The following is a 57,671-nucleotide window of genomic DNA, read 5'->3' as shown; positions in this document are numbered from 1 at the left end:
GGGTTTGCTTATCACCTGGGACGGTTTATACTTTGGATGGGGTATTTTCTTTTGAGAGGTAGATTTAAGAAATTAAAGGCTGTAGCCCGAGGTATGGCTGCGGGACTGAGTGATCAATTGCAAGCTGCTCCGAAATGGCCATAATATTCTTTCTTCTGATTGCCGCTGCTGTAGGTGCAGGTTTTCTTTGGGTAGTCCAGAAAATGGTCTTTCAGGGGAAATGGAGCTATTTTATTTATTTTCTAGCGGCTTTTCTACCTTTTTATATCACGAGTTTGAGTCTGGCCTATTTGACTACCCGCTCTACAGTGGTGGTGAGTTTATTTCAGGTTTCAAAGGAATTCATTGTGTTGATAGCTGGACTTTCATTTTTGGCTTACCAGAAGCGCTTATTCAATTATCCTTTCCGGTTACAGTCCACGGATTGGTTTATGTTTTCTTTTCTGGGGTTGGCTGTATTATTTCTGTTTTTGCCCATAGGGCAAGCTTCTTTTGTAAATAAGGCGCTGTATTTTAAAAGTATGCTGATTCCTTCATTGGTGTACTTTTTAGGAAGGAACACTAATTTTTCTGGCTTTGAATTAAGGAAGTTATTTCAGCTGATCTTCGTGGTGGCCATCGCTGCCTTTTTGGTTAACCTAGTGGAAAGGTTTCTCCTTGGCGCTCATCTACAGCAGTTCACCGGTTATGCATTGTTTAATCAAGTGGTCAATAATATTGAGCCGGAGGGGAACTATGGGTTGACCTGGACTTTTGAGACCACCAATGCGATGAAGCGTTTGGGGAGTTTTTTCTCGGATCCGCTGGAACTGGCGAGTTCTGTCCTGATGGGCTTTTCGGCCGGATTGATTTGGTTTTTGACTACAGAGCGGGAGCAGCAGTGGAAATACCTGCTGGTGATGCTGTGCAGTACGGGCAGTTTGGTTTTCGCTTCATCCAGGGCTTCTTTTGCCGCCTTTTTTCTGATGATTTTCTTTATAGCCTTGGTCTTCAGGCTGTACAAATTGATAGGCATTGGTCTGCTCAGCTTAGTTGCTTTTGCAGGATTTATCTTGTTTTTCGCTTCGGATGACCTGTATTTTTATGTGATAGACACCCTTACATTAGCTGACACTTCCAGTGTAGGCCATGTGGTGGAATGGGCCCTGGCACTGGAGTCCATGTTATCCAATCCCATGGGTATAGGTTTGGCCATGAGCGGAAACTTTGGAAGTGTATCTGATGAATTGAGAGTGGGAGGGGAAAATCAGTTTTTGATCTACGGGGTGCAGCTGGGCTGGGTTGGGATGTTACTTTACATTGGTACATTATTTTCTGGAATCCGAAACGCTATCTTTGTTTTCAAGAATTCAGAAAATCTAAATATAGCCAGGATGGCATTTGTGGCGGGTACAGTGAAGGCAGGATTGCTGCTGCCTCTATTTACAGCCAATGTGGAAATATACACTTATGTATCTTGGGTCTCTTGGTGGATGGTGGGAATTAGCATCAATGAATATTCACGCCTCCGCTTACATTCACATCAGACGGAATTACAGAATAAATGATTTTATACAGAGCATGCCCTATTTGCAAGTCCAAGAATCTAAGAGGATTTGCCATAGACACTTATAGAAATGGCCCTCATATTTCCAGAGTAAAGTGCGCAGATTGTGAATTGGTATTCGCTAATCCCATGGCTGATAGTCAGGAGTTGGCAGAATATTATACCAATTATTATCAGAAGGAGCATTACGAAGCTGTTGATTACAATAACCTTATTGTCAATCACTTCAAAAGAATTGCAGGTTTGGGCGGAGCCCAGGTCAAGCAGGAAGCCAGGTTTCTGGGGAGCTTAAAAGAAGGAGATAGGTTTTTAGATGTAGGCTGCGGCTTGGGTCTGGGACTTGCGTATGCTCACCAGTTGAATTGTAAATTGTTTGCTACGGAGTTTGATTCCGGAGCATTGGATTTTGTAAAAAGTCACTTTCCAGTGAAAACTTTTCAAGGAGATATTTGGGATGCAAAGTATCCTGATTCCTTTTTTGATTTTATCCACATTTCCCATGTGATCGAGCATGTGCTAGATCCCAAAGGATACATCGCAGAAATGAAGCGAATTCTAAAGCCGGGAGGCTTTTTGGCAATAGGGACTCCGAATATGTCCAGTAACCTGTACAGGTTTCACCGCTGGTCAAAGTTACTTAGACTTCAGGTACCTGATGTAATAGATGGACTAGAGCACACCTTTATTTTTCCTAAAAAGTTGCTGAGAGAGATCTGTGAAGAGCAAGCTTTAACGGTAGAGTTGCACTATACGCATAATTTTGGGGAGAAACTGAGTAATCTAATGGGCTATCAAATGCCTTTAGGTAAAAAGTTAAATCGCCTGATCCAAAATGCTTTTCAAGTCAACCAGTGGGTTGTTTGCAGAAAGTAAGTAGAGTTTAGAATGACTTTTGCGGTTTAGGTTGTTGCTGATTAATTCATTTATATTTGATCAAATCCGATAAAATTGAAAGTCCTCCTAGATCTACAATATCTCAACGTGGCCACCACAGGAATCAAAACCTACATGATGGAGCTTGCCCATGCGGCAAGAACTTATCCACATCCTGAGATAGAATGGATTTTTTCGCACGATCCAGAAAAACAAAGTGCAGATCAAAGCTTCAAAAACCCCCAATCTAAAGTTCAGCGGCTGAATTATCACCTGGATTACTTTAAATGGAAGGAGTTTCAGCTCCCTGATATGGTTAAAAAACACCAGCCTGACGTGCTGATTTGTCCGGATTTTGTCTCTCCGGCAGCTTCATTGCCCTGTAGGAGATTGACAGTTATCCACGATGCTTTTTTTTGGCAGATGCCTCAAAACTATCCCAAGTGGTGGAGAACTTATTTTTTGAGATTGATTAAAAAGGGCTTGAAAGAAAACACAGAAATCATCACCACCACAGAATATTCCAGAAAATCCCTCTACAAATACCTGAAAAAAATCTACCCCATGACTGTGATCCATCAGGCTCCCAAAAAACTGTCTGAAGGGATTGATGCCACTTTTTTGGAAAATCACGGGCTAGAGAAGCAGCGGTATTTTCTGCATATTGGCACCTTTGATAAGCGGAAAAACCTGCCTTTGTTGGTACATGCATTTGCAGACTTTCTCAAGGAGACTAATTCGGATTTCAAATTGGTTTTGGCCGGTGGGGCGGGTCAAAGTGTACAAATGAACGACAAACCTCTGGTAGACTCCCTGCTGGCTGAGCTGCAGCTCCAGGACAAGGTGATCCTACCCGGATATATCAGTGACCTGCAGGTGAGGACTTTGTACAAGGGTGCCTTTGCTTATGCTTTTCCATCCGAAAATGAAGGGTTTGGGATTCCAATAGTGGAGGCGATGTCATTTGGAGTACCGGTGATACACGCAGGCCAGCCTGCGCTGATGGAAGTAGCAGGTGGGGCAGGCCTCGCTGTGCAGACTGGAGATCGACTGGATTTGAAAGAAAAAATGATACTTTTGAGCACCGAAAAAAAGAGGGTTGCGGCTATGATTAAAAATGGCCTGGAGCAGTCCCAAAAGTTTTCGGCAAAGAATTTTATAGAGGGATTTCATCAAGTAATCCTTAAAAATTAATCATCGCGATCCATTGACTGTACTTTTTCTTAACAGCTCTTCAGACCTATACGGCTCCTCTAGGATCTTGGTAGAAGTGGTAAAGACGTACCGAGAAGCAGGATTTACCCCCGTGGTGGTCATGTCTGAGCCAGGCCCCTTGCAAACCTATTTTTTAGAACTAGGCATAGCTGTCGAAATCCAAAATCTAGGGATTCTGAGAAGGAAATATGTCAATTTTGCCGGATTGATGAATCGCCTGAAAAAAAACTACCAGGCTTACCGATTTCTGGACAAGCTGCACGAGCGCTATCAGTTTGAGTTGGTTTATTCCAATACGCTTGCAGTGGTGGTGGGAGCCCAGTGGGCCAAGTGGAACAAACTTCCGCATATTTGGCATATACACGAAATTCTACTCGGACCGGCGCCCTTGGTGGCTTTGCTAGGCAGGCTGCTGGATAGAACCACCCCTTCACCCATAGTGGTATCCGAAGCGGTGAGGTCGCACTGGAAGGATAGATTGAAAACGGCTAATCCTAAGGTTATCCACAACGGAATTCCTTATGAGGAATTTCTCCAGAATAGCGCTCCAGCTAATACCATGGCCGAAATTCCTATTGACAAGATAGTCATCACCATGGTTGGGAGGATTAATCCAGGGAAGGGACAGCTTTTTTTTCTTGAAATGGCAAAGCGGATTTCTGCTACTTATCCACAATGCCATTTTCTGCTAGTCGGAGATCCTTATCCTGGTTATGAGTCCATTGAAGAGGAGATGCTAGCGTTTATAGAGCAGAACCAACTTGGGCACGCAGTGAGTAATCTGGGTTTTCGCGAAGACATTCCGGCCATACTTTCCAGAACAGATATTTTTGTGCTTCCATCCATCCTTCCAGACTCCTTACCCACAGTGATTCTAGAGGCTATGGCGGCGTCTTGCCCGGTGGTAGCGACGCAATCCGGTGGTGCTGTAGAGATGGTGAAAGAGGGGGAAACAGGATACTTAATTCCAATAAACGACATAGAAGAAGGAGTTAATGCATTAATTAAGCTAATTTTGGATCCTGAGCTTCGACAGACTTTTGGTGAAGCGGGCAAAGAATATGTACTGGAGCATTTCGGTTTGGAGAGTTTTAGAGAAAATATTAAGGACCATTTATGGCAGCAGCTAAGAAAAAGTTAAAAGTAGCCATAATGGGTGCAAAAGGGTATCCCTACGTCTATGGAGGGTACGATACCATGATTCGTGAACTGGGCGAACGTCTGGTCAAAAAGGGCGTGCATGTACGGGTTTACAATCACAGAGCGCTTTTTCCACAAAAGCCCCGTTATGTAAATGGCATAGAATGCATTTACACGCCGGCTATTGAGTCCAAAAAACTCACCCAGCTTTCCCATAGTTTTTTCTCCATGATGCACGCCTGTTTTTCAGATATTGACGTGATACTCGTGGTGAACAGTGCCAATGGACCTTTCGGTGCGATAGCCCGGTTTTTTAGGAAAAAGACCGTAATAAATGTGGATGGCCTGGAGTGGCTGAGGCCCAAGTGGCACGGGATTGCCTCCAAATACTTTTTCTGGGCATCAAGAATGGCCACTAAATATTACGACCAGCTCATCAATGATTCGGATGAAATGCAACGGGTGTATAAGGAACTCTTCGACGCTGACTCTAAAGTCATTGCCTATGGTGCCAATCCGCGGGAAGATGTAGAGGCCACGCCTATAGAAAAATGGGGACTGCAGTCTCAGGAATATTTTCTGATCGTAGGGAGATTGATCCCTGACAACAATGCAGATCTGATTATAGAGGGATTTCTGATGTCTGATTCGCAGCGCAAACTGGTGATCGTAGGGGATGTGCCTTTTGATGATGAGTATGCCAATGTGCTCAAGCAGAAAGAAGATGAGCGGGTGCTATTTCTGGGTTATGTGACTGATGCAAATGAGCTCGCGGCCTGGTATTCGCATTGCTATGCTTATTTCCATGGGCATGAGTATGGGGGTACTAATCCGGCGATGTTGAAAGCGCTTGGTTTTGGCTGTGCCATATTGGCCCTAGATACTCCCTTTAATCAAGAGATGCTTCAAAACGGAAAGCATGGCTGGTATTTCAAAAAAACGAAGGATTCTGTGAAAGACATCGTAGAAGCTGCTGAAAGTAGCCAAGAGCGGATGGCTTATTTTCGGAAAACAGCACGTACAGGATTAATTCAGCGCTACAACTGGGATCATGTGACCGAGCAGTACCTGGAAGTATTCGAGCAGCTTTCTGGTAAAAAGGTCCTTAAAAATCCCCCTGAGGCTCCTAAATTTCAAAAAGTGGAGCGCTGAGAAAATGTCCTTTCAGTTGAACTTTCCGAGGATCATTATCCTTTCAATACTATAACTTTTAACCCTAAATATTTTAACCATGATCAGAAAAGCAACCGCCGTATGGCAAGGAACAGGAAAAGATGGGAAAGGCCATTTGAGCACACCAAGTACTGTTTTGGACAAAACCCAGTATTCTTTTGGCTCCAGATTTGAAAGTGGGGCAGGCACTAATCCAGAGGAGCTGATCGCTGCTGCGCACTCGGGCTGTTTTGCTATGAAGTTGAGCTTCAACCTGCAGGAGGCAGGATTCACTGCCGATGAACTGGATGTGACCGCAAATATCACATTTGAAGATGGAACGCTTAAAAAATCCCACTTGGTACTAAAGGCGAAGGTGGAAGGAATTACGCAGGATAAGTTTGATGAACTGGTGAAGGACGCTGAGGAAAACTGCCCTATCTCCAGAGTTTTAGATTTGGAAATCAGTGTGGAAAGCACGTTGAACTAAGATCCAAGATCCAAGAGTCAAGATCCAAGATCCAAGATTTTAATATCAAGTATCAAGATTTAAGACATAAAAACGGCGCTTTGAATTCATTCAAGCGCCGTTTTTGATTACCGTAATTTCAAATCTCAAATCCACCAATTTCAAATTCTAGCCCCATCTCCACTTCCTATCCCTCCAGTTCTCCTGCTGTTCGAGATTCCCGCCTCTGTTCGTGTCCCACGAACAGAAATTATCAGAAATCCCATCGTCTTTTCCTCCAGTTTTCCTGTTGCTCTGGATTCAGAAAGGTCCAGGCGATAAATCTGGTTTTCTTGTTTCCATGAGTCATCTGAATGATTTTTCGATCCGAGACATTGGCTTTTTTTAAGGCTATGATCAGGTCTTTCAAATGCTCTTCTTTGGAAACCAAAGAGGTAAACCAGTAGCAATTGAACTTGAAAATTTTGCTCTCCAAGATCATTTTTCTGATAAAAGTGAGTTCCCCTCCTTTGCACCACAGTTCATTGCTCTGTCCTCCAAAATTCAAGGTGACGTTTTTGGTGGATTTGCCTTTAAGGTTTTTGACTTTTCGGGTACTCCCGGCCATTGCAGCTTCTTTGGATTCATGAAAGGGAGGATTGCACATCACCAAGTCAAATACATCGTCTGGCTTAATCATTCCGCTCAGGATTTCCTTGGGATTTTCCTGCCGCCTAAGCATAATCTTGTCTTGCAGTTGAGGATTAGAAGTCAAGTTTTGACCAGCTGCGCCCAAGGCTTTTACATCGATTTCAGAGCCTACAAAATTCCACTTATACACTGTACTGCCCAGTATAGGGTAGATACAGTTTGCTCCTGTACCTAGATCCAGCACATTTATTTTTTCACCAGGGGGAAGCTTGCCAGCGTTGCTTTCTGCAAGCAAGTCTGCGAGGTGATGCAGGTAATCTGCCCTACCCGGAATGGGCGGACAGAGATAACCAGCCGGTATATCCCAATCTGAAATCTGATAAAAATACTTCAGCAATGCCCGATTGAGCTCCTTTACTGCTTTTGGATTGGCAAAATCTATACTTAGATCTCCGTATTTGTTTTCAGCTACAAACTTCTGAAGTTGCGGCTGTGTCTCGATTAACCTGGGGAAATCGTACCTCTCCCTATGTGCATTTCTAGGGTGAAGAGAGGTTTTTTCTGTGGTGTTTTGTTTCACTTTAATCTACTTCAAAGATGAGCTTCATGGTAATGGAGGCTGTTTTGTTTTTGTCGGCGGTGTTAAAAGTACCTCCCCAGGAATAGTCCTCACCGGAGTTTTGTCCGGTGATCTGGAAGATACCCATATTTGCTGAGATCAGATCGCCTAGACGGCCCTTGGAGTTTTCTGCGATTCGCTCAGCGCGAATGCGTGCGTCTTCGGTAGCTTTGGCGATCATCTCCAGCTTCAAGGATTCCAGCCCGGTGTAGTAATAGCGGGGCTGCTGGGAATAGAAGGCAATACCCTCTGTGAGCAGCTCGGTGATCTCCCTTGAAATTTTCTCCACTTTTTCCACCTCATTGGATTCGATTTTTAGGGATTGATTGAGTGTGTATCCATCGAAGGTCTGACCTAAATACCTCCCGTCATTGGAGTAGTTTTGCTGGTATTTTGGATTGGTATTTACTGCATTAAAGATCAGTTTCTCTGCCGGTATTCCTTTTGAAATCAGGTATTCAGTGACGAGTTTTTTGTCTTTTTCCAGATCTGCATAGGCGGATTTCAGGTCGAAACTTTCCCTGCTAAAATTGCCTTCCCAAACCACGAGATCGGAGGTGAAATTGCTCTCTCCCAAGCCTGTGACGTTGATCGTGCCCTGTGGTCGGTTTCGGTTGATAATCGCGTTTCCTAGTACGATAGATGCAATTACGATCGCTACTGCGAAAAGAATGGCGGAAAGGTTCTTGTTCATGGTTTTAAAAATTAAGTCTAAAAGCTAGGTAACAAATAACCCGCCAAGAAGCGGGATTTAAAGTTGTTTAACCATGTATTAAATTTATTTCTGAAAGTTCCTTCCCAATCTGATGAATCCCAGATAGAATTTTCTGAGTTTGTTTATCAGAAGGTTTTTTTTGCCCTTGTACATATTGAGAAAGAAGTGTCGGATTCATGCCTATTTTTTCAGCTAAAAATTTAGAATTCAACACTTTATAGTATTGGAAGAATTGTTGGAAATCAATTTCAAATTTCAAATCCTCGGCCTTAAAAACTATGTTTTCTTCCTCAAAATAGAAATTGACTGCTTCCAATGCATTGTGAAGTAATTCCGGAATAGTAGCTCCAGTTGTGAAAATTGCATAAGACTCTGAAAAAGCTGAAAAACCAGTGTCAGTCTTTTCCAAAATCATTTTAAGTTTTTGTGTCTTCATCATCGTTCATTTAGCAATTCCCTCATCTTTCTCAAGTAACCTCAAAAGTTCAGAACTCTTCATATAACATTGCTACTAAAAAATGATTCCAAAAGGTAAACAATAATTTACCTTTTGGAAAATAATAAATCAATAAACACGCTGCTTAAACTCCTGATCTTTTGGGTTTTCCAGATCTATCAAATAACCATTCACCACGGCGTATTTCCGAACTCCATCCTTCTCCAGAAAGAAGTTTGTGCTTTCTCCCGTTTTCCAACCTGAGGAGAATGATTCGGTACTATTCAGCACCAAAATCGGAAGATAATGTAAATCACCTTTGGCTCCATTTTTTACATTGACTGCCAAATAACCTTCTCTCAAAAGCTCTATAGCCCTCGCTTCACCTATGGAATCTACCGAGTCAAAGCCTGTTTCATAGACCTTTCCCTCCGCATATTTAAATCCAGAAGCATCAAATTCCTCCAATCCAAAGTACACCTGTAAATCTCCCAGGTCATCTACCGAGGCCGAAACGGAATAGCTTTCGCCAGCGCTGTTTTCTCTTCTTCTGATCCCTAGGTCTACTGGGAAGAATTTGCCGTTTACTGGCACCTGCACCTCATGAATCAAGAGGTCTACGAGTTGCAAGTCATTGTCTGGGATTGCGAAGTATTCGGAGATAGCGTATTGCGTATAACTTTGGGTGGCGATTTGCTCCAGGGCATTTAGAATGATCATGAAGTTCAGTTGACGGATAAATTGCTTATCAGGATCATTGGGATAGCCACCCGACTCGATCAAAATCGTACTGGTGCCCCATTTGGTGATGTTGTCACCAAAAGCCCTGGGTTCAAAGGTATCGTTGTATTTGCCCACATGTCCAGGTACCACTTCTTGCAATACCTTGTTCATCCCCACTATGGTCTGCATGGCCCGGGTACGCACCTCGTTTACGTCGGTAGCATAATTGTATGCAGGTGCCAGTACAGAGATAGTTGCCTGGTTGGGAGTTCCTGAGGCGTTGTAGTACGTTTGCTGATCGTGTAGGTTAAATCCAAATTCCGGTTCAAAATCATCTCTTGCGTTTTTCAGAAGGATGGCTTCCGGAGAAATCAGGGAAATAGCATCCCGGTTCAAATCTATATCGATGGCATTTCTTCGCTTAAACTCCTCTGCTCCATCTGGATTGATCATAGGGATAAACTTCAGATCAAGGGATCTATGGAGTAAACTTCTCAGCTCATCGTATTCATCTCCGCTAGCCTCCAGAAAATTGAACAAATCAAAAAGTGCCATGGTAGCTGTGCTTTCATTGCCATGCATCTGGGACCAAAGCATCACTTTGGTGTCTCCACTTCCCCAGTCCAAACTGGAAATGCTCCTTGCTTCTACAGATTGTCCCAGTTTAGTGATTTGAAAAGCTCCGGCATGTTTCTCAATTAAAGGTTGTAGATCCGCATGTTTGAATCTGCGATGTGTGATAGAGGGTTCTTTGAATTGAGCGTAAGCAGCTTCCAAACTAGCCGTAGGAGTGGCCTCATGCAGGGGAGTGTTTGCTGTTTTGCAGCTGAATAGAATTGTCAAAAACAGCAAAAACAGGCTAGAAAATATGGGGTATTGAACTTTCATGATTATTTTTCTATTCTAGTATTTGAACATAAATCTAAGCATAGGCAGCAGAAATCTGCTTAATTTTGCTTGAAATTGAATATTTGGCCTAATGAATTTATCCTACCAAGTCGAAGACCTCCCGCTGAAGCATACTTTTACCATCGCGCATCAGAGTCGGGATGTGCAAGATACGCTCATCGTAAAACTGCAAGACGATGCACGCATTGGTTTGGGAGAATCCACCACCAATCCTTTTTACGGAATGACGATTTCTAATATGACTGAATGTTTGGAGAGTGTCAGGCCTATAGTAGAAAAAAGTGGTTGGGAAACACCAGCCGAACTTTGGGATTTGGGAAAGGAGATTTTTAAGGAAAACCCCTTTGCGCAGTGCGCTCTGGATATGGCAGCATGGGATTTATACGCCAAAAAGTGCGGAGTCAAACTATATGAGCTTTTGAAGCTGGATCCGGCTGCTATTCCTACTACTAATTTCACCATTGGCATAGACACTGTGGAGAAAATGGTTTCTAAAATGAAGGAAGTTCACTGGCCTATTTACAAAATAAAGCTGGGTACCAGTGACGACCTGGCGATTATCCGGGAGCTGAGAAAGCATACAGATGCTGTTTTTCGTATAGATGCCAATTGCGCCTGGACGGCCGAGCAGGCCATAACTTACTCGGAAGAGTTGAGCCAGCTCGGAGTGGAGTTTATGGAACAGCCTTTGGCAAAGGATGACCTGGAAGGCATGAAAGAGGTTTATAAGCATTCAAAGCTGCCAGTGATTGCTGATGAAAGCTGTATAGTGGAAGCTGATGTGAAAAAGTGCAAGGGTTTGTTTCATGGAATCAATGTAAAGCTGGTCAAAGCCGGAGGAATCACCCCCGGACTCAGAATGCTCCGGGAAGCCAAATCCTATGGGATGAAAACCATGGTAGGGTGTATGACGGAATCCTCCGTGGGCATCACGGCCATTGCGCATATTGCACCATTGCTGGACTATGTGGATATGGATGGAGCGATGTTGCTTGCCAAAGATCCTGCAAAGGGCGTGGTGATTACCCCCGAAAAAGTAGTTTTCCCTGAGGGAAATGGAATAGGAGCAGAAATGGTTTTTTAGTACCAAGTACCAAGTAGCAAGTAGCAAGTCGCAAAAGCTCAGAGCCAAGAATCAAGATCCTAGATCCTAGAGTCAAGAATCAAGCCTCTAGAACCGAGAAACAACATTTTAGAATAATAAAAAATCCGAAGCACTTTATTGTCGCTTCGGATTTTTTGGATATTTCTCTTTCAAACTTTAATCGTGCTCACATCAAACATTGGGCTTCTCATCCTTCACTGACGATCAGCTTGAATCCTTCTCCGTGTACGGTTATGATCTGCACCTTTGGGTCGTCTTTGAGTAGTTTACGGATTTTGCTGAGGTAGACATCCATGCTTCTTGCGTTGAAGTAGCTATCGTCCCCCCAGATTTGCTTCAGGGCATGGCTTCTATTGACCAAATTATTGATCTCAGAGGCTAGCAGGCGAATCAGTTCATTTTCTTTGGAGGTCAGCTTATGGCGCCCTTTGGGCCCATCGAGAAACTGCTCGTCGTAGTGCAAGGTGAAGCCACCGAACGTATAGACCTTCAGCGCAGATACCTCCTCGTTTTTATGCGTCCTTCTCAGGATAGCATTGACGCGTAGCAGCAGCTCTTCCATACTGAACGGCTTGGTGAGGTAATCGTCTGCACCGATTTTCAGGCCTTCGATTACATCGTCTTTTTGATTTTTGGCAGTCAGAAAAAGGATGGGAAGGCTTTCTTCTACTTTTTTGATCTCCTTGGCCAAGGTAAAGCCGTCTTTTTTCGGCATCATAATGTCCAGAAGGCACAGGTCAAATTTGCCTTTCTTGAACTTATTCCATCCTTCTTCCCCATCTCTGCAGAGCGTGGGTTCAAAGCCTTTCATTTCCAAATATTCCTGTAGGATATCTCCCAAATTCGGATCGTCTTCGACCACTAATAGTTTTGCTTTACTCATTGTTTTTTTGGTAAGTTAATGGTGAATGTGCTGCCTTTACCCGGCTCGCTTGATACTTGGATTCCGCCCTTATGGGCCTCTAGCATAGTTTTGACATAGGAGAGTCCCAGACCAAAACCTTTCACGTCGTGGACATTGCCCGTGGGCACCCGGTAGAATTTATCAAAGATTTTCCGCTGGGCATCTTTGCTCATTCCTATTCCTTCATCCTTGATCTGTATGTAGACTTGGTCGGAGGTATCATGCGCTTCCACGGTGATAAAAGGGTTGTTCTGCGAATATTTATTGGCGTTGTCCAAGAGGTTATTGAAAATATGCGTCAGGTGAAATAAATCTCCTTCGAGCAGCGGATCTTTAAGATTGTTGGTAAAGGTGATCTGTCCACCTTTTTTTTCTACCTGTAGCCCGAAGTGATCCACAGTGCTTTCCAAAATCTCGGAGAGGTTGAGATTTTCGATTTTCAGTTTAAAATCCTTTTTATCCAACGCAGCCGCTTGCAGAACGTTTTCTACCTGGGAAACCAAGCGTTTATTTTCATCCTTAATAATGCCCAAATAGCGCGTGCGAAATTTATCCTCAGCCGATAATTCAGGGTCCTGCAGTGCCTCCACCGCAAGACTCACGGTAGCCAGGGGAGTCTTGAACTCATGGGTCATATTATTGATGAAGTCATTCTTGGTATCAGAAAGTGCTTTTTGTCTATAGATCACCCGTATGGCATAGATGAAGCAAAAGATAATCACTACAATAAATAAAATACTGCTGGAAATCGGTAGCCAGACTTCCTTGATGACATGGGTCCTTTTCTCAGGAAAGTAGATGTAGAGGTAATTGTTTTTTCCTAATATATCATTAGGAAAAAGCTTTGCCTGGGTTCCTTTTTGGATTAAGGTAAACTGTTCTTTAACCTGTCCTATGGGAAGGATTCGCCCATCATCATTGAGCAGGCCCAGTTCAAAGTCCTCGGAAATATTGCGGTCAAGTAACTCCCCTTTCACCATTTTTTTTACCTGTGCAGTATCCAGTCTGTCCAAAATTGCCCGCTGCCCTTCTGCCATCTCTTCCCACATTCTATTGAAATAGTCAATTTTGAGATTGGCTTTTTGGATTTTTTCCATGAAATCCTGGGAAATATTGACTTCAGGGATCATTTCTGTGTAGTACTGGGTGGTAGCCTGCGTAGGTTTTTTAGGCATTTTTTCCAATCTGTCCAGGTACTGAAGCTGCCTTTCTTTCTCCTGAAGGAGAATTTCCATTTCATCAGGTGTAAATAAATTTGAAGCCAGCTCCGGAGTCATATAGGCGAAAAATGCTTCTAATTCCTTTAACGCGCCTATTTCTACGCCTCTGGACTCCAGCATTCTTCTGAAAGTGGGGCTTACCGTAGGGGCTTGCTCCTGAAACATGGTGTCTACCATAGACGGCCTGTTACGTCGGACAGCCCGGGAGTGTATCTGCAATTGAATGGGTTCGATCTTTTCAAATAGGGATTTCTGCAAGGCCGAATCCCTAGCCAGATAGGTAAAGACAGCGTCGGAAGTCTCACTCTGCTCCAGCTGGGCTACCGTGCTGGATAGTGCCTGATAGACATTTTGGTCAAATCGCTCTTGATTGATCCGGATGGCATTGTTCACCCAATAGAATTGAAAAGCGATCAATCCCAAACTAGCCAGGGACATCAGAACTATGATCAGTGTGATATTACTTTTCGACATTGTACAAATTTAAACCTATAATCAGGGCATTCAGGGAGCTTAACAATATTTAACCCAGCGCTAGACTTCTAGCTTTGTTTCATTATAAGCAGATCAGCTTGTTGCCAGTTCCTGCGGGGCTTATTCTAAATTAGGCTTTAGGCAGTTGAAAAAGTGAATTAAGGCATCCTTTTTTTGTTATTTGGCTATCTTTGCCCCCAAATTTCATCACATGTCAGCAGTTCAAAATCCACAAGAATTACAAGGCGTCAGCTTGCAGTCCATTGCCGAAGCGCATGGTAATCCAGTATATGTTTATGATGGGGAGAAAATCATGAGCCAGATCAAATCCCTTCAATCTGCATTTTCTAAAGTCCCTTTGAGAATAAAATATGCTACCAAAGCACTTTCTAATATCAATGTGCTTAAGCTGGTGAAAAAGGCTGGAGAAGGGGTAGACGCGGTATCTGTGGAAGAAATCAAGCTATGTATGGAAGCAGGCTTCACCTCAAATGAAATCATGTACACGCCTAGCGGGGTACATTTCAGTGAGATCGAGGAGGCGGTAGCTATGGGAGTAATGGTCAACCTGGACAGTATATCCTTGATGGAGGATTTTGGGGCAGCATTCGGAGATTCCGTGCCTGCCTGTATCCGCATCAATCCGCATATCATGGCGGGAGGAAATGCAAAAATTTCTGTTGGCCATAGCCAAAGTAAATTTGGTGTTTCTATAGAACAGCTTCAGGAGATTTTAGAAGTGGTGAAAAAATATAAGCTGAAAATCGTGGGGCTCCATATCCATACGGGTTCTGATATTTTGGATGCTGAGATTTTCCTCAGAGGAGGCAATGTCTTGTTTGAAGCAGCGATGAACTTTCCGGATCTTAAGTTCTTGGATTGTGGAGGGGGATTTAAAGTGGCGTACAAGGCAGGTGACCCGGCTACTGATGTGGAAGAAGTTGGAGCCAAAGTTTCTGAGGCCTTTAATACGTTCTGCGAGCGGTATGGCAGGAAGTTGGAACTGTGGCTGGAGCCTGGCAAGTTTCTGGTAAGTGAAGCTGGCTACCTGGTGGTGGAGGCAAATGTGGTTAAAAAGACCCCAGAGATCACCTTTGTAGGGGTGAATACCGGTCTTAACCACCTGATCAGACCTATGATGTATGATGCCTATCACGATGTGTACAATCTAAGCAACCCATCGGGCGAGGTGAAAAACTATCATGTGGTAGGTTACATCTGTGAGACGGATACCTTTGCCAAGGACCGGCAGATAGCGGAGGTCAGAAAAGGCGATTTGCTCGTGTTTAGAAATGCCGGGGCTTATGGCTTTAGCATGGCTTCTAATTACAATTCCAGAGTTCGCCCTGCTGAAGTGCTAGTGTGGGAAGGTAAAGCACATTTAATCCGTAGAAGAGAAGAATTTGCAGCTTTGCTGAAAGATCAGGTGATCTTGGATATTTAAGGTGATAATCCGTACTGGCTTAGATTTTGGTATAATTATTGAATCAAAGTCGGGCTAATGTGAATAGAAAGAAATAGAATCTTCTGCACATCAAAGCATTGATTTATAACTTCCTTGATTGAATGCCCCAATCATAAGCCCTAGTAGTTATAAAACGCGAAATCATAATAAATTAACCTCTTCCTGTCCGTGAAATCATAGATTTGTAATAGGTTGGGTGTAGTTGTGTATGAATAGAATAGTCATTTGTGTATTCTTAGCTATTGGGGCTATTTGTTGCATTTTTCCAGATGCCAAAGCTCAGGATACCCAGTATTCTCAATTCTATGCAGCGCCACTTTACCTGAATCCGGCTTTGACTGGGGCCAGCGAACTCACCCGTATCGGGGTGAATTACCGTAACCAGTGGCCAGGGTTAGATCATAGTTTTAATTCTTATTCAGCATACATCGACCACTATATTTTTGATTACAATAGTGGGGTAGGTCTGATTTTCAATGGCAGTCAGGAAAGTATGGCCAATCTTTCCACCAATGAAATTGGTTTGTCCTACGCCTATAGGCTAAAGCTCGGTGAAGATATGTTTTTCAGAATCGGAGGGATGGTCAGCTATATGCAGCGGGATGCTTTTTTCTCCGACTTGGTCTTTGGGTCTCAGATTGATATCATCAATGGCACAGTAGGTGGGATTACCGATGAACTCGATGGCATTCCAATAGATAGCCGCTATAGCTTTGTGGATTATAGCTTTGGGGGGATGTTTTATTCTGATAAGATTTGGCTTGGCGCCTCGGCCCATCATATCACTGAGCCAAACACCTCTTTTGTGGATGACCAGATTTCAAAACTCCCCATGAAACTATCTGCGCAAGGAGGAATTCGCTTTGACTTAGCAGGAGGGCGAAGGGATTATTTTACTCATGCCTATGCAGAGCGATCCATTTCTTTTGCTTTCAATTACAAACAGCAAGACCCATTCAATCAACTTGATGTAGGCACACAGTTATTCTTGGAACCACTGGTTTTGGGGCTTTGGTATAGGGGTTTGCCGACTAAAAACGATTTACCAAATAATGAGGCCATCATCGGACTGGTGGGAGTTTCATTGGAAAGCGGATTGGATATAGGTTATTCTTATGATGTAACTATTTCAAAATTGGGTCAGAAGAATAGTGGAGGAGCTCATGAAATATCCTTGACTTATAGATTTTTATGGGGAGATCCAAAAAGCAGGAATGCGAGAGCCAGGACTATACCATGCTTTAGATACTAGTCATTATCATGGGTTTGCCGGAGCACCGTTAAACAGCTATTCGTTCCTGGCCTTTCCTATTTTAATGTCATTTGATGTAAGCAAGTAAAACAGATCAATGCTTAAAAACAGGCTGTTAAATATTTTTAGCATTTATGCGCTATTAATGGGTTTTTTACCTAGCGTTTGCTTGTTTGCTCAGGTGATTGATCCTGACACTTGGGAAATCTGCGAAGGTGATCCTGTCACCGTGGAACCTGGATTTGGCCAAGCCGGAAGCGATGCACAATATACCTGGTACCATGATGCCAGCGGTACTTCCGTAATTTCGGATGGAACATTCAATGGAATTGAATATCAGCTGGGCAGCAATGGAGAATTGACTATTCTTGGGTTGAAATATGAGTCCACTGCCAATACCTACATCCAAGCCTCTACCTATAACTACTATGTAGAGCTATCCGGACCTAATATGCCTCCCTCTCCTATGAAGCATATCAAAGTTCGTGTTTTTCATGTGCCAAGGCTACAGACTACTAAGCCTCCCACGGTATGCGATCCGGATGGATCGGTAGATTTGAGCTTATCTATCGAAGAGTTTGACCCTGAAGTTTATGATTATCAACTAGTCAGTCCGTCTGGGAATACTGTTTCGATTGATGATATTTATGACCAACAGGAAAATGGTTCTTACTCAATTCGAAGTAGCTTTAAAGAGTTCGAATGCTGGTCGGCTTGGAAGCCCCTAGATGTGACCATAGCACTTTCAACTTTAGAGCCTGCTTTTGACTACGAGACTAATCTGGGTATGGGCAATGTGCTGCAAAATGGAACGGCGCAGGTGTTACAGCCTGTAGACTTTTTTGATGTTACGCCTTGGGAAGTCAGCTCTTGGCATTGGGATTTTGGTGATGGTCATGAAGCTACTATTCAAAACCCAACACATTCTTTTGGGGCTAAGGGAATTTATTCTGTGGTATTGACTGCAGAGGATGCTATTGGTTGCTTGCATACTTTTGAGCGATTGGTTGAAGTCAGAGATGATTACCTCGTGATATTCCCTAATGCTTTTTCACCCTCCGGAAAGAAGAATAAGCATTTCAAACCTGAATTTAAAGGGGTAGTGGATATGGATTTTTATGTGTTTAATACCTGGGGTGAGCTACTATTTTTTACCCAAAATCTCGATTCTGAAGGCTGGGATGGTACCTGGAAAGGAAAATTAGCTCCCGAAGGTAATTATGTGTACAAAGGGTTTTTCCGCACTAGCTCAGGAGTGGAAATCATCCAAGATGGGGTTTTCAGCCTTATAAGGTGAATGCAGTTAGCAAAGAGTTCTTATTCCTATTGGGAGCCTTAATTAATTAAAATTCCCGTTTGCCTCAATCGATTTTTGAGCTTGGCTCCACCAACTCTACCGAATGAAGAATACCTATTCATCTCCCGTAGTTTTGGCGATTTTACGATGGTGATCGCTAGAATAGAGTTGCAGGGATTTTTTTTAATAATCTTAGAAAATTTTTTTCATACCTGAAAAACAGGCTTTTGTCTTTTGATACCTAAAAAAAAGCATCATTTCAGCTGTTTTTTGATTATGGTAATATTTAAAGAAAAACTATACTTTTTGAAGATGCATTTCGTTTTTTCAGGTTAGCTCAAAACTCTTGCAAATAAGAATTTTTATCTACTTATTTCGATAAAATCACCAAATAAAAGAATATCATTTTGCGGTATATTAAATACAAAAAATAATATTCTAAATAATGAAATACAGTAATCTTCATTTGTACGGCAAATTAACCCGGTCGAAAATGAAAGAATACTAGGTAATAACCTGAAATTCATTGAAAAATAGGAATTGGATATATAGTCTGGTCTGGCTTGTCCTGCTTTCGCAGTGGGCAATGAGTACCTGTGCCTATTCCCAAGCCATAGCTCCAGATGAATTCTTTGGTCCCCAAATCCAGCAAAGCCAGGGCGCTGATGAAATATCAGTTAAGGTCAGTGGAAAATTGGCACTTTGTTCCCATGCTGAAAAAGGGCACATCATACTTTCGGTTTCTGGTGGAGTGGCACCTTATACTTATAAATGGAACACCCTACAGACAAGCAAAGACCGCACGGATCTCTATGCTGGAACCTATACAGTGGAAATCACCGATGCGGTAGGCACAGTGCATACTGAGCGAATTGTGGTCCAGCCTCCTTACCCGTTGATTCTTGATCCTATTCAAGTGAAGGATGCTACTTGTGGATCTGGCACAGATGGTTCTGCGGCTATCAGTGTAAAAGTAGGAAGGGGCGAGCCCTATAAGGTCACCTGGAGTAATGGGGTGATTGATGAATGGCAAGTAAATGATTTAGCCCCAGGAATTCATTCCGTCACGGTAGCAGATAAGTTTAACTGCGATGTTACTGTTTCTTTTGAAGTAAAAGCAGCTTCAGAAGGCATCGCCGTGAGTGAAGTAATCCAGGATCCCACCTGTCAGAATCAAAATTCAGGAGCCATATCTTTAAAAGTATCTGGTGGCCAGGCTCCTTATAGTTACACCTGGAGCAATGGAGCCAGCACGCCTGAGCTTACCGGTGTCCCGGCTGGACAATATGAAGTATTGGTGCAAGATAAAACGGGATGTTCTTTCCAGGCATCCTATGTGCTGGAGCCTGCTGCAGCCATGAGACTGGAGTCCTCAGTGGTAAATGAATCATGCGCTGGAGCTGGTAATGGCCAGATTGAGCTGAAGCCGTCCGGAGGGATAGAGCCTTACACTTATGCCTGGGACAATGGTAGCACCAGCCCTAGCTTGGAGAACCTTTCGGCTGGTATTTATACGGTGTCTATATCAGATGCATCTGGGTGTACTATGCAAAATCAATTTAGGGTAGAAACCAAATCCGCTTTAGAAATAGAAGTGTTAGAGCTTGAAGATGCAAACTGCGCAAATTCGGGATTAGGAAGAATCAGCCTCAAACTAAATGGTGCAGATGGCGCTACTAAAGTGTCTTGGACAGATGACATCAATGCAGGATTGGACCGAGAAAACCTTAAAGCTGGATCCTATGAAATAAAGGTTTCTGATGAAAGTGGCTGTGAAGTAAGCCGTTCTTTTTCCATAAATGAAGTGGCTGCGTTGAGCGCCCGCATCGAGACCACTTTTGACGTGGACTGCGAACAGGGGGATTTTACCGGCATCGCATGGGTGTCTATCCAAGGAGGCCAAGCTCCTTACCAGATTCACTGGAGTTCCGGTGAAAAAGAAAACAGGGAAATCAATTTTCACTCCTCAGGCCAGCTGAGTGTAACGGTAATTGATGCCTTGGGATGTAGCTCAGAAACAGCAGTAAAGGTTGATTTTCCAGCCAGTATCAACCAAGCCGGGAGGTTAGACTTTGGTTACCGTAAACTTGAAATCAGCAGCGAGCCTGAGGTGCAGGTCAATGAGGAGATCATCTTTGAGAGTATCATAGCGGAGGAGTTCATGGCCTGGGATTGGCAGTTTGGAGACGGAGCCAAATCCACAGACCGTGATCCAATTCATGTATTTGACAAGGCCGGAAGCTATGAAGTCACTTTGACGGCTTATGACCTGTATGGCTGCTCTAGCCAAGAGAAAAACATTATCCAAGTAAATGCCCCATTAGAGTTTATCACCATACCGAATGCTTTCACCCCAAATGGAGATGGCCTAAATGACACCTTTATGCCCAAGCTTAAATCCGTCTCCGATTTCTCCATGGAAGTTTTCAATACCTGGGGAGAAAAAGTGTACGCCACTGCTAGCCAAGAAACAACGGGCTGGGATGGAACACACCAAGGTCAGGCATCACCTCCTGGCAATTACTTATATCAAATCACCTACACCTCCAAAGATGGCGAGCAATTCACTAAAACCGGAGGAGTCACCCTTATAAGATAGAATATGAAAAACGTTTATCTGCTACTTATTACCCTGAGCTTGCTTTGCCCAAAAGCGAATGGGCAAGACATTCAATACTCGCAGTTTTATGCTGCTCCATTGTATTTAAACCCAGCAATGACAGGATCATCGGAGATGACTAGAATAGGCGTGAACTATAGAAATCAATGGCCTGGTCTTGACCAAACCTTTAACGCCTACTCTGCCTATGCGGACCATTATATATTCAGTGCCAATAGCGGTGTAGGGGTGATCGTCAATCGCTCCGAGCAAAGCATGGCCAATCTAAGCATGACAGAAATTGGCGCTACTTACTCGTACAGGATGCGCTTGGGGTTTAGATCATTCTTAAGAATGGGCGGGCAAGTCAGTTATATGGATAGGGATGCCTATTTCGGAGATTTGATTTTTGGAAGTCAGATTGATGATCAAACGGGAACGGTAGGTGGGACCAGTGGAGAAAGCCTAGGAGATGGCATCAGCCATCAGTTCATGGACTACAGTTTCGGGATGGTTTTTCACAATGAAAATATATGGTTTGGTTTAGCTGGACATCATTTAACCCAACCTAATATTTCATTCATTGATGGGGAAAATAGCAAACTGCCTTTGAAAGTTTCGGCACATGGAGGAGTGAGGTTTGATCTCTCTGGGGGCACTTCTACCGAGTATTTAAACCAAAGAATGGGTACCAAAGAGTTAACATTGGCATTCAACTATAAAAATCAAGGGTCATTTTCTCAGCTGGATATGGGGGCACAGGTAAATATCCAGCCTATTGTGTTGGGCGTATGGTATAGAGGCATTCCTGTTCAGAAAACAGAACTACCCAATCATGAAGCAATCATCGGACTAGTTGGTATTTCTTTAGGCGGTGGACTGGATGTGGGATATAGCCACGATTTCACACTTTCTTCTCTGGGAAATGCCAACACCGGTGGAGCCCATGAGATCAGCTTACGATATAGTTTTCTTGCTACCAATAAACGAGGCGCAGGAAGAACCTCTTCAATGCCTTGTTTCAAGTATTAATCAAAACAAAGTAGCGGAAAAAGGGCTTTTAAATAAAAGCCTTTTTTTATGCCCAAAACATTACGATTGATTCTTGGAGACCAACTGAATGCCCAACATTCTTGGTTTGATGAGAAGGATTCCTCAGTGACTTACCTCATGCTTGAGCTCATGCAAGAGACTGATTATGTAGCACATCATATTCAAAAAGTAGTTGCATTTTTTCTAAGCATGAGAAACTTTGCCCAGCATCTCAAAACCCAGGGGCATACGGTCAACTATGTGAAATTAGACCAAGAAGATAATAGTCAGGATTTAGAGAAAATGATCCAAGGAAAGGTCAAGGAACACCACTTTGAACAGTTCGAATACCAACTCCCCGACGAATACCGACTTGATACTCAATTAAAATCAATCTGTAAAAACCTGTCTATTCCCTGTCGTAGTGTAGATTCAGAGCATTTTTTGACAGAGCGGGAATACGTGAAAGACTTTTTCCATGGAAAGAAAACGTACCTAATGGAGAGTTTTTACCGACAAATGAGAAAAGACTTTACGATCCTGATGGATGGAAAAGAGCCACTTCACGGTAAATGGAATTTTGATCATGAAAACAGAGCTGCGCTGAAAGATAAGCGCCTTTTGCGAAAGCCTAAAACCCACCCAAAGCCAGTTTCCGATGTGGTAAAAATGCTAACTGAGGCTAACGTAAAAACCATTGGGAAAATAGACGAGGAAGAGTTTACCTGGCCTTGCTCCCGGGAAGAAAGTCTGGAGGTTTTGGACCACTTTTGTACACAGCTGCTGGTTCATTTTGGTGACTATCAGGATGCTTTGACCACCTGGGATCCCTTCCTTTTTCACTCCAGGCTGAGTTTTGCCATGAACACCAAGATGCTTTCTCCACTGGAGGTAGTTCAAAAAGTAGAGGCTTATTGGAAGGAACATCAAGACACGATTGCTATTTCTCAGGCGGAGGGATTTATTCGTCAAATCATAGGATGGAGAGAATATATGCGGGGAATCTACTGGGCAAAAATGCCTGAATTTGCAGAATTGAATTTCTTCAATCACCAGAGAAAGCTTCCTGATTGGTTTTGGACAGGAGATACCAAAATGAAATGCCTTAGCCACTCCATCGGTCAATCATTGGACCTGGCTTATGCGCATCACATTCAACGATTGATGGTGATCGGTAATTTTGCTTTGCTAGCCGGCATTCATCCCGATGAGGTGGATCAATGGTATCTGGGTGTATATATCGATGCCATCGAATGGGTAGAGATCACTAATACGCGTGGGATGAGCCAGTTTGCTGACGGAGGGATTGTGGGAACCAAACCCTACGTTTCCTCGGCAAATTACATCCATAAAATGGGCAATTACTGCAGTCATTGCGCTTATAGTTCTAGCAAAAAAGTTGGTGAGGGAGCTTGCCCTTTCAATAGCCTTTACTGGCATTTTTATAATCGAAACAGGGAAAAGTTGGAAAACAACCCCAGAATCGGAATGGCTTATCGTACGCTGGACAAATTGAAAAATAAGGAAGAATTAATTAATCAGGCAGAAGAATACTTGAAGAATTTGAATGCCTTATAGTCTTAGAGAGAAAGCCTAAGCGTTCATCCTCCGAAAAAAACACCATGCAAATATCTTCCAGGAGCGAGTGTAAATCCACCTGCTAAAATGATAGCTCCTACATAAAGTAAGATCATTTTTCGCTGATGGGTTTTGACTTTTCCTTTTTTGATGGACAAAAATGCTGTGGGAACAGTCCAAAAAACAAGCAAACAAAAAAGATGAATGTATCCGAAATGATTGAAAAGTCTATCTCCCACTTGTGCTTCAATAAACAGGGCGATAACAGCAGTAATTAGCATCAAACTCATGTATAAAGCACCAAGGTTTCTATGCGTTAAGCCGCCTTTTTTTGCGAAAAGTAAGTAAGCTCCCAAAAATATGCAGGGCACTACTGTCGCCAAATGGCTAAACATCAAAATGTCGTAATACATATCGTCTAAGTAGCTCTCTGAGTCATTTCCACCCTGGTTTTTGGGAGGCTTTCCGGGTAATTTTTTTGAATAAACTCAATCATTTTCTCCCGAACATACACACGTAAATCCCAAGCTATGGGAGAGTTTTTGGCACTCACCAAAATACGGGTTTCTACGGTGAATTCTTTCGCATCTGAGACTTGAAGCACCTTCACTTTTTTGTCCCAGAGATCTGTAGTTTCTAAAATCCTGTCCAATTCTTTGCGCAGCTCCTCAAAAGGAATGGTGTAATCTGTATATAAAAACACCGACCCAAGTAAATCTCCGGAGGTTCTGGTCCAGTTCTGAAATGGGTTCTCAAGGAAATAAGTGGTCGGTAGCACAAGCCTTCGAAGGTCCCAGATTCGCACGACGATGTAGTTCAAATTAATCTCTTCAATCCAACCCCATTCTCCCTCTACGACCACGGCATCTTCCAGTCGAAAAGGCTGGGTAAAAGCAATCTGAATCCCGGCTATCAGCGTTCCAATGGCTTTCTGAGCAGAAAAACCAATGATAATTCCCGCAACTCCTGCCGAGGCAAAAAATCCGACACCAACTTTTCGTACAGATTCAAAGGACAGTAGAATTAATCCTATACCAAGCAGTAGGATAAGAAAGTTGGCAATTTTCACCAGTAAATTGATCTGGGTTAAAACTTTCCTTGCCCGAAGGTTATCTTCTTGTGAGATGTCATATTGCTTCAGAAAGATCCTCTTGACAATTTGCATACCCACTAAGAGGCACCACGTGAACCCAACTATAATAAGAACAGTATTGATATGCGGTAAATAAGCAAAGACTCCCTCCCAGTTTTTAGCTTCTTCACCGAAGTATAGCTTGGAAAAAGCAAGGGCAAATGTGACCAGAAATGGGATTACCAATCGGGAATAGTATTTCATACACTCAATTTAAAAAGGATTTAACTTAAACAGACAGAGGTTTTGCAGCCCCTTAAAAAGGTGATTTTGGGCGAGTTGAGTTTAGAAATTAGGCAATTGAGATCAGAAAGTCAAAAATGGCCGCTCATGTTTAATCACAGGGCACTGGAGTCAAGATCATATCGTGATTGTATTTTAGCGAATCTATATTGACCTGAGCAGGGATTCCATCCACCGGTTTCATCTCGCCAAACCCTTCTTTCCATCCTTCTTCAGTGTTTTTGAATACCACCTGACGCTTAGAAGTTAGTCCCTCGGCTTGAAAAGTATATTCAGCGATGATCATATTGTCACGGATTTCTCCCTCAATTGTACCGCTGTTTTTGTCCTTCTCAAAAAAGGAATAGTCTAGCGTGCCAGTGATATTCGTACCATCAATATGGGTGGTAAGAAAGACTGTGTCTTTTTCCCCGAAATATCTAAAGCATTCCGTGTTGATTTCTTCGACGTGCTCTTCATCTGGGGAAAATGCTACATCAATTGGGGAATCTTCCTTAGGGCCTTTGCAGGCAAGCACAAGTATTGCACTAAGAAAAAGCATATAGGTGCACTTCATGGCTGTTTTTCAATTGGTTAGCTTTAAATAGTGCAAAAAGACCGCCAGAGGGTTGACAGTCTTCTGAAAAATTAAAATAGATACAAACTCATTTTTCAGGCATCCCATCCTCCATCCATTTGAAGAAAACAGCTAATTCCTCCTTACTTAGTGCAGGCTTTTTTAGCTTATGAGGCATAAACCCTTTTTCAGAAGTATCTCTTTGTGTTCTGTCTAGAATATCATCGATTCGCGAAAGTACACGATCATATGTGTCTAACTGATCTTTCTCACCCTCAGGAAAATGACATGGTGTACAGTGAGCAATCATTATAGGCTGGATATCTTTATCATAAGTGGTCAATGCCAAATCATTACGTGTAGCATTTTTGGTACTGGTACAGGATTGATAAACTATTAGTCCGAAGGCGAGGAGCAGTAGTAAATATTTTAATTTCATAAAGGTTAATTTAATGGACTTTAATAATACTGCTTTTATTTCTATTTGAAAAACAGAAAAGTCGGTACTTTTTTAGGTCAATCTCCTATCCACTCAGCCACAAAAAGATTCGTATCTCTAGTTCCGCCGTTGTTTCTATTGGAGGAAAAAACCAAATATTTGCCATCGTTAGAGAATACCGGGAATGCATCAAAAGTACCATCGTGTGTAATTCGTGTAAGCCCAGTTCCATCCAGATTGACCATAAATAGGTTGAAAGGATAGCCTCTTTCCGTTTGATGATTTGAGGCAAAAATGATCTTTTCTCCAGATGGATGGAAGAACGGTGCCCAGTTGGCTTTGCCAAGGTCAGTGATCTTTTTTACGTCCGTTCCATCAGCATTTGCCACATAGAGTTCCATGCTCGTTGGCATTACCAAACCTTCAGCTAGTAAGTCTTTATACACTTTTACATCCTCATCTGAAGTTGGTCTTGAGGCTCTCCAGATTATTTTACTACCGTCCGGTGAGAAAAATGCGCCACCGTCATAACCCAAATCTGAAGTGATCTGCTTCACATCCGAGCCATCAATATTCATGGTGAAAAGCTCCAAATCACCGGTTCTCAAGGAGGTGAACACGATTTTATCACCTTTTGGAGAAACTGTAGCTTCCGCATCGTATCCCGGTTCGCTGGTTAGTTGTGAAAGTATATTGCCTTCCAAATCTGCTGTGAAAATGTCGAAGGAATCATAAATAGGCCACACATACTTGCCGTCTTCTCTTCTCTCCGGCACCGGCGGGCAATTTTCCCCTCCTGGGTGCGTGGATGCATAGACTATACTTTTGTTATCTGGAAGAAAATAAGAACAAGTAGTCCTTCCTAAACCCGTACTCAGGCGTTTAGGGGCGTTATTTTTCAAATCATCGGTTTTCCAATTGGTATAAAATATCTGATCGCATTCTGCTCCCCACTCACTGTAGTCCGATTGAAAAACCAACATGGAATCATCAAATGACCAATAAGCCTCTGCATTATTTCCCCCAAAGGTCAGTTGCTTGATGTTTTTCAGATACTTCATTTCCTCAGGCGTCAGCAGCAAAGAATCTGATGCCGAATGTACTGCTGTTTCTATTTCAGTTTGAACTTCTGTTTTTGGGCTGCATGCAAAGGAAATCAGCAGCAGGGAAAAAAGGATTTGTCTCATTATAAGCTATGAATTATTAGAATTGCTGCGCAAAGTTACCATTTATTATCTTTGGCAAAATATGACAAAAGACATGAACTTTTCACCAAAATATACGCTAGCTGCAGTTGCAGGAGCATTACTAATATGGAGTTGCGATACTGCTCCTTCAGATGAAAGCTTAAAAGCTGGATTGAAGGAAGATGTTACCTATCTAGCTGCAGATGAGCTAGCTGGTCGCGCGATAGGAACATCAGGCGAGCAAAAGGCGGCTGAATACCTTGCGGCTGAGTTCAAAGAAGTAGGTTTGCTGCCAAAGGGTACCGAAGAATATTTCCAACCCTTCACCGTATCAAAACCCACTAATCCTCATGAGGAAGCCGTAATCGGAACAGACGGTGAAGGTGTGACAGGAAGAAATGTGATTGGCTTCATTGATAATAAGTCTGAAAATACCATAGTCATCGGAGCGCACTTTGATCACTTGGGAATGGGCGGAAATGGTTCTTTACACCGTGGTGACTCTGCGATCCACAATGGAGCAGATGACAATGCCAGCGGAACAGCTGCTTTAGTCGCTTTGGCTAGAATCCTAAAACATGAAGAGCACAAAAGCAACTTTCTATTCATCGCTTTCTCTGGCGAGGAAAATGGACTTTGGGGTTCGAATTACTTTGTAAAAAATCCTACCATCGAGCTTTCGCAAGTCAATTACATGATCAACATGGATATGGTAGGTCGATTGAATGCTGAAAAGACGCTTGCAATCAATGGTGTGGGAACCAGTCCTAGTTTCCTTCCTGCTTTGGATTTGGCAAATGCAGATAGTTTGAAATTAGTAACCTCTGAATCAGGAGTAGGTCCTTCGGATCACACTTCTTTTTATCTCCAGGATCTTCCGGTACTACACTTTTTCACCGGGCAGCATGAGGATTACCACAAACCTTCTGATGATTCGGAATTGATCAATTACAACGGTTTGCTGCTTGTGGTGAAATACATTGATCGCTTGGTGGATCAATTGGACGCAGAGCCAAAACTTGCTTTTACGAAGACGAAAGATTCCTCAGGTGATTCTCCAAGATTCACAGTTTCCCTTGGCGTTGTTCCGGATTATCTTTATGATGGAAAAGGAATGCGAATCGACGGTGTCTCTGAGGACAAACCAGCTCAGGCTGCTGGACTGATGAAAGGTGACGTGGTGGTGCAGATGGGCGATTCTACGATTGTGGATATGATGAGCTATATGAGAGCACTAAGCTCTTTCCAAAAAGGTGACGAAGTGCTTCTTGGTTATCAGAGAGGTGGAGAGAAAAAGGAAGTGAAGGTTGTTTTTTAAGAGCCAAGAAGCTAGAATTTAGAATCAAGAGTGTAAAAAATAGACCCCGAGATCTCATCAATCTCGGGGTTTTGTTTTACCTTTTCTTATTTTACTTTCCTTCACCATATTCGAAGGCTTGCAAATACTCTTCAAATACGAAGATTCTATTTCTGGATTGGCCAGTTTGCTCGGTGAGAATTCCTTTTTCGCGCATCAATTGCACCAAGTCATTCGCTGCTTTGAAGCTTAATCCAGTCAATGCAACAGCTTTTTCAACCGAAATGGTCGGTTCATGGAAAAGCCCGTGCAACAAAACCTTTGCGCTGGAACTTCTACGGCCGAATTCCGTATCGATTAGTTGTTCTTTCTGCTCTTTCAGCAGCAGCACATGAGAGAGTGTGCTTACTGCTTTTGATGCCGTCTCTTCGATTCCGATCAGAAAAAAGCTAACCCAGTTCAGAAGGTCATTCTTTGTTCTTACAGCAGAAAGTTTATCGTAGTATAGACTTCTGTTTTTCTCAAAAAACATGGATAAATACAGTAATGGCTTATCCAAAATGCCTTTGCTGACCAGAAATAGGGTAATCAATAATCTCCCTACCCGCCCATTTCCATCCAAAAATGGATGTATGGTTTCGAACTGATAATGCGCGATTGCGATCTTGATTAGATCTGGGACGAAAACTTCTTCGTTGTGAAGAAATTGCTCGAGGTCACTCATGAGCTCAGGAATCAATAGATGCTGTGGAGGGATAAATACAGCATCTGCCAAGGAACTTCCTCCGATCCAGTTCTGGCTTTGGCGAAATTCCCCAGGCTGTTTATTTTCCCCACGCACCCCTTGCATTAATAGCTCATGGGTATTGCGAAGTAATCTGGACGAAAGAGGCAAGCGTTCCAGCTGGGAAACGGCAGCATTGAGCGCATTGATGTAATTATTCACTTCCTGCCAATCATCTCTACGCTCCGGCTGTATGTCTTCGATGGGCAATAACGCTTCCTCTATCCGTGTTTGCGTGCCCTCGATTTTGCTGGAAACCACAGCCTCCTTTGCCACATGGAGTTGAATAAACAAATCAATATTCGGCACCATGCGTGCATAGGAATTCAGTTCTCCCAGCTTTATTGCGGCTTTTTCCAGAAGCTTATTGAGTAAAGGAGAATCCCAAAACCAATCCACATCTACTTTGTTCGGTACAAAATATTTGTACTGGAAAGCAGTTTCAAAATGTCCGGATTCAAATTTTTCTATGCGTGGCATAGCCAAATATAATCCTTTATATTTTACTTTAAGAAATAAAGGTAAAATAAAGATTTTCTTATTTTATTTTCGTTCCGTATTTCTAAGCTTGCAAATACGCTTAAAATCAAGGGGTTAATTGATTGGGTTCGCTTCCACGCCTTCGAAAGTCATTTTCACCGGCTTGATGGTCCCGTCTTCGTTGAATTCCAGCTCGTCAATCGCCGTCACACGATGGTCTCTGCCTTCATTTGGAATAGGTCTGCGGTGATAGACCATGTACCAATCATCGCTCCCCGGCTTTTGAATCACGGAATTATGACCCGCACCAGTGGCGATAGTAGTGTCTTTTTCCAGAATGGTGCCGATTCTGTCCCAAGGGCCAAGGATATTGTCAGACATGGCATAGGCTACTTTGTAACTGTCATTTGTCCAGCCACCTTCAGACCACATAAAATAGTATTTCCCTTCTCTGATAAATACAAAAGGTCCTTCTACGTAGCCTTCCGGGGTGATTTCATGGAAAAGCTCTCCATCCTCCCAAGGCTCAAATCCTGTGAAATCGGCATTCAGTTTCCCAATGTTACAATGACTCCAGCCTCCGTAAAGCATATAGTATGTGCCGTCGGTGTCTTTGAAAACGAACTGGTCAATAGGTTGCGCGTCATTATAAAACTCTGAAAGCAAAGGTTCGCCAATATGATCCTTAAATGGTCCACTTGGTGAATCAGCCACAGCTACACCCAATCCTCCAAAATGGTTGATATCATTATTCGGATCCCAGCCCGGGCGGCTCGGTCGCTGGATGTCGTTGGCAGAAAAGAAGAGGTAATATTTCCCGTCTTTTTCGATTGCCGCGGGTGCCCACATGGCTTGTTTGGCCCATTTGATAGCGGCAGTGTCGAGGATGTTTTCATGCTTTTCCCAGGTCACTAGGTCCTTGGATGAAAAGGCATCGAAATGCAATTGATCGGTATATCCTGCGGAAAAAGTCGGATAGATCCAGTATTCATCCCCAAAGACGATTCCTTCAGGATCTGCATACCAGCCTTCAAAAATAGGATTTCCGGCGCGCTTAGGAGCTTCTTTCTCTTCTACTGTTTTTGGGGAAGAGCAGGCAAAAGCTAAAGCAATAGTCCCAGTTAATAAAGTATAGCTAAGTTTCATAATAAGGGGTAAAGTCGTATGAATTGGAAATTTAAGCAGTGCTTTTCAAATGAAAATGCTCTTGGTGTAAAAGTGTCAAAATATGAGGTTTTTCTTATCATGAGCCGAATAAATCGATTATTCGGCTCATAATTATTTATTTTTTGAGCCGAATAAGCAGTATATTTGGCTCATGAGTTATAATTGGGAACAGTCGGATTGGCCAAAATTTACCTACAAAGAAGGTAAATCAGGAAAACTACTGCCTGATTTTCTTATGAAATCCGGGCAATTATCTGGTGTGCTCATTGGTTTGTCTGAAGGAAATCAGACTGAACTGCTTCTGGAAATGATGGTGGTAGAGGCCATCAAAACTTCCGAGATTGAAGGTGAATTTCTCAGTCGCCCCGATGTGATGTCTTCCATCAAAAAGAATCTGGGAATCCATGAGGAGCAACCCTTACTCGTCAAAGATCAGCGGGCAAAAGGAATAGCTAAACTGATGATCAAGGTACGATCCGAATTTGCCCAAGACTTGACTCAAGAAATGCTTTTTGACTGGCATGAACTGCTCATGGAAGGCAATCGCTATGTGCGCGCTGGTCAATGGCGAGCAGATTCTGCTCCCATGCAGGTGGTTTCAGGAGCTATCGGGAAAGAAATCGTGCATTTCGAAGCACCACCCTCTACGCAGGTTCCTTCAGAAATGGCAGCTTTTATTTCTTGGTTTAACGAAACTGCTCCGGGCAATACCAAGGAGATAAACAATCCTTTGATCCGGTCTGCGATCACGCATTTGTACTTTGAGTCGATTCACCCATTTGAGGATGGAAATGGACGTATCGGTCGGGCTTTGGCAGAAAAAGCGATTCATCAAGGCCTGGGACATGCGACCTTGATCAGTCTTTCCAGCACGATTGAGGCGAAGAAAAATGAGTATTACAGTGCTTTGAAAAACGGACAAAGCGCAAACGAAATCTCCGATTGGTTGGATTACTTTGCTGACACAGTTTTCGATGCGCAGCTAAGTGCAGAACAATTGATCAACTTTACACTTCAAAAAGTCAAATTCTTTGACCGTTTCAAGGATATGCTCAATGACCGACATTCGAAAGCTATCAATCGCATGCTAGCAGAAGGTCCAGCTGGTTTTGAAGTAGGGATGACTGCCAAGAAATACATGGCGATCACCAAAGCCTCGAAAGCGACAGCTACCCGGGATTTGCAGGCTTTGGTGGAATTAGGCGTCTTTTTGCCGCAAGGTGGGGGACGAAGTGTGAGTTATGAGTTGGTAATTAGTAGCTAGTAGCAAGAATCAAGATCCAAGAGCCTAGAACCAAGAGTCTAGAATCAAAAGGAATATAAGATTAGAAAATTGATTTCGGAAGACCTTTAAGTCCAGACAGGCATTTTTTCCAATTCACCCTCCCAAAAAGGGGGATTTCTCCTATCTTTGTGCCTGCTTTTGAGGAGGATGTTTCCTTGATTGCGTGAGGGATAGCAGCGGCATCCCGCAACCCGATGCAATCGGGGCGGGATATAGCGGATAGCCCGACCCCGGCTTTTTCAGACGGGGGCACGCCCAAAAATAAATTATCACCTACTTGCCCTTAAGAAAGGATACAGTGAAGACATATCAGGAATTTAAACAAGTGGATTATCCCGAAATCGGGGAATCTGTATTGAAGTACTGGAAAGAAAACCAGATTTTCGAGCAATCAGTAGCCAACCGTGAGGGTGCGGAGACATTTACTTTTTTCGAAGGCCCGCCTTCGGCAAATGGTACTCCGGGAATTCACCACGTGATGGCACGCGCAATTAAGGACGTTTTCTGTCGCTACAAAACGCTTCAAGGCTTCCAAGTGAAGCGTAAAGGCGGTTGGGATACTCATGGCTTGCCTGTGGAATTGCAGGTAGAGAAGGAATTGGGTATCACCAAGGAAGATATCGGGAAGAAAATCTCCGTAGAAGATTACAACCAAAAGTGCCGGGAGACGGTCATGCGATTCAAGGATCAGTGGGACGATATGACCGAGAAAATCGGCTATTGGGTGGATCTGGATGATCCCTACATCACATTTGAGCCTAAGTATATCGAGTCGGTTTGGAGCTTGCTAAAGAAGCTTTACGAAAAAGATCTCATTTACAAAGGCTATACCATTCAGCCTTATTCTCCGGCTGCTGGTACTGGATTAAGTTCACACGAACTGAATCAGCCAGGGACCTACAAGGACGTAAAAGACACTTCCATCACGGCTCAGTTCAAACTGAAAGGTCAGGAAAACACCTATATCCTTGCTTGGACGACTACGCCTTGGACTTTGCCTGCAAACTCAGCTTTGGCGATCGGTGAGAACTTGGATTATGTGAAAGTGAAAACTTTCAATCCATATACTTTCGATGCTTGCACAGTGATTTTGGCGAAAGCCAGAATGAACGCCTACCTGAATCCAAAAGCAGCTGAGCTGAAATTGGAGGATTACAACCGCGGCGACAAATTGATTCCTTTCGAAGTAATCGAGGAATTCAAAGGAAAGGATATGCTGGGTTGGGAATACGAGCAATTGTTCCCGATAGCTGGTTTGGCGCTTGCACACCCAGCTTTCACGGTCGTTTCTGGTGACTATGTGACTACCGAAGATGGTACGGGCATAGTCCACCTTGCGAAAGCATTTGGTGCGGATGACTTTAGAACTTTGGCACAAAATAATGTGCCTGGTGTCTTTGTCAAGGATGAGCAAGGAAAGGATCTTCCGATTGTGGATAAGCGAGGAAAGTTTATCACTATGGTAGGTGAATACCTGCTGGAAAAAGTAGCTGAACATGGCATAACTGCGCATAAAGAATATGGTGCGGATGATTTCTATGTGAAAAACTACACCGAGGATGATGAGAACGCGGCGGACTTTAAGAGCACCGACGTGATCATTTCTATCATCTTGAAAAATGAAAACAAGGCCTTCAAGGTCGAGAAATATGAGCACAGTTATCCACATTGCTGGAGAACTGACAAGCCGGTGCTTTACTATCCAATGGACAGCTGGTTTATCAAAACCACTGCGTACAAAGACCGCTTGGTAGAACTGAACAAAACCATCAACTGGAAGCCTGAGGCTACCGGAACGGGTAGGTTCGGCAATTGGCTTGAAAATCTAGTGGATTGGAACTTGAGCAGATCCCGATTCTGGGGCACTCCGCTTCCGATCTGGAGAACTGAGGATGGAAAAGAAGAGCGTTGTATAGGATCTATCGCTGAGCTTGAACAGGCGGTTGAGGAATCTATCGCAAAAGGCTTCATGGAAAAATCTCCATACGAAGGCAAGGAATTAGATCTTCACCGTCCGTATGTGGATGATGTGATTTTGGTTTCTGCTTCAGGAGAAAAAATGTTCCGTGAATCAGATTTGATCGATGTTTGGTTTGATTCTGGAGCCATGCCGTACGCGCAGTGGCATTATCCATTTGAAAACGAGGATATTTTCAACGCCAATTATCCGGCAGATTACATAGCGGAAGGTGTGGATCAGACTCGTGGCTGGTTCTTTACACTTCATGCGATTGCGGTGATGTTATTTGATAGCGTGGCTTTCAAAAACGTGATTGCAAACGGACTTGTGCTGGATAAAAACGGCAACAAAATGTCCAAGCGATTGGGCAATGCAGTTGATCCGTTCAAGACCTTAAAAGAATACGGCCCAGATGCTGTCCGCTGGTACATGCTAAGCAATGCCAATCCTTGGGATAATTTGAAATTCAATCTGGATGGTGTAACGGAGGTGCAGCGTCGCTTCTTTGGCACACTTCAGAATACCTATAATTTCTTCGCGCTTTATGCGAATCTGGATGCTTTCGTTTACGACAAATCCAAGGCAGTTCCAGTAAGCGAGCGTGCTGAACTAGATCAGTGGATCGTTTCCAAACTTCAGTCATTAATTTCTGAAGTCGAAGAAGCGATGGACAATTACGATGCAACCAAAGCAACCCGTGCGATCATGAGTTTCACCATAGATCAATTGTCAAATTGGTATGTGCGACTGGCGAGAAAGCGGTTCTGGAGAGGAGAAATGAATGCGGATAAACAAGCGGCGTATGAGACCTTGTACGAATGCTTGCTTTCTCTTTCTCAGTTGATGTCCTCTTTTGCGCCTTTCTATTCGGATTGGTTGTACCAAAACCTGACTGAATCAGGCGCTGAGGCAAAATCTTCCGTGCATTTGACGGATTGGGTGGATGCCGATGCAGCTTTGATTAACAAAGATCTGGAAGAAAGCATGGAGTTGGCTCAGACCATTTCCTCATTGGTTCATTCCCTTCGTAAGAAAGAGAAAATGAAAGTGCGTCAGCCTTTGCAGCGCATCTTGATTCCTATTTTGAAAGAAAAGACAAAAGCTCAGATCGAGCACTTGGCTGAATTGATCAAGTCCGAAGTGAACATCAAGGACATTGAATTCATCGACGATGCTTCCGGTATTTTGGTGAAAAATGTGAAGCCAAATCTTCCTGTTTTGGGTAAGAAATTGGGGCCAAAAATGCGTTTTGTGGTAGCGGCAATCAAAAGCTGGGGTCAATCCGAAATCGCTGAGATTGAGCGTGAAGGTAAAATCATGGTAGATTTGGACGGAGAAAGTCTGGAGTTACTTTTGGAAGAAGTATTGATCACGTCTCAGGATATTCCTGGCTGGTCTGTAGCTTCCGATTTGGGAGTGACTGTGGCACTTGACGTGACGCTTTCTGATGAATTGAAGCAGGAAGGCGTGGCTAGAGATTTGGTAAACCGTATCCAGAATCTAAGAAAAGACATGGGATTGGAAGTTCAGGATAAAGTGAACATCACTATTGCTGAAGATAATGAGTTGGTGAAAAATGCGGTTGAATCTTTTGGGGAATACATTCGTACGGAGGTACAAGCAATGGAACTGTTGTTGAGTGCAGAAGTGAAGGGCGGAACAGTCCTTGATATGGATGAGTTTGAACTGGCTATTTTGGTAGAAAAAGCCAAATAGCAAAATTTAGATAATGAATAAATACCTGAAATACTTTGGCATTGCTTTACTGGTAATCATCATAGACCAAGCGGTCAAAATGCTCGTGCACTTCGAAATGGATTTTGGTTCACCGGGGCAGATTCCTGTTTTCGGAGACTGGTTCAAACTGCACTATACGACGAACCCCGGAATGGCATTTGGGATGGAGCTGGGGTCAGATTATGGTAAGTTGCTTTTGACATCATTCCGCCTGGTGGCCATGGTAGGTATAGGCTATTACCTTTATCACATTATTGAGAAGAAACAGCCAGCACTTTATATAGTTTGTATTGCTATGATCCTGGGAGGTGCTATTGGCAACCTGATAGATTCTGTGTTTTACGGAGTGTGGCTAAATAATGCGCCTTATAATGCGAGTACGCCCTGGTTTCATGGGCAGGTAGTTGATATGTTTTATTTCGATATATGGGAAGGATACCTGCCGGACTGGATTCCACTTTGGGGAGGTAGCTATACTGCACTATGGCCTATATTTAATGTAGCCGATGCTTCTATTTTTGTGGGGGTAGCCATGATTCTGATCTTTCAGGGCAGGTTTTTTCCAGAAAAGAAAGTAGAATCAGAAAATCCTAAAACAGAGGAAGTGGATCAGGTTTCCTAAGAAACTTCTTGACTAGCTATCTTATAAGTCCTCTTAATCTAGTATTGATTTTGAGGACTTTTTGGGTTTTAAAGGAGATTGTTGGGGTAATTCATGACTTTGACAGCTATTTTTTGTAATTTTCAACTTACTTTTCCCTTTTTTGGGATGACTAACCCGGATTGATCCTCCTCTTGCTTAATCCCTTACCATTGGAGGTTCTTTCAATTTGATAATATTATGATAGTAGATTCTGATCAGCCCTTTCAGATAGTTTATTCTATTTATAGCCATGAGTTTTTAGGTCTCTTGCTAGAATCCTTTGTAGTGCAGTTAGATGATCAAGGGCGTTTATCCCTGGCCCACCAGAACATCAGTTCTGCCAATGCCTCCGAGTTTGATGCAGGATTGGATAAAAAAGACTATGAATTGATAAAAATCATGGATTCTATGAATCCAGAGGTGGTAGTAAAGCCTTTTATCAAAAGGGGAAATATCCGTCCCAAGGAGTATTTGCACAAAATTTTTGACCCAAAAACAGAAGATAAGAAGACCCAAGAGGCTTTAGAAGAGGTCTTGGAAAAGAAACGGTCCAAGGCAATGCCCTTGCTGATCGGCAAGCGACTTTTTGAAATGGGCAGCGATGGCAATCCTGTATGGAAGGAAATAACTGTCAATGCAGAGCGGGCCACTGTGCTGTTTCATTTTCATAAAAATGAAGACAATACCCATTATTGGCCATCAATCAAGTTCAAGGGAGAGAAATTAGACTGGCAGTATAAAAATGGATACTTCATTTGTAATGACCCAGGTTGGTTGATCGTAAATGACCAGCTATTTCATTTTGAGAAAGGCATAGATGGTAAAAAACTAAAGGCATTTCTGAAGAAGAAATTTATCGTAATAGATAAGCGGATAGAGCCTAGCTACTACCGAGGGTTTATGTCCAATTTGATTTCCCAGTTTGACGTCAAATCGATCGGTTTTGATATCAACATAGAGCGGGGTACGCCTGAGGTGTTCATGTATTTGAGCGAACTGCCGGGTGGCTCTGGCAAGAATCTTTTTGGGGAAGAAGGAGAGCGTCTAGAAGAAGACAAAATGGTGTTTGAGCTGAGGTTCAAATACGGTGAAAATGATTTTCCTGTGCAGGCTGTCAGTTCGGATCAGACAGGAAATACAGTGAGGCTAGAGGAGAAAGACGGTGAGTATACTTTTTATAAAACTATTCGCAGTACCCAAAAAGAAAAATCCTTCATCAAGATGCTGCGGGATCAGGGGTTGGATTTTAAAATTGGAAAAGAAGCCTTGCCGAAAACGCAGGCATTTGAATGGATCTCAGATCATGAGGACTTTTTGGATATAGAAGGGATCAAGATCAGGCAAAAGCCAAATCCGAAAGGTAAGGTTTACAACATAGGTAAGGCGCAGATTTCTATAGAAGTCAATGAGAATATTGACTGGTTTGACGTCAAAGCTGAGATCAGATTTGGGGTGTACCTCGTGCCTTTTGCCAAGCTTAGGAAGCTACTTCTTCAAGGTAAGTCTGAGTTCGAATTGCCCAATGGTGAAATAGCGGTAATTCCTGCTTCCTGGTTTGTGAACTACTCCGAGCTGTTCAATTTCATGGAGGACAGAGGGGATGATAATACCATGGTTTTGCGTAAGCACCACCTGGCTTTGGCTAGAGAGATGGAAGAGGGCAATCTGGTGCAGGTGACTTTGAGTAGAAAGCTGGAGCGCTTGAGAGACTTTGAGTCCATAGAAGAATATGCACTTCCAAGCAACTTTGAAGGAACGCTCAGACCGTACCAACATGCCGGGTATAACTGGCTGAGGTTTTTGAATGAGTTTAAGTTTGGGGGCTGTCTCGCAGATGACATGGGTTTGGGTAAAACGGTCCAAACCTTGGCTTTGCTGGCTCATGAGAAGGAGCAAAACCCAGGATTTACTTCTTTGCTGGTAATGCCTACTTCGCTTATTTATAACTGGGAGTTAGAAGCTAAAAAATTCACGCCTGAGCTGAAGATTCTCGTCTATTCCGGAACACAGCGAATCAAAGACCCCTGGAGATTTGGTGATTATGATCTAGTACTCACTTCATACGGCATTACCCGTTTGGACGTGGATGTGCTGAAGGAGTTCTTTTTCAATTACATCATTTTGGATGAATCCCAAGCGATCAAAAACCCAGGAAGTAATATCGCTTCTGCGGTGAATAAACTGAAGAGTAAGCAGAAACTGATATTGACCGGTACTCCGGTGGAGAATGGAACCATGGACCTTTGGTCCCAGATGAACTTTATCAACCCGGGGCTTTTGGGTAACCAGAATTCATTTAAGAAACAGTTTTTGCTGCCCATAGAGAAGCAAGGCGATAAGGACAAGGCAAGCAAACTACATGCGATGACCAAGCCTTTTATTCTGCGAAGGCTCAAATCCCAGGTGGCTACCGATCTTCCGGAAAAAATCACCAATGTGAAATTCTCGGCAATGACTGCTGCGCAGGAAGAAGTCTATGAGGAAGTGAAAGGGTATTATCGAGAGAAAATTATCTCCGATATGCAGAGTACCGGAAGGAATAACCAGCAATTCACCTTATTGCGCGGCTTGACACAGTTGCGACAAATAGCGAACCACCCCAAGATGGTTCGGGACGACTACGAAGGGGAATCCGGTAAGCTGGAAGATGTGACTTATATGCTTCATTCCACCATTTCTGAGGGCCACAAGGTCTTGGTATTTAGTCAGTTTGTCAGGCATTTGGCTATTGTGAAAGAATACCTGGACCAAGAGGGAATTCCATACGCCTATCTGGATGGTACCACAAAGGACAGACAGGAGCAAGTGGAGAAATTTCAGGAGGATGAGGAAATCAAAGTATTCCTGATCTCCCTAAAAGCTGGTGGAGTGGGACTGAACCTGACCAAGGCGGAATATGTCTTCCTCTTGGATCCCTGGTGGAATCCTGCCGTGGAAGCACAGGCGATCGATCGGGCTCATAGAATAGGTCAGCAAAATAAGGTGATCATTTATAAGTTTATCACCAGAGATTCGGTGGAAGAGAAGATCATGGCACTTCAGAATCGAAAATTGGCTTTGGCAGGTGAACTGATCAATACGGAAGAAAGCTTTATGAAAAGTCTGGATCAGGCAGATATAGCTGCACTACTGGAATAAGAAAAACCTAAAATCGGGCAGAATTCAATATTTTGCCCGATTTTTATTGACTTGACTGTCAATAGTATAGCGGATTGGACTGAGGATTTAACCTTAATTTATTATTGATTTTTTGATAATAGCGCGATTATTTTTCTAAATTAAATTCATACAGATCCACTATAAAACCTACGCATGCCTAAAGCCAAATCCGATAAAGATCGGAAAATCTTTGTGCTGGATACCTCGGTAATCCTATATGCACACAACTCCATAATGAACTTTGCCGAGCATGATGTGGTCATCCCGATCACGGTGCTAGAGGAACTTGATCAATTCAAGAAAGGCAATGACACCAAGAATTTTGAAGCTAGAGAATTCATACGCCTGCTGGACAAGCTGTCTCAGGATCATATGATCCATGAGTGGACACCACTCAATGGCAAAACCCGGGGTAATTTCAGGGTGCTGATGAATCCTGAAAATCAGATCAATGCCAATGAGATTTTTGGAGAGGAGAAAAATGATCATAAAATCCTGAACTGTGCCTTATATCTCAAGCAAAATGAGAAAGGCAGAAAGGTCATTCTAGTCAGTAAGGATATCAATCTGCGGCTGAAGGCCAAATCCCTGGACCTTTTGGCCGAGGATTACGAGACAGGTAAGATCAAAAACATCAATGAGCTGGAGAATACCGGGAAATACATTCTGGAGAATGTAAATCCTGAGCATATCAATACGCTTTATGATGTAGGGTATATCGAAGCAAAAGCAGTACTCGGAACCCGCAAGCGTAAATCAAATGCGTATTATATTCTCAAAAGTGATAAGAACTCGGTTTTGGCCTACTATAATTCTTTGGAAAATATAGTGGAGCGGGTGGATAAGAAATTGGCTTATAACATCAAGCCTAAAAATGCCGAACAGACTTTTGCGCTTCACGCTATCACCGATCCTAATATTAAGCTGGTATCGATTCAGGGTGTGGCTGGTACAGGGAAGACATTATTGGCACTAGCCGGAGCTTTGGAGCAAAGAAGAGAGTACAAGCAGATTTTCCTCGCGAGACCGATTGTGCCACTCAGCAACAAAGACATAGGTTACCTGCCGGGAGATATCAAGTCCAAGCTGAATCCATATATGGAGCCGCTTTGGGACAACTTGAAATTCATCCAAAATCAGTACAAAGAGACGGATAAGGAGTTTCAGAAGATTACAGAACTGGTGAACCAGGAGAAACTGGTGATTCAGCCTTTGGCTTATATCCGTGGGCGGTCGCTTTCAAATATTTTCTTTATCGTAGATGAAGCACAAAACCTGACCCCTCACGAGATCAAAACTATTATTTCCAGAGCTGGTGAAAACACCAAAATAGTATTCACCGGAGATGTGTTCCAGATCGATACACCGTATCTGGATTCCCAGTCAAATGGCTTGTCCTATTTGATTGATCGGGTAAAAGATCATCCCCTCTATGCGCATATCAAACTCGAGAAAGGTGAACGATCAGAGTTGGCGAATTTAGCGAACGAACTGTTGTAATAAATCCTTTACGGGCTAAAATCAAAAAGCTGTCTCTCAAGAGACAGCTTTTTGATTATCAGGGCTGAATTTTTTCCATAAAACTGAATTCCCAGCCACGCTGTGTGATAATCCCTTTATCACCAAAGTCATAGACCGCTAGATAATACGGACTAAAATCCGCATGAATCAAGGTTTCTTCACCGGTATTGAGGTCTACGCTATATAAACCATCTATTAAATAACTGTGGTTACTTTTATGGCTTTTATAATAAGTGAATTTGCCATCTGTAACTTTAAATTTATTAAACAGCTGTGCGTAACCCAAGTCAACTTCTTTGGTCTCGAAAAGTTTCTCACCTTCCTTATAGACAAAGATTTTGCTGTATGACAGTGCCTCCTCTCGAGGAAGGGTTTCCATATAAAATAAATAGCCATTTTCATCCTCGTAAAGAAAGTAGGCTTCTTCGTCTGTGTGTGGAATAGGATTTAAGCTTAAATCACTTGGCTCGATGAAGTAATCACCCAGAATCAATTGATCATAATTATACTCACGAACAAAATTTTGAATGTCGCCCAAACTCACATTTTCACCAGATTTAATATCTATAGCCTTTTGAGTATATATAGATGGCTCAGTCGCGTTAACTATCATTTTGCCTTCAATGATTCTGGAGACTCTTCCGTAACTCGATGAATAGTCCCCTATGATTGAGGATGTTTTCGTATGAATATCCATTTTTCTGAGAAAGGCTCTATCCGGGTGCTCTGGATCGTAGGATTCATCTGGTAGTCCAGTGAATATAAATTCATGATCAGATGCAGCACGAATCAAGTTTCCGTAAATCTCACTTTTAGAGAAATAAGTCTCTATAGATTGGCTTTTGAGATCAACTCTATGAATGCTAAACTCATTGCCACTGAAATCACTGACAAACAAATAGTCCCTGGAGGGGCTGAAATCGTAATCCGTCATACGGTCAAACTCCGCAATCTTTTGAAAGGTATAGGCTTCTGCAAAGACGTGATTGTATGCTGGTAATTCAAATGTATAACGGGTATTGGGAGTGTTGTAGTCCACAGCTTCCACCAGGAAATAATAGTTTTTCTCAGGATCGAATTGATGTGAAACACTGGCTGCCAACTTATCATGGGTATTGTATTCGGAAGTTGTAAATTCAGCCTGACTTAAAGTGTCCTCATCAGCCATCAGGAAAATAGTTTTGAACTGATAGCCATCAATTCTGTCGAATTGAAAGTTTACAATTTCACCTGACTTTGGGATGGTGTGAAAATTTAATTCATCATCCAGTCGCACATACTCCACAGGATCGGGATTGGGCGCAGGAGTGAATGGATCCTCTTGACAGGAGCTTAACAATAATGGAGCTAGTAGTACAAGAGCGATAAGTAAGCTGTTAAAATTTCGCATGATTTGTTAGTTGGTTAGGGGATTTTACGAAGATATAACTTTATGGTTGGGTTTAAAAGGAGATTAGTTTCATGGTTCGGAATATGTAGAAATTCTTTTGAATAAAATCCTGTTTTAGGATCTGCTTTCTCACTTAAAGAGTGAAATCCACCTAGTAGCTGACCTTATTATTTTTTTGGTCGGGAATAATTGTGTGCATCCATGTCAGGAAGTGAAATAAGCGCTTCCCCGATTTTGAAATACATATACTCCAAATGTGGTAAATACATGGTTTTTTGTCCGTCCTTGGCAGGAATATGTCCACTTACGTACAGTTAATTTTTATGAAAGCCCCTTAAAATGTATTTGGGAGGGGTTTTATACTTTGGGTCACTTTTTGGAATATAGCTGGTATAGAGATTAAACCAACTTATTTACTACCATGACTACCTCACTATTTTCCCAAAAAAATGTCTGTGCTGCTCTGGGCTTGGTAATGGCAATTACCATAGTCTTAAAAGCAAAAGAGGAGACAAAATTAGCACATCAAACTGCCCTTATTGAATATACTAAACCAACTAGCAATATCGGCAAAGTGATAGGGTCTAACGCTGATGAAGTGTTCGAACCTGAAAATACTGGAGATGCATCTGAAGCACTCCGAAACTTATAACGGGTGAAATCCCCTAAGAAAACCTGTAAGGGTTAATTTGGTTGATTGTTTGGTTAAGCTAAAGAGGCGGGTTTTTACCCGCCTTTTTGTTTTAGCTTTCTGTAATAGTATTGAGCTTTGCCAGGAAGCTGTTGTAGTATTGTCTTCCTACTTGTACTATCGCTCCTGAGTGAAGGGTGATTTCTTTGGTGTTGAAGCTTTCGATCTGTCCCAGGTGCACGATGTAGGATTTTTGTACACGGAGAAAAAACTGGGATGGCAGGATTTCTTCTATTTCTTTCATGGACTTTCTGATGCTATATTCCCTGTTTTTGGTAGAGATAGTCACCATATTGCCATTAGCCTCTACGTAGTAAATATCCTCGTAGGGTACTCTTTCAAAGGCATTGTCTGCCTTAATAAACACGGAGTCTGCTACTAAATATGGACTCTCGCTGGGGCTTTTGCTGGAAGGAGCATCTGTGCTTGGCTTGGTTCTTTTGTTATAAAGGACGATTTCGACGATAGCATGGATATCATTGGTGTTAAATGGCTTCACGATGAATCCGGCAGGATTGATTCGCTTTGCCCGCTCTATGATGGTGGGGTCGGAATAGGAGGTCACGTAAACGAGTGGGGCTTCCACCATTTGTTTTACAATTTCTCCAAGTTCAATCCCATCTTTGTCCCCTTTTAGTTTGATATCCATAAATATCAAATCAGGTCGTGACTTTTTGATCACTTTGATGCACTGATTGGCTGAGTTTGCAATGTCTATATTGACATAGCCCAGGAGCTCTAGGATTTCCTGGATATTCTCTGCGATGCTGATATCGTCTTCGACGATTAAAATCCGCTCTTCTTTCATAAGTAGCTGACAGATACTGCGTTTTTGTAATGAGAAGTGAACAAAATGGTATGTGAAAACCATTTATCCACTATTTACATAATTAAAGCAAAGAAATCAAATGCTTTTTTATATATGTAAACTTAAAGACTCATCATTTCTTTGAATCGCGCAGCCTGTCTACGGCTGACTTCTATCCTGTCTCCACCTCTCAAGGTCACTACTAATCCACCATTGAACCAAGGTTCTATTCCTTCTACCCAGCCGAGATTGATGATGTGTTTTCTGCTGGCCCGGAAGAATGATTTTTCGTCCAGTCTTTCATCCAGTGCATTCAATGACTTGTGGATCATTGGTTTAAAATTGTCAAAATAGACCTTGATGTAATTTCCGTCTGATTCAAAAAGCCGCACATTGGATAGTCTCACAAACCAACAGCGATCTCCATCTTTCACAAAGACCTGATCTTCTAAGGTGAGTTTCTTTTGGTTTGATGAGCTTTGGGCTTCCTCAGACTTGGTAAATCCATCTATTTTGCTCTGCAGTTTGGTAATGGCCTCTTCCAGCCTTTTGGGTTCTATAGGCTTCAGCAGGTAATCCAGCGCATTTACCTGGAATGCCTTGAGCGCGTATTCATCATACGCGGTGGTGAATATGACGTGGGGTACATTTTCTAACTCTTCCAATAGCTCAAAGCCGGTTTTTTCAGGCATTTGTATATCCAGAAAAATCACATCAGGATTGAGTTGAGTTATTTTTTCTTTCGCATCTTCTACATTGACAGCCTCACCGACTACCTCTACACTTTCCAGCTGATTTAATAGATTGATTAATTCTTTTCTCGCTAATCTTTCATCATCAATTACTATGGCTCGCATTCTTCTGGGGTTTTTATTCGAATGTAATTTTTTGCTTCGGGATTTTTATCTCCGTGATTACGAATTGGTTTCCGGAGTTGAAGATACGCAAGCTTGCCTTATCTCCATATATTAACTTCAGTCTTTGTACGGTATTGCTGAGACCATGGCCTTGCTCACCACTTGATTTGAGGGAAGGAGGATGGGTCAAATGTCCACTGTTTTTGACCTGAATATACAAATCATCGGCAAGTCCCTCTCGGCATTTGATCTCTATGACACCACCTTTTACTAGGTTGGAAACGCCATGTTTGATGCCGTTTTCTACTATGGTCTGTATCATCATGGGCGGGATCTTGTAGTTGTAAGCTTCATCTTCTATGTGGTAAACCACCTTCAGGCGTTCTTCGAAACGTATGGATTCCAGCTCCAGGTAATCTCTGACCGTATTGAGCTCTTCCCCAAACTCAATGGTTTGTTTTTTGTCCATCATCAGCGAAAAGCGCAGCATGTTCGAAATCCGGGTAATGGCTGATTTGGCTTTGATGGGGTCTTCATCTACCAAGGCCCGCACACTGTTCAGGGCATTGAAAATGAAGTGTGGATTCAGCTGGCTTTTGAGGTGATTTAATCTGATTTCGTTGATTTTGGCTTCGTACTTCAGGGTGGAATTATAGTTGTCTAGGAAGTGAACCAGAAAATAGACCAAAAACCACAGCGCAAAAACCAAGATGGCCAGGATCAGGTTTGCGAGAATCACCAATACCTTAAAATCCTCCTCAGGATTCAGGGTACCAAAAGCAATATTGATCAGTATTTGCGCAACTACATTTGCAAAACCCAAGGCAATAATAGCCAAGAAGGACTGGAAGAGCAGTTGGGGGATACTTAACTTAAACCAATTATAGGTTTTGACTATATACCTTAGAAAATGGGAAGAAATCAGATTGGTAGCGGCCAATACTATGAATGCCCAAACCTGCACTGAGGCGATTTCCCCTGTAAGTGATGCTAAGAATATAATGACAAAGGCAAAGCCACCCCACCCCACGATCTGCAGCAACCAATATAGTTTTGCTCTATTCATAATCCCCAAAGATAAATATCCCATGCCTTAGCTCATTTTTAATTTGATAAATGGAGCTAAGCTTTGATTTGAGTCTTTTTCAGGGGTTTAACTCCAGTTTGAGGAATTTACCGGTATAGCTCTCTGGTGTAGCAGCTACCTTTTCCGGAGTGCCCTGAACCATGATACTGCCTCCTTTGTCTCCTCCTTCGGGGCCTAGATCTACGATGTAATCGGCCATTTTGATCACATCCATATTATGTTCAATGATCAGGACAGTGTTTCCTTTTTCTACCAGGCCTTTCACGACCAGCATCAGTAATTCAATGTCCTGGAAATGCAATCCAGTGGTGGGTTCGTCGAGGATATAAAAGGTCTTGCCGGTGTCTTTTTTGGATAGTTCTGTGGCTAATTTTACCCGCTGAGCCTCTCCTCCTGAGAGCGTGGTGGCATGCTGCCCCAGGGTGATATATCCTAGACCTACTTCATTCAGGGTTTTGATCTTTCTCAAAATCTTAGGCTGTTTATCGAAAAATGCTACAGCCTGCTCCACTGTCATGTCCAGTACATCTGAAATCGACTTGCCCTTGAACCGGATTTCCAGGGTTTCTCTGTTGTATCGTTTGCCTTTGCAGGTCTCGCAGGGAACGTGTACATCTGGCAGAAAATCCATCTCAATCAGCTTCATTCCGGCCCCCTCGCAGTCTTCACATCGACCTCCTTTCACGTTGAAGGAAAATCGTCCGGGCTTATAACCTCTGATTTTGGCTTCAGGGAGCTCAGTAAATAGGGCTCTGATATCTGAGAATACTCCCGTGTATGTAGCTGGATTTGATCTAGGTGTCCGTCCGATTGGAGATTGGTCCACTTCGATCACCTTGTCCAGATGCTCCAGTCCTGCCACCTTTTTATAGGGCATAGGAGATTTTTTGGACTTGTAGATGTGCTGGTTGAGAATGGGATAGAGTGTCTCATGGATCAGGGTGCTTTTACCACTACCGGAAACCCCCGTGATACAAATCAAGGCGCCCAGGGGTAGCTTTAAATCTACGTTTTTGAGGTTATTGCCACTGGCTCCTTTTATTTCCAGGTAATTACCACTGCCTTTTTGCCTATCTTTTGGTACAGGCAATCCTATTTTTCCGGCCAGGTATTTTGCTGTGATTCCTGATGATTGGAGTATTTCTTCTGGTGTACCGGCAGCCACGATATTTCCCCCGTGCCGTCCGGCTCCAGGTCCCATGTCCAGGACATAGTCTGACTCTAGCATCATGTCTTTGTCGTGCTCCACCACCAGAACTGAGTTGCCTAGATCACGCAAGCTTTGCAAGGCTTGGATCAATTTGACATTATCCCGCTGGTGAAGTCCTATACTTGGTTCATCCAAAATATAGAGTACGCCCACCAGCTGAGTGCCGATCTGTGTAGCCAGTCTGATACGCTGAGCTTCACCTCCTGAAAGTGTGCGAAGCGGGCGGTTTAAGGAAAGGTAATCCAGGCCTATGTTGAGCAAAAAACCGATTCGTTTTCGGATTTCTTTGAGCACTTCTGCAGCGATGGTATTTTGCTTATCGGAAAGTCTGCTTTCTAAACCTTCAAACCACTTTCCTAAACTCCCAATATCCATCACTGCCAATTGGCCGATGTGTTTCTCGTCTATTTTGATGTGTAGGGCTTCCTTTTTTAAGCGATAGCCATCACAGTCTGGACAGGTTTGAGTAATGGTAAACTCGCTGACCCAATCTTGGATTTTGTCCGAACTCCCCTCTTGGTATTTCTTCAGGAAATTGATGATTCCTTCGAAAGTGGTATGCCATTTGGTCCCGGGGTGTTTTACTGAGTCCACCGCTACTTCTACCTTATCACCATGGAGCAAAATATCCACTACATGCTCCGGCAGATTCTTGATAGGAGTACTGATGCTGCATTTGTAATGCTTCAGAATGGCCTCGATTTTTTTGAAAATCCAGATGTCTCTATAATCCCCCAAAGGAGCTATTCCTCCACGCGTGATACTCAGCGAGGCATCTGGGATAATGCTTTCCCGGGTGATTTCTTCGGTTATGCCCAGGCCGTTGCAAGTGGGGCAAGCACCGTAAGGGCTATTGAAAGAAAAGGTATTGGGAGCAGGTTCATCATAGGAAAGGCCAGTTTCCGGATCCATCAGGTATTTGGAAAAATGATGGATTTCACCGGATTCTTCTCGGATCATAATGACACCTTTGCCATGCTGAAGTGCTGATTTCAGGGATTGAGTGATACGGAAGCGGTCTGCTTCCTCGGCTATGATCCGGTCGATAACAATCTCAATATCGTGGATTTTGTATCGGTCCACCTGCATTTTTGGCACCAGGTCCATCACCACTCCATCTATACGGACTTTGGAAAAACCCATCTTTCTGACCTGCTCGAAGAGCTCACGGTAGTGTCCTTTCCTGCCTTTCACCACAGGAGCTAGGATGTACAGTTTTTTGCCGGAAAAATTGCTGAACAGCTGTTCTATTATTTGATCTTCCGTCTGTCTCACCATCTTTTGCCCGGTGTGGTAAGAGTAAGCTTCGCCCGCTCTGGCAAAAAGCAGTCTCATAAAATCATAGATCTCAGTAACTGTGCCCACCGTGGATCTTGGGTTTTTGGAGGTGGTTTTTTGCTCTATGGCTATCACCGGGGAAAGCCCATTAATCTTGTCCACATCAGGCCGCTCCATTCCTCCCAAAAATGATCTCGCGTAGGCGGAGAAAGATTCCATGTAGCGTCTCTGCCCTTCTGCATAGATGGTGTCAAAAGCCAGCGAGCTTTTACCACTTCCACTGAGGCCTGTCACCACCACGAGTTTGTTTCGGGGGATCTTCAGATCTAGGTTATTGAGATTGTGCTCTCGGGCACCGAATATTTCTATAAATTCTTCCTGTGTAGAAGTAGTTTGACTCATAAATAGCTTGGCAAATACAATCGGCGAAGGTACAAAATTTCGAGGGTAAGCAGAAGCCGAGTAGAAAGATGATAACCCAAAGATGAGCGAGTTGGTTTGAAAAGACTTAGGTTTTTTCAGCGACTCAGTTCTGACCCCATTTCCTGGGGAGAAATAGGTCTTTTTACATGCCTTGGTGATTATTCAGGAAGCTGGATTTGGTAGGATTTTCCACGCCTCACATTGAGGTCTTTGTCACGAAGCCAGGGATTGTACAGCTTCAGTTCCTTGTAGGTACTGCCTTGATCTTTGGCCCAGGCAGCTAGATTATTGATGTCAGAATCCACCTTTACGGTGCGGAAAGTAGGATTTTGGTAATAGTCTGATGGTCGCAAATGGAATCCGAAATCACCGGGGTTTTCAAATATTACCTTAAAGGCTAAAATTCGAAAAAGGTAACGGCTGGTTTCCTCGTTCAGGTATAAGTCGTAATAGTCATGAGCAAACTGATCTCTTTGCCTGCGCTCAAAACCGGCCTGACCAATATTGTAACTAGCTGCCACTGCTGTCCAGTCACCAAATCTGCGGTGGGCTTTATTCAGGTATTTAGTAGCTGCAGTAGTTGATTTTGCCAAATGATAACGCTCATCCACATCCCTTGAAACTTCCAGTCCATAATCTTTTGCAGTACCTTCCATGATCTGCCAAAATCCTCTGGCACCTGCCGGGGAGGTCACATTCATTAGCGCTGATTCGGCCATAGCTAAGTACTTGAAATCCTCCGGAACCTGGTTTTCGGCCAAGATCGCTTCTATTTGGGGAAGATACTTGGAGGACCTCTTCATCAAGAGAATCATGTTGGATTGCCAATAAGCATTTACATAGATTTCCCGCTCCAGGCGTTCTTTTACATCTGGCACATCCAAGGGGACTTTTTCACCTGCAAAAGTAAGTTCCTCCGGTAGGTCGAAAAGCCTTAGGGAATCATCCTTACCAGGATTTGGCATGGTCTTCAGTAAGGCTACATCTGCAGTTTCAGGCAGGCTTTGCTCTGCGGTTTCAGGGCTTTTCCACAGCGCATAGGCTGACATTCCTAGTGCGACAAATACCAAAAAATAGAGAAGTGCCTGTGAAGACTTTTGCATGAGGGGCTTTTTTGTTCGTCTGATTTATAGGCCAAATTTAGCAACTTATAGAGCTAGAATCTAAACCAAGGATATTTGTCATGAATAAAGTCCAATGCTCTGGGTAACCCATCACCTGGAATGGTACCTAATGCCGGTTCTAGTGAGGGGTTGGAAGGATAGGAACTTCCATCAAATTTGATAATTCTATATTCTCCGTCGCTTCTGATGAATAGGTCATTCCAGCCATTCGTTTTGTTTTTATCGATTACTACTGGGTAATCAGACACCGTAAAAGTTGTGATTATTTTTCCTTCATGATCCATCACAAACTGGGTACATCCTCCAGAACCACAAAAGTACGGTCCGACTAGTCCAACTAAAATCTCATTGGTCCCATCTGCATTTAAGTCATACTCAAATTGGACGAATTTCCTTGCCTCTTTTTCCAGGATGTTTTTTTCAATGTCCGCTTTAAATTTCCGTTGGAGACTTTCTTTTACGATTGCCGCCGTTGCCATTGAGCTAGAAGGTAAAAGGTATTCCTCCGCGGCTATGTCATCTGTAGGGTCTGGATCTTCCTTTGCAGGCGGATTTTCCGTCGCTAAAGCCTCGGCTCTTTCCGGTTCATCTGTCTTTATTTTGTCACCACTATTTGCTTTTGGATTGCAGGCAAAGAAGATAAAAAGACTGAGTAATAAAGCGCATGTTTTCATGTGTTTATAATTTGATTTTTATTCGTCACAACCTGTCCCGTGACGAAGGAAACGGGATGGAATCTTCGCATGAATTATAATCATCCCTCTGTGTGTCGCTTCGGGTCATGCTTGATTTCATCTGATTAAAATTTAGCTTTCAATAGTTATAACCTTTCCCGACCTGTTTTGTAGCCTGATGGATTCTACCAGCTGGAGGCTTTAGATCCCTGTGTTCTAAAAGAAAAGACTAGAAGTTAGGACTAAGTAAATACTTGCTGTAAAAGTCGTCTATGACCTTGACTGCCTCAGTAGCAGTATCTACTACGGAAAATAAGGATAAATCCTCCTCATTGATATATTGATGGCTCAGCAGTGTAGATCTAATCCAGTCTACTAAACCCGACCAATAGTCCTTGCCCACCAGGACGATGGGGAATTTGCCTATTTTGCCGGTTTGGATGAGTGTAAGTGCTTCAAAAAGTTCGTCCATGGTACCGAACCCTCCAGGCAAGACTACAAATCCCTGGGAGTATTTGACAAACATGACTTTTCTGACATAGAAGTAATCGAAGGTCAGTAGCTTGTCGCGGTCGATATAGATATTGTTAAACTGTTCGAAGGGTAGGACTATATTTAAACCCACTGATTTTCCTCCCTCTGAGTGGGCTCCTTTATTTCCAGCTTCCATGATTCCGGGGCCACCACCTGTGATTACACCGTAACCATGCCTGACCAGTTTGGCGGCGATTTCCTCCGCTGTTTTGTAGTGCTCGTGATCTCGCTTGGTTCTGGCCGATCCAAAAATGGACACACAGGGGCCAATTTTGGCCAGTTTTTCAAAGCCTTCCACAAACTCAGACATGATTTTAAAAATTGCCCAAGAGTCATCACTTTTGATTTCGCTCCAATCCCTATCCTTAAATGCCTGAAGGATTTTATCCTCGGCACTTTTATCTTCAATATTGCTCATAAGCTTTTGTTGTTTATTCTAAGAAAACGATCTCTGATTGTAATTGGACACAGATTAGCCCAAAATCCGAATGCTGAGATCGCAATGCACTGAAGCTCAATGTAAAAAAAATATTTGCAAAGGGCATCAAATGGAGTAGACTGGCGTACTTTTGCGGACTATAATTCATACGATGGATCTTGCAGCAAAATCTCGGGCTACACTGGAAATATTCGGAGAGCTTGAGTCAGAGACAAAACAGTTTGTCACTGAGAGCGGTTTAGCTTGTGTTACTGGATGTGGCTTTTGCTGCGCCAATCCCAAAGTACCAGCTAATCCTTTGGAGTTTCTTCCTTTGGCTTTTGACCTTCAGCAAAAAGGTCTGGCTGAAGCTACTTTAGCGGAAATTGAGCAGTTGGAAGAGGGTGCTTCCTGCGTGGTCTATAGGCCTACTTCTTTGGACGGGGCAAAGGGTTTTTGTGGCAATCACAGCAAAAGGGGATTGATCTGTAGATTGTTTTCCGCTTCTGCCAGAAGAACCAAATACGGCAAAAAAGACCTCATTATCTGCAAGGTGCTCAAATCAGAGAAATCAGATGCGTTTTTAAGTACGACCAAGCGAATTAATTCTGATATGGCTATTCCGCTTGCTACGGCTTATTACTCCCGATTAGAGGAGATAGATCAGTCACTTTGCCAGCAATTCACTATTAATGAGGCCATTGCCTTTGCATTGGAACTGGTTTTGCGCTATACCTTCTATCTGGAGCAGGAAGATGAGCTGATTGCTTGATTTTTTTGCTTTTATCAATTCGAGTATATTGTGGAGTATTAAATGGGGTAAACACCTTTCAAATTTTTGAGCATGTTTAAAATCGGAGATCTAATTCAGACATTAAAAGGCCTGGTAGAGACCAAGGTAGATATAGTCAAACAGGAGGTTCAGGAGGAATTCATTAAAGTCTTGTCCAGGATTCTTGTCCTCATCTTGATGGGAGGCTGTCTATTGTTGGTGTTACTATTCATGAGTCTGGCTTTGGCATTTTATATTAGCCAGCAACTTGAATCCCCATACCTTGGTTTTGTGATCGTAGGATTGATTTATTTCTTATTGCTATGCTTTTTGTTAATCACCCGTGAGAATAAATCTCTTCAGAAAAAGACCAGTGACACCTTGAGTAATTTCATATTTACGGTGAAGTTTTTTAAAAAGAACAACAATGAGTAAAGACCTCAAAAAAAAGGAAGTAGAACTGCAAGAAACCTTTGCCAGGCAGCTTGAACTGGTCAAAGCTGAGTCTGCAGATTGGGTCAAAGTAGGGGGGATAGCTCTTGCTGGGGGCTTGATTGCTTTTGCGATCATACAGTCTAGGAAAAAGCGAAAAAACCGATCTACAGAGAAAGCAATGGAGGTGCTCGCCAGGGAAGGATTGCTGAGTGAGGAGATAGAGCGAAAGCTCACCCAGGAATCTAAATCTTCGATTTGGCCGTCCCTCAGACAGCGCCTGCTGATTTTGGGTCTGGCACTTGCCAAAGAGAAGTTTCTCCCTAATCTGTTTAATCCTGAAACAGAAGATGCTCAAGTCGAAGAATCGGATAAGTAAAATCCTCCAAAAGCTGCACAGCGCTCAAAGAAAGGGCCTGGCCTGGCTTATAGATCCCGATAAAATAGCATGTCTGAAGGCATTTCAGGATACCTTTGATTGGGTAGCAGAGTCTGACCTGGATTTGATTTTTGTGGGCGGTAGCCAGCTGGGTCGGGATAACTTTGTAGAGGTGGTCCGAAAGGTCAAGAGCATATCTGGGGATATTCCGGTGGTGCTTTTTCCCGGTTCTAGTTTTCAGGTCGATGAACAGGCAGATGGGATACTTTTCCTTTCATTGCTCAGCGGTAGAAACCCGGAATACCTGATTGGTCAGCAAGTCCAGGCTGCTCCCAGGATCAATCAAATGGATATTGAGGTTTTGCCGACAGCTTATTTACTCGTCAACGACCAAGATCAAACCAGCGTGCAGAATGTCAGTCAAACTACCCCCTTGTCAAACACAGCTCCAGATTTTGTAGAAGCTACAGCCCTGGCTGGCAAGTTTTTGGGTATGGACTATTGCTATCTGGAAGCAGGTAGTGGAGCCAGTATTCCGGTAGCTCAGCAGGTGATTTCCCAAGTGAAATCTGCCATAGATGCCCCTTTGATAGTAGGAGGAGGGATAGATACTGTGGACAAAGCCAACCGCGCGTTTTATGCAGGAGCTGATCTCATAGTAGTGGGCAATGCCATAGAAAAAGACCCCGGTTTTTTGGCCGAGGTCTTAGCATGTAAGTCTTTTAGGAATGCGTCTTTAAACGTTAATTAAAGATTCCCTTCTTCTCATTTTCCCGGCAGGGACACCATACATCATCTTGAATCTGCGGCAGAAATATGCGGTATCTTTGTAGCCCACTTCTTTGCCTATATCTCTAATGGATTTTTTGGTAGTCCGTAGTAGTTCTACAGCAGCTTCCATTCTTTGGTATTCTATATAGTCCTGTGGATTGATGCCAGTGAGCATTTTGAAATATTGCCCCACATAATCTTCTGATACATTGGCCACCTTAGCGAGTACCTTGTTGGACAGATCACCGCCCAGATTGGTTTTGATGTAATTGAACAGGTCGATCAATCTAGGATCCTTGAAGTAAGTGGCATTGGTAGAAAGCTCCTCTAGGAACAGACGGTTTTTCAGAATATGCCGCAGCAGTTCTATCACCAGCAGCTCGGTATGGGATCGCAGAGCTCTCTCTTTTCCTACATTGCTCACTTCCACTTCCTTCATTAGATCTTCTATAATGGTCGCAAGCCGATCATTAAAGCGAATGATGAAGGGAGGTATATCCAGGGAGTTGAAGAAATTAACCACATCAAATACCTTGGATTCAAAGCCTACGATGGAGAGGCAATCATCCTCTGTGTTTTTAATATCTCTAAAGCTGATGCTTTGTAGATACTTCTTCTTGTTCTCCTGAAATTGTTCTTTATCGAGCTCAGTTTTCTTTGGGCTGCCACCTATGGTCAATTTGGTTTTCTGCTCAGCAGGAAGGAAAAGTACTTCTCCTTCATTGAGCAATTCTTGATCCTCACCAAATTTGATAGTGCCATGGTGCAATAGAATGAGTGTATTGTCCGATTCAGAATAGTCACTGATGGTAACAGGCTTTTCTACATGAAAATTATTTCCACGAATGAACCTGACATTGACTGATTCTATGACCTTGTTGTAATATTCCATGAATAAGTAGAATAATATTAGAACTGCAAAAATATAACTTTTCTAACTGCCAAACATGAATTTTCTGTAGACGGTGTTAAAAAATTTAAAAAAGGCAGATTTTTCTTTAAACTTATCCTGAAAGTATAGGGTGCGAAGATTACTTTAGGATCCCTCTGGATATCACTATTTTTTGAATCTCTGAGGTACCTTCATATATCTGTGTGATTTTGGCATCCCGTAGCAGGCGCTCCACATGGTATTCCCGCACATATCCGTAACCTCCGTGAATTTGGACAGCTTCTATACTTACATCCATAGCTACCTGGGAGGCGTATAGTTTTGCCATAGCAGACGCCTGGGTGTAGTCCTGACCTTGATCTTTAAGCCATGCAGCCTTGTAGACCAATAGTCTGGCGGCTTCAATATTCGTAGCCATATCTGCTAATTTAAACTGAATTGCCTGATGCTGGGAGATTGTTTTACCAAAGGTTTTTCTTTGCTGTGAATAGGCTAGCGCAAAGTCATAAGCACCAGCTGCAATGCCCAAAGCCTGGGCGGCAATTCCAATCCTCCCCCCATTTAGGGTTTCCATGGCATACTTGAATCCAAAACCCTCCTCTCCAATTCTGTTTTCTGCTGGAACTCTGACATCTGAAAACATCAAGGAAGTGGTATCAGATGCGCGGATTCCTAGTTTGTCCTCTTTGTGTCCTGCGGTAAATCCTTCCCATCCTTTTTCTACTATAAATACCGAAATTCCCTTATGACCAAGAGCTCGGTCTGTTTGCGCAAAGACAAGGTAGGTATCGGCTTTGGAACCGTTGGTGATCCAGTTTTTGGTGCCGTTCAAAATGTAATGGTCACCTTCAAGTCTTGCTTCTGTTTTTTGGGAAGTGGCATCAGAGCCGGCTTCTGGTTCTGATAGCGCAAAAGCTCCAAGTTTTTGCCCGGAGGCCAGAGGTTTTAGATATTTTTCCTTCTGGGCTTCCGAAGCGTATTTTTCCATGCCCCAGCAGACCAGGGAGTTATTGACGGACATGACCACGGATGCAGAAGCATCTATCTTGGAGAGTTCCTCCATCGCTATGACGTAAGAAACAGTATCCATTCCACCACCACTGTATTTGGGATCTACCATCATGCCCATAAATCCGAGTTCGCCCATTTTCTTGATTTCTTCCGTAGGAAATCTGGACTCTATATCTCTTTCAATGACACCTGGAAGCAGTTCATTTCTGGCGAAATCTCTAGCTGCTTCTTGTACTGCCTGTTGTTCTTCGGTCAGTTGGAATTGCATAATATTCAATTTGGGTTTACCTAAAGCTAGGAATATATGCCAAAAAAAGAAGAGGGGCAATCATCGCCCCTCTTCTATAATTCTTATTTGATTTGGATCAATCTCTATTTCCAAAAAAGATAAAGATGTAATAGGCCAAGGTGGCCATGGAGGCAAGAGCTGCTACCACATAAGTCATGGCTGCCCATTTCAAGGCGTCTTTTGACATGCCATATTCTTCAGGGGTTACAATGTTTCTGGTTTTGACCCATGCCAAAGCTCTTCTGCTGGCATCAAACTCTACCGGCAAAGTTACGATAGTGAATAAGGTCATCACACTGTATGCACCTACTACTATAAAACCTACCCATTCGTAAGGTAGTCCCAGCGCAAAGCCCCCGAAAAGAGATGCAATCAAGACGATATTCAAAATCTTGCTCGCGCTGTTTTGAATAGGAACAAGGGTGGATCTTAGATTTAGCCAAGTGTAAGAAGTGGCATGCTGTACGGCGTGGCCACACTCGTGAGAAGCTACTGCTGCTGCTGCGGCATTTCTTCCATAAAACACATCTGGGCTTAGGTTTACGGTCCGGTTTGCAGGGTTATAATGATCCGTGAGTTGTCCTTCCACAGATAGGACTTGTACGTCGGAGATATTATTATCTGCGAGCATAAGCTTAGCGATCTCTGCTCCAGAGAGATTGGCCTGAAGTGCAGTTTGCGAATATTTCTTGAATTTGCTTTTTAATGTTCTGCTGACCGCAAAACCTGCGATGGCAAAAACAACAACGATTAGTATTAATATCATGGTCTTAATGTTTGCAATTGTGAGTACGAACTTACGAAGTTTCGGGTTGTTTCCACTTAGGAGTTTTCAACATTATAATCCAGCTGATCAGTCCCATCACAATGACGAGTATTACCTGGGTGCCGTGGATAATAGCTGCGAAAATTTTACCATCTACTTCGGATATGCCCAGCTGTATCAAAATGAAAGCCACCAGGGCATGGAAGGTGCCAATACCACCCTGAACAGGCGCCACCATGCCAATACTACCCATTACCATGACTAGAAGGACTTCTCCAGAGGACAAATTGGCAGTGCTTTGGATTCCCAAGGAAACCGTGTACATGGTCAAAAAGTAAATAATCCAGAGAAGTGTGGAGCTGGTCCAGAATCCAACAGGATTATTCAGTTGCCCTATTCTTTTCAGTCCGGAGAGGATCTCTCTGAAAAAATGTTGGATTTTATTGACCAACCCGTGGTCTTTATACCTTCTGAAGATCATCCAGATCGCCAGTAGGATAATAGCTGCAAATGTGACCACAAACGGGAGGTTTGACAGTAGGCTCTCACCTAAGGATGAAAAATCAACCAGCTGCCCGGCTAAGGATAAGAATAGATCTTGCTCCACGGTAAAGGCCAGCAGAATAGTGCCTATCAGAAAGAGCAGGTCAATGCTGCGTTCTAAAATCACCGTACCCAGCAGGTGGCCCAGGGAAATGCCATTGGTCCGGGTCAGTACCCCGCATCTGGCTACTTCTCCAGCTCTGGGCACCAGCATATTGACGAGGTATCCCACCATCACTGCGTGATATGAACGTGTGGGGGTTACTTTTTCCCCTTCTTCTGAGTTGATCAGCAGCGTCCATCTCCATCCCCGAATCCAATACCCGAACAGTGAAATAGTTAATGAGCCGATAATCCAGGCCCAGTTACTCGCTTTGAC

General features: G+C 43.1%; 50 protein-coding genes (2 of these 50 cut by a window edge). 25 read left to right on the top strand and 25 right to left on the bottom strand.

Annotated features, from left to right (window positions below):
* The 7 genes from PBT90_RS17795 to PBT90_RS17765 all read left to right on the top strand — a co-directional run.
* A protein-coding gene (locus PBT90_RS17795) for a glycosyltransferase family 2 protein (RefSeq protein ID WP_270130464.1) crosses the window boundary here: on the top strand, window positions 1-144 show its end. It extends 771 nt beyond the left edge of the window; 144 of the gene's 915 nt are visible here — the last part of the coding sequence; its start codon lies beyond the left edge, outside the window; the stop codon is at window positions 142-144.
* Window positions 135-1,547 carry an O-antigen ligase family protein gene (locus PBT90_RS17790; protein ID WP_270130462.1) on the top strand — a complete coding sequence of 471 codons (1,413 nt, stop codon included), beginning with the start codon at window positions 135-137 and terminating at the stop codon, window positions 1,545-1,547. The genes PBT90_RS17795 and PBT90_RS17790 overlap by 10 nt, the downstream gene beginning before the upstream one ends.
* Window positions 1,544-2,419, top strand: coding sequence for a class I SAM-dependent methyltransferase (locus tag PBT90_RS17785; RefSeq protein WP_270130459.1), 876 nt, complete (start codon window positions 1,544-1,546; stop codon window positions 2,417-2,419). Before PBT90_RS17790 ends, PBT90_RS17785 begins: the two co-directional genes overlap by 4 nt.
* A 75-nt stretch (window positions 2,420-2,494) precedes the next feature.
* Complete coding sequence (locus PBT90_RS17780; protein ID WP_270130457.1) at window positions 2,495-3,613, top strand: glycosyltransferase family 4 protein; 1,119 nt, start codon at window positions 2,495-2,497, stop codon at window positions 3,611-3,613.
* Between the two features lie 13 nt (window positions 3,614-3,626).
* Window positions 3,627-4,775 (top strand): glycosyltransferase family 4 protein, encoded by a 1,149-nt coding sequence (locus PBT90_RS17775; protein WP_270130455.1) that lies wholly within the window; start codon window positions 3,627-3,629, stop codon window positions 4,773-4,775.
* Window positions 4,751-5,926: a glycosyltransferase gene (locus tag PBT90_RS17770; protein WP_270130453.1), complete on the top strand. Its 1,176-nt coding sequence runs from the start codon at window positions 4,751-4,753 to the stop codon at window positions 5,924-5,926. The genes PBT90_RS17775 and PBT90_RS17770 overlap by 25 nt, the downstream gene beginning before the upstream one ends.
* 79 nt (window positions 5,927-6,005) lie before the next feature.
* Window positions 6,006-6,416, top strand: coding sequence for an OsmC family protein (locus PBT90_RS17765; RefSeq protein ID WP_270130447.1), 411 nt, complete (start codon window positions 6,006-6,008; stop codon window positions 6,414-6,416).
* 232 nt (window positions 6,417-6,648) lie between these two features.
* Here PBT90_RS17765 and rlmF read toward each other — a convergent pair whose 3' ends face one another.
* The 4 genes from rlmF to PBT90_RS17745 all read right to left on the bottom strand — a co-directional run bounded on the left by rlmF (window position 6,649) and on the right by PBT90_RS17745 (window position 10,406).
* Window positions 6,649-7,605 (bottom strand): 23S rRNA (adenine(1618)-N(6))-methyltransferase RlmF, encoded by a 957-nt coding sequence (gene rlmF, locus PBT90_RS17760; protein WP_270130444.1) that lies wholly within the window; start codon window positions 7,603-7,605, stop codon window positions 6,649-6,651.
* Between the two features lies 1 nt (window position 7,606).
* On the bottom strand, window positions 7,607-8,338 hold the full coding sequence (locus PBT90_RS17755) for an SIMPL domain-containing protein (protein ID WP_270130442.1): 732 nt from the start codon (window positions 8,336-8,338) through the stop codon (window positions 7,607-7,609).
* A 67-nt stretch (window positions 8,339-8,405) separates the two neighbouring features.
* Window positions 8,406-8,798, bottom strand: coding sequence for a helix-turn-helix domain-containing protein (locus PBT90_RS17750; RefSeq protein ID WP_270130440.1), 393 nt, complete (start codon window positions 8,796-8,798; stop codon window positions 8,406-8,408).
* Between the two features lie 126 nt (window positions 8,799-8,924).
* Window positions 8,925-10,406, bottom strand: a complete 1,482-nt coding sequence (locus PBT90_RS17745; protein ID WP_270130438.1) for a M14 family zinc carboxypeptidase — start codon at window positions 10,404-10,406, stop codon at window positions 8,925-8,927.
* 91 nt (window positions 10,407-10,497) lie between these two features.
* Between PBT90_RS17745 and PBT90_RS17740 the strand changes: the two genes are divergently transcribed.
* Window positions 10,498-11,511: a dipeptide epimerase gene (locus tag PBT90_RS17740; RefSeq protein ID WP_270130434.1), complete on the top strand. Its 1,014-nt coding sequence runs from the start codon at window positions 10,498-10,500 to the stop codon at window positions 11,509-11,511.
* Window positions 11,512-11,719: 208 nt separating this feature from the next.
* On the opposite strand, the gene PBT90_RS17735 is transcribed toward PBT90_RS17740, so the two are convergent.
* Together PBT90_RS17735 and PBT90_RS17730 are read right to left on the bottom strand one after the other, a co-directional pair.
* On the bottom strand, window positions 11,720-12,415 hold the full coding sequence (locus PBT90_RS17735) for a response regulator transcription factor (RefSeq protein ID WP_264807834.1): 696 nt from the start codon (window positions 12,413-12,415) through the stop codon (window positions 11,720-11,722).
* A complete protein-coding gene (locus PBT90_RS17730; protein ID WP_270130429.1) occupies window positions 12,412-14,130 on the bottom strand; it encodes a sensor histidine kinase in 1,719 nt (572 codons plus the stop codon). The genes PBT90_RS17735 and PBT90_RS17730 overlap by 4 nt, the downstream gene beginning before the upstream one ends.
* Window positions 14,131-14,341: 211 nt before the next feature.
* Here PBT90_RS17730 and lysA point away from each other — a divergent pair, with 211 nt between their 5' ends.
* The 6 genes from lysA to PBT90_RS17700 all read left to right on the top strand — a co-directional run bounded on the left by lysA (window position 14,342) and on the right by PBT90_RS17700 (window position 23,353).
* Window positions 14,342-15,574, top strand: coding sequence for a diaminopimelate decarboxylase (gene lysA / locus PBT90_RS17725; protein ID WP_264807832.1), 1,233 nt, complete (start codon window positions 14,342-14,344; stop codon window positions 15,572-15,574).
* 229 nt (window positions 15,575-15,803) lie between these two features.
* Window positions 15,804-16,847 carry a PorP/SprF family type IX secretion system membrane protein gene (locus PBT90_RS17720; RefSeq protein ID WP_264807831.1) on the top strand — a complete coding sequence of 348 codons (1,044 nt, stop codon included), beginning with the start codon at window positions 15,804-15,806 and terminating at the stop codon, window positions 16,845-16,847.
* Between the two features lie 97 nt (window positions 16,848-16,944).
* Window positions 16,945-18,144: a PKD domain-containing protein gene (locus PBT90_RS17715; protein WP_270130426.1), complete on the top strand. Its 1,200-nt coding sequence runs from the start codon at window positions 16,945-16,947 to the stop codon at window positions 18,142-18,144.
* A 526-nt stretch (window positions 18,145-18,670) separates the two neighbouring features.
* Window positions 18,671-20,743: a T9SS type B sorting domain-containing protein gene (locus PBT90_RS17710; RefSeq protein WP_270130424.1), complete on the top strand. Its 2,073-nt coding sequence runs from the start codon at window positions 18,671-18,673 to the stop codon at window positions 20,741-20,743.
* A gap of 3 nt (window positions 20,744-20,746) precedes the next feature.
* Window positions 20,747-21,775 carry a PorP/SprF family type IX secretion system membrane protein gene (locus PBT90_RS17705; protein WP_264807828.1) on the top strand — a complete coding sequence of 343 codons (1,029 nt, stop codon included), beginning with the start codon at window positions 20,747-20,749 and terminating at the stop codon, window positions 21,773-21,775.
* A 48-nt stretch (window positions 21,776-21,823) separates the two neighbouring features.
* Entirely contained in the window at window positions 21,824-23,353 is a 1,530-nt protein-coding gene (locus tag PBT90_RS17700; protein WP_270130421.1) for a cryptochrome/photolyase family protein, read from the top strand.
* Window positions 23,354-23,376: 23 nt separating this feature from the next.
* Here the strand turns inward: PBT90_RS17700 and PBT90_RS17695 are convergent, their stop codons facing one another.
* From PBT90_RS17695 to PBT90_RS17675, 5 genes are all read right to left on the bottom strand, one after another.
* Window positions 23,377-23,766, bottom strand: a complete 390-nt coding sequence (locus PBT90_RS17695) for a DUF2306 domain-containing protein (RefSeq protein WP_270130419.1) — start codon at window positions 23,764-23,766, stop codon at window positions 23,377-23,379.
* 5 nt (window positions 23,767-23,771) lie between these two features.
* Window positions 23,772-24,689 (bottom strand): mechanosensitive ion channel family protein, encoded by a 918-nt coding sequence (locus PBT90_RS17690; protein WP_270130417.1) that lies wholly within the window; start codon window positions 24,687-24,689, stop codon window positions 23,772-23,774.
* A gap of 130 nt (window positions 24,690-24,819) precedes the next feature.
* The gene (locus PBT90_RS17685) at window positions 24,820-25,269 is read right to left on the bottom strand and encodes a hypothetical protein (protein ID WP_270130415.1); all 450 of its coding nucleotides are present in this window, start codon (window positions 25,267-25,269) and stop codon (window positions 24,820-24,822) included.
* 103 nt (window positions 25,270-25,372) lie between these two features.
* Window positions 25,373-25,723, bottom strand: coding sequence for a hypothetical protein (locus PBT90_RS17680; RefSeq protein WP_270130413.1), 351 nt, complete (start codon window positions 25,721-25,723; stop codon window positions 25,373-25,375).
* Between the two features lie 77 nt (window positions 25,724-25,800).
* Window positions 25,801-26,910: a TolB family protein gene (locus PBT90_RS17675; protein WP_270130411.1), complete on the bottom strand. Its 1,110-nt coding sequence runs from the start codon at window positions 26,908-26,910 to the stop codon at window positions 25,801-25,803.
* A gap of 73 nt (window positions 26,911-26,983) precedes the next feature.
* On the opposite strand from PBT90_RS17675, the gene PBT90_RS17670 reads away from it, so the two are divergent.
* Window positions 26,984-28,228, top strand: coding sequence for a M28 family peptidase (locus PBT90_RS17670; RefSeq protein ID WP_270130409.1), 1,245 nt, complete (start codon window positions 26,984-26,986; stop codon window positions 28,226-28,228).
* 91 nt (window positions 28,229-28,319) lie between these two features.
* Here the strand turns inward: PBT90_RS17670 and PBT90_RS17665 are convergent, their stop codons facing one another.
* Both PBT90_RS17665 and PBT90_RS17660 read right to left on the bottom strand, forming a co-directional pair.
* On the bottom strand, window positions 28,320-29,471 hold the full coding sequence (locus PBT90_RS17665; RefSeq protein ID WP_270130406.1) for a Fic family protein: 1,152 nt from the start codon (window positions 29,469-29,471) through the stop codon (window positions 28,320-28,322).
* A 114-nt stretch (window positions 29,472-29,585) separates the two neighbouring features.
* The gene (locus PBT90_RS17660; protein ID WP_264807820.1) at window positions 29,586-30,617 is read right to left on the bottom strand and encodes a glycoside hydrolase family 43 protein; all 1,032 of its coding nucleotides are present in this window, start codon (window positions 30,615-30,617) and stop codon (window positions 29,586-29,588) included.
* A 172-nt stretch (window positions 30,618-30,789) separates the two neighbouring features.
* On the opposite strand from PBT90_RS17660, the gene PBT90_RS17655 reads away from it, so the two are divergent.
* The 5 genes from PBT90_RS17655 to PBT90_RS17635 all read left to right on the top strand — a co-directional run bounded on the left by PBT90_RS17655 (window position 30,790) and on the right by PBT90_RS17635 (window position 40,922).
* Complete coding sequence (locus PBT90_RS17655) at window positions 30,790-31,902, top strand: Fic family protein (RefSeq protein WP_264807819.1); 1,113 nt, start codon at window positions 30,790-30,792, stop codon at window positions 31,900-31,902.
* A 319-nt stretch (window positions 31,903-32,221) separates the two neighbouring features.
* Window positions 32,222-35,599 carry an isoleucine--tRNA ligase gene (gene ileS, locus PBT90_RS17650; RefSeq protein ID WP_264811484.1) on the top strand — a complete coding sequence of 1,126 codons (3,378 nt, stop codon included), beginning with the start codon at window positions 32,222-32,224 and terminating at the stop codon, window positions 35,597-35,599.
* A gap of 13 nt (window positions 35,600-35,612) precedes the next feature.
* A complete protein-coding gene (locus tag PBT90_RS17645) occupies window positions 35,613-36,242 on the top strand; it encodes a lipoprotein signal peptidase (RefSeq protein WP_264807818.1) in 630 nt (209 codons plus the stop codon).
* A 219-nt stretch (window positions 36,243-36,461) separates the two neighbouring features.
* Entirely contained in the window at window positions 36,462-39,401 is a 2,940-nt protein-coding gene (locus tag PBT90_RS17640; protein ID WP_270130402.1) for a DEAD/DEAH box helicase, read from the top strand.
* Window positions 39,402-39,575: 174 nt separating this feature from the next.
* Entirely contained in the window at window positions 39,576-40,922 is a 1,347-nt protein-coding gene (locus tag PBT90_RS17635; RefSeq protein WP_264807816.1) for a PhoH family protein, read from the top strand.
* 58 nt (window positions 40,923-40,980) lie between these two features.
* Here PBT90_RS17635 and PBT90_RS17630 read toward each other — a convergent pair whose 3' ends face one another.
* Window positions 40,981-42,333, bottom strand: coding sequence for a hypothetical protein (locus tag PBT90_RS17630; RefSeq protein ID WP_264807815.1), 1,353 nt, complete (start codon window positions 42,331-42,333; stop codon window positions 40,981-40,983).
* Between the two features lie 421 nt (window positions 42,334-42,754).
* Here PBT90_RS17630 and PBT90_RS17625 point away from each other — a divergent pair, with 421 nt between their 5' ends.
* On the top strand, window positions 42,755-42,985 hold the full coding sequence (locus PBT90_RS17625) for a hypothetical protein (protein WP_264807814.1): 231 nt from the start codon (window positions 42,755-42,757) through the stop codon (window positions 42,983-42,985).
* 91 nt (window positions 42,986-43,076) lie between these two features.
* Here the strand turns inward: PBT90_RS17625 and PBT90_RS17620 are convergent, their stop codons facing one another.
* From PBT90_RS17620 to PBT90_RS17590, 7 genes are all read right to left on the bottom strand, one after another.
* Window positions 43,077-43,832, bottom strand: a complete 756-nt coding sequence (locus PBT90_RS17620) for a LytR/AlgR family response regulator transcription factor (protein WP_264807813.1) — start codon at window positions 43,830-43,832, stop codon at window positions 43,077-43,079.
* 122 nt (window positions 43,833-43,954) lie between these two features.
* On the bottom strand, window positions 43,955-44,689 hold the full coding sequence (locus PBT90_RS17615) for a LytR/AlgR family response regulator transcription factor (RefSeq protein ID WP_264807812.1): 735 nt from the start codon (window positions 44,687-44,689) through the stop codon (window positions 43,955-43,957).
* A gap of 13 nt (window positions 44,690-44,702) precedes the next feature.
* Window positions 44,703-45,755 (bottom strand): sensor histidine kinase, encoded by a 1,053-nt coding sequence (locus PBT90_RS17610; RefSeq protein ID WP_264811483.1) that lies wholly within the window; start codon window positions 45,753-45,755, stop codon window positions 44,703-44,705.
* 79 nt (window positions 45,756-45,834) lie between these two features.
* On the bottom strand, window positions 45,835-48,666 hold the full coding sequence (gene uvrA, locus PBT90_RS17605) for an excinuclease ABC subunit UvrA (RefSeq protein WP_270130398.1): 2,832 nt from the start codon (window positions 48,664-48,666) through the stop codon (window positions 45,835-45,837).
* A gap of 179 nt (window positions 48,667-48,845) precedes the next feature.
* Window positions 48,846-49,790, bottom strand: coding sequence for a lytic transglycosylase domain-containing protein (locus tag PBT90_RS17600; protein WP_264807810.1), 945 nt, complete (start codon window positions 49,788-49,790; stop codon window positions 48,846-48,848).
* A 53-nt stretch (window positions 49,791-49,843) separates the two neighbouring features.
* Complete coding sequence (locus tag PBT90_RS17595) at window positions 49,844-50,485, bottom strand: hypothetical protein (protein ID WP_270130395.1); 642 nt, start codon at window positions 50,483-50,485, stop codon at window positions 49,844-49,846.
* A gap of 229 nt (window positions 50,486-50,714) precedes the next feature.
* On the bottom strand, window positions 50,715-51,437 hold the full coding sequence (locus tag PBT90_RS17590; protein WP_264807808.1) for an LOG family protein: 723 nt from the start codon (window positions 51,435-51,437) through the stop codon (window positions 50,715-50,717).
* Window positions 51,438-51,609: 172 nt separating this feature from the next.
* On the opposite strand from PBT90_RS17590, the gene PBT90_RS17585 reads away from it, so the two are divergent.
* The 4 genes from PBT90_RS17585 (at window position 51,610) to PBT90_RS17570 (ending at window position 53,771) form a co-directional block, all read left to right on the top strand.
* Window positions 51,610-52,209 (top strand): YkgJ family cysteine cluster protein, encoded by a 600-nt coding sequence (locus tag PBT90_RS17585; RefSeq protein ID WP_270130392.1) that lies wholly within the window; start codon window positions 51,610-51,612, stop codon window positions 52,207-52,209.
* A 72-nt stretch (window positions 52,210-52,281) separates the two neighbouring features.
* Window positions 52,282-52,644 carry a phage holin family protein gene (locus PBT90_RS17580; RefSeq protein WP_264807806.1) on the top strand — a complete coding sequence of 121 codons (363 nt, stop codon included), beginning with the start codon at window positions 52,282-52,284 and terminating at the stop codon, window positions 52,642-52,644.
* Entirely contained in the window at window positions 52,637-53,020 is a 384-nt protein-coding gene (locus tag PBT90_RS17575; protein ID WP_264807805.1) for a hypothetical protein, read from the top strand. Before PBT90_RS17580 ends, PBT90_RS17575 begins: the two co-directional genes overlap by 8 nt.
* Window positions 52,992-53,771: a phosphoglycerol geranylgeranyltransferase gene (locus PBT90_RS17570; protein ID WP_270130389.1), complete on the top strand. Its 780-nt coding sequence runs from the start codon at window positions 52,992-52,994 to the stop codon at window positions 53,769-53,771. The genes PBT90_RS17575 and PBT90_RS17570 overlap by 29 nt, the downstream gene beginning before the upstream one ends.
* On the opposite strand, the gene PBT90_RS17565 is transcribed toward PBT90_RS17570, so the two are convergent.
* The 4 genes from PBT90_RS17565 to PBT90_RS17550 all read right to left on the bottom strand — a co-directional run.
* The gene (locus PBT90_RS17565) at window positions 53,757-54,683 is read right to left on the bottom strand and encodes a helix-turn-helix domain-containing protein (RefSeq protein ID WP_264807803.1); all 927 of its coding nucleotides are present in this window, start codon (window positions 54,681-54,683) and stop codon (window positions 53,757-53,759) included. The two genes, PBT90_RS17570 and PBT90_RS17565, sit on opposite strands and share 15 nt — an antisense overlap.
* 139 nt (window positions 54,684-54,822) lie before the next feature.
* Window positions 54,823-55,962 (bottom strand): acyl-CoA dehydrogenase, encoded by a 1,140-nt coding sequence (locus tag PBT90_RS17560; protein WP_264807802.1) that lies wholly within the window; start codon window positions 55,960-55,962, stop codon window positions 54,823-54,825.
* A gap of 97 nt (window positions 55,963-56,059) precedes the next feature.
* A complete protein-coding gene (locus tag PBT90_RS17555; RefSeq protein ID WP_264807801.1) occupies window positions 56,060-56,749 on the bottom strand; it encodes a zinc metallopeptidase in 690 nt (229 codons plus the stop codon).
* 31 nt (window positions 56,750-56,780) lie between these two features.
* A protein-coding gene (locus PBT90_RS17550) for a lysylphosphatidylglycerol synthase transmembrane domain-containing protein (RefSeq protein ID WP_320055333.1) crosses the window boundary here: on the bottom strand, window positions 56,781-57,671 show its 3' portion. 117 nt of this gene lie beyond the right edge of the window; 891 of the gene's 1,008 nt are visible here — the last part of the coding sequence; its start codon lies beyond the right edge, outside the window; its stop codon occupies window positions 56,781-56,783.

It is taken from the genome of Algoriphagus sp. TR-M9 (assembly GCF_027594545.1).
Classification (GTDB): domain Bacteria; phylum Bacteroidota; class Bacteroidia; order Cytophagales; family Cyclobacteriaceae; genus Algoriphagus; species Algoriphagus halophytocola.
This window is presented reverse-complemented; position numbering and strand designations above follow the sequence as displayed.

Coding starts and splice junctions, on each gene's coding strand:
- PBT90_RS17790 (WP_270130462.1), top strand. CDS start 135: ATGGCCATAATATTCTTTCTTCTGATTGCCGCTGCTGTAGGTGCAGGT.
- PBT90_RS17785 (WP_270130459.1), top strand. CDS start 1,544: ATGATTTTATACAGAGCATGCCCTATTTGCAAGTCCAAGAATCTAAGA.
- PBT90_RS17770 (WP_270130453.1), top strand. CDS start 4,751: ATGGCAGCAGCTAAGAAAAAGTTAAAAGTAGCCATAATGGGTGCAAAA.
- PBT90_RS17765 (WP_270130447.1), top strand. CDS start 6,006: ATGATCAGAAAAGCAACCGCCGTATGGCAAGGAACAGGAAAAGATGGG.
- PBT90_RS17755 (WP_270130442.1), bottom strand. CDS start 8,338: ATGAACAAGAACCTTTCCGCCATTCTTTTCGCAGTAGCGATCGTAATT.
- PBT90_RS17750 (WP_270130440.1), bottom strand. CDS start 8,798: ATGATGAAGACACAAAAACTTAAAATGATTTTGGAAAAGACTGACACT.
- PBT90_RS17745 (WP_270130438.1), bottom strand. CDS start 10,406: ATGAAAGTTCAATACCCCATATTTTCTAGCCTGTTTTTGCTGTTTTTG.
- PBT90_RS17740 (WP_270130434.1), top strand. CDS start 10,498: ATGAATTTATCCTACCAAGTCGAAGACCTCCCGCTGAAGCATACTTTT.
- PBT90_RS17735 (WP_264807834.1), bottom strand. CDS start 12,415: ATGAGTAAAGCAAAACTATTAGTGGTCGAAGACGATCCGAATTTGGGA.
- PBT90_RS17730 (WP_270130429.1), bottom strand. CDS start 14,130: ATGTCGAAAAGTAATATCACACTGATCATAGTTCTGATGTCCCTGGCT.
- lysA (WP_264807832.1), top strand. CDS start 14,342: ATGTCAGCAGTTCAAAATCCACAAGAATTACAAGGCGTCAGCTTGCAG.
- PBT90_RS17720 (WP_264807831.1), top strand. CDS start 15,804: ATGAATAGAATAGTCATTTGTGTATTCTTAGCTATTGGGGCTATTTGT.
- PBT90_RS17715 (WP_270130426.1), top strand. CDS start 16,945: ATGCTTAAAAACAGGCTGTTAAATATTTTTAGCATTTATGCGCTATTA.
- PBT90_RS17705 (WP_264807828.1), top strand. CDS start 20,747: ATGAAAAACGTTTATCTGCTACTTATTACCCTGAGCTTGCTTTGCCCA.
- PBT90_RS17700 (WP_270130421.1), top strand. CDS start 21,824: ATGCCCAAAACATTACGATTGATTCTTGGAGACCAACTGAATGCCCAA.
- PBT90_RS17695 (WP_270130419.1), bottom strand. CDS start 23,766: ATGTATTACGACATTTTGATGTTTAGCCATTTGGCGACAGTAGTGCCC.
- PBT90_RS17690 (WP_270130417.1), bottom strand. CDS start 24,689: ATGAAATACTATTCCCGATTGGTAATCCCATTTCTGGTCACATTTGCC.
- PBT90_RS17685 (WP_270130415.1), bottom strand. CDS start 25,269: ATGCTTTTTCTTAGTGCAATACTTGTGCTTGCCTGCAAAGGCCCTAAG.
- PBT90_RS17680 (WP_270130413.1), bottom strand. CDS start 25,723: ATGAAATTAAAATATTTACTACTGCTCCTCGCCTTCGGACTAATAGTT.
- PBT90_RS17675 (WP_270130411.1), bottom strand. CDS start 26,910: ATGAGACAAATCCTTTTTTCCCTGCTGCTGATTTCCTTTGCATGCAGC.
- PBT90_RS17670 (WP_270130409.1), top strand. CDS start 26,984: ATGAACTTTTCACCAAAATATACGCTAGCTGCAGTTGCAGGAGCATTA.
- PBT90_RS17665 (WP_270130406.1), bottom strand. CDS start 29,471: ATGCCACGCATAGAAAAATTTGAATCCGGACATTTTGAAACTGCTTTC.
- PBT90_RS17660 (WP_264807820.1), bottom strand. CDS start 30,617: ATGAAACTTAGCTATACTTTATTAACTGGGACTATTGCTTTAGCTTTT.
- PBT90_RS17655 (WP_264807819.1), top strand. CDS start 30,790: ATGAGTTATAATTGGGAACAGTCGGATTGGCCAAAATTTACCTACAAA.
- PBT90_RS17645 (WP_264807818.1), top strand. CDS start 35,613: ATGAATAAATACCTGAAATACTTTGGCATTGCTTTACTGGTAATCATC.
- PBT90_RS17640 (WP_270130402.1), top strand. CDS start 36,462: ATGATAGTAGATTCTGATCAGCCCTTTCAGATAGTTTATTCTATTTAT.
- PBT90_RS17635 (WP_264807816.1), top strand. CDS start 39,576: ATGCCTAAAGCCAAATCCGATAAAGATCGGAAAATCTTTGTGCTGGAT.
- PBT90_RS17630 (WP_264807815.1), bottom strand. CDS start 42,333: ATGCGAAATTTTAACAGCTTACTTATCGCTCTTGTACTACTAGCTCCA.
- PBT90_RS17625 (WP_264807814.1), top strand. CDS start 42,755: ATGACTACCTCACTATTTTCCCAAAAAAATGTCTGTGCTGCTCTGGGC.
- PBT90_RS17620 (WP_264807813.1), bottom strand. CDS start 43,832: ATGAAAGAAGAGCGGATTTTAATCGTCGAAGACGATATCAGCATCGCA.
- PBT90_RS17615 (WP_264807812.1), bottom strand. CDS start 44,689: ATGCGAGCCATAGTAATTGATGATGAAAGATTAGCGAGAAAAGAATTA.
- PBT90_RS17610 (WP_264811483.1), bottom strand. CDS start 45,755: ATGAATAGAGCAAAACTATATTGGTTGCTGCAGATCGTGGGGTGGGGT.
- uvrA (WP_270130398.1), bottom strand. CDS start 48,666: ATGAGTCAAACTACTTCTACACAGGAAGAATTTATAGAAATATTCGGT.
- PBT90_RS17600 (WP_264807810.1), bottom strand. CDS start 49,790: ATGCAAAAGTCTTCACAGGCACTTCTCTATTTTTTGGTATTTGTCGCA.
- PBT90_RS17595 (WP_270130395.1), bottom strand. CDS start 50,485: ATGAAAACATGCGCTTTATTACTCAGTCTTTTTATCTTCTTTGCCTGC.
- PBT90_RS17590 (WP_264807808.1), bottom strand. CDS start 51,437: ATGAGCAATATTGAAGATAAAAGTGCCGAGGATAAAATCCTTCAGGCA.
- PBT90_RS17585 (WP_270130392.1), top strand. CDS start 51,610: ATGGATCTTGCAGCAAAATCTCGGGCTACACTGGAAATATTCGGAGAG.
- PBT90_RS17580 (WP_264807806.1), top strand. CDS start 52,282: ATGTTTAAAATCGGAGATCTAATTCAGACATTAAAAGGCCTGGTAGAG.
- PBT90_RS17575 (WP_264807805.1), top strand. CDS start 52,637: ATGAGTAAAGACCTCAAAAAAAAGGAAGTAGAACTGCAAGAAACCTTT.
- PBT90_RS17570 (WP_270130389.1), top strand. CDS start 52,992: ATGCTCAAGTCGAAGAATCGGATAAGTAAAATCCTCCAAAAGCTGCAC.
- PBT90_RS17565 (WP_264807803.1), bottom strand. CDS start 54,683: ATGGAATATTACAACAAGGTCATAGAATCAGTCAATGTCAGGTTCATT.
- PBT90_RS17560 (WP_264807802.1), bottom strand. CDS start 55,962: ATGCAATTCCAACTGACCGAAGAACAACAGGCAGTACAAGAAGCAGCT.
- PBT90_RS17555 (WP_264807801.1), bottom strand. CDS start 56,749: ATGATATTAATACTAATCGTTGTTGTTTTTGCCATCGCAGGTTTTGCG.